Raw genomic sequence first — 54,823 nt, forward strand, 5'->3', positions numbered from 1 at the left:
CCCGACGGCAAGTTCGAGAACCTGAAGGTCGTCGTCGCGGGCGATCTCGGCACCTTCGAATGGGATTTCGTGGCGACCGATGCGAGCGGCCAGAAAGTCAGCACCGCCGGCTGCGACCTGCTCCAGTTCCGCGGCGACAAGGTCGTGCTGAAGAACGCCTTCCGGAAGGCGCGCGGCTAGACACCCGTCGTCCTGAGCGGAGCGCAGCGTAGTCGAAGGACCTCTTTTCGCTTCGACACACCGTGCGCCGGAAAAGAGGTCCTTCGACTGCGCCGCCCTGCGGGCGGCTTCGCTCAGGACGACGGGATGTCTATACGGCTTGCCCATCGCGGCCGGCGACCACATGTTGGCGGCATGACGGGTCCGACGTTCGATCGCTACCTGCGCGCCGATGCGGCCGTCCATGCGCTCGGCCTGGTCCTGGGCATCGTCGGCGCCGTCGCGATTCTGATCGTGGCGACGTCTTCATCGATGCCATGGCAGGTCGCGCCGATCCTCGTCTATGTCGTGGGGCTGCTCGCGATGCTGGGCTGCTCGGCGGCCTACAATCTCCGTCTCGCCAGCCCGCGGCGCGAATGGCTGCGGCGCTTCGATCATGCGGCGATCTTCGTCATGATCGCCGGCACCTACACGCCGCTCACGATCCTGAAGCTGCGCGAGCCGTGGTCGAGCGGTCTCACGGCTGTGATGTGGACGTGCGCGACCATCGGCGTCGCGGCGAAACTCCTGCAGCCGCGGCGCATCGAATCGCTGTCGGTCGTGCTCTATCTGCTGATGGGCTGGATCGGCCTGTTCGCGATCGACGAACTGCTGGCCTCGGTGGGGCGGGGGACGCTGCTGCTGCTTCTCGCAGGCGGCGTGGTCTATTCGCTCGGAACGATCTTCCATCTTTCGAGCCGGCTGCCGTATCAGCAGGCGCTGTGGCACGCTTCGGTACTGCTTGCCGCTGCGATTCACTATGTCGCGATCCTTTCCTTATTGACGCCTTGAAGCGCCGCCAATCATGGCGCGCATGTCGTCGCGTCTTCTTTTTCGTCTCACCGCGATCGCGGTCTTTGCCGCGGGCATCGTGATGGCCGTGGCTGGCGGCGCGGCCAGCGTGTGGACCTGGACGACGCCGGACACGCATATCGCCTTTCGGCTCGGCCTCCCGCTCGCGACCGCGTGGCTCGTCTTCACGATGGTGCGCCTTGCCGTCGTGCTGTCGACGACGGAGGACGCGCCCGATCCGCTCGCGGCCCTCGAAGCCGCACCGACGGATGTCGCCGATGACTGGGTGCGACGCTCGACGCCGGAGGCGTTGTTCGTGAAGCAGGTGTCGCTGCCGCGCGAGCCGGAGCGTCGGCGCCGCCGTCGCGTTGCCCAAAGGGTCGAACTGCGCAGCGGACGGATCCTCTATCGCGTCATGCCAGCGAAGGCGGATCCGACCCCACAACGCATCGCGGTCGCCGCGACTTTCCTGATTGCGTGCGTCAGTCTGTTCTTCGCAGTGGGGCCGATCGATCTCGAGGACGTGGCCTGGATCGCGTCACTTTTCCGAGCGCTTGAGGAGCTCCCGAGCCTTTTTGAGCCCGTCGAGGCAGCCTGCCTCCTGGCCGCGCTCGGCCTCGGCGCGGGCCGCCACCAGCACCGCCTGTAGAGCCGTCCGGTCGACCGCGGCGTCCTTCTTGGCTTCCTCCCGGGCGGCCTCGGTGGTCGGCGGGGTGCCAGGCTTCGAGACGTCCGGCATCGTCGGCATGCGATTGTCGGTGGTGGCCGGCGGGGTGATGACCGAGCGGTCGGAGGTCGGGGGCGGCTCGATCACACCGCCCGAGCGGCCGAGTTCACGGGAGGTCACGCCGGGGCCGGTGCCCTGGCCCGGAGCCCCCGGCGCCTTGTCGGGGGAGGCGGTCGGCGGCTCGGTGGAGATGTTCTGGCTCTTGGCCAGCTCGCGCACCTGATCGAGGCAGCCCTCGGCGGAGGCGATGCCGGGCGCAAGAATCAAAGCCAATAGGGCGATCCGGGCGGGAATTCGCATGTGCATGAAACATGAAACGGCGCGTCCCGCAGGGCGGTTGCGCCCTTGAAATACGGGCTCATCGCCCTAACATACGGTGTGCAAAATGGCCGGGACGAACCCGGTCGCAACAGGGATGTCCAAATGACCAAGTTTCGCTGGCTCGCGATCCTCGCGGCTTTGATCATTGCGGTGCCGTCGCTGGCCCCGTCGCCCGCCGATGCGCGGGCGGGCGGCGGCAGCGGCTCGGGCAGCCGCGGCAGCAAGTCCGGCCAGGCGCCGGCGCCGACCCAGACCGCGCCGACCTCCAAGCCGGTCGAGCGCAGCACCACGCCGCAGCAGCAGAGCCCGTCCGCCAATCCGGCCAGCACGGCCGCGACCGGCGCGAAGCCCGGCTTCATGCAGCGCAATCCGTTCCTGTCGGGCCTGATGGGCGGCATGCTGGGCGCCGGCCTGATCGGCATGCTGTTCGGCGGCGGCTTCGGCGCCGGCCTGGCCGGCATGGCGGGCATGCTGGGCTTCCTGCTGCAGATCCTGCTGATCGGCGGCCTGGCCTATCTCGCCGTCCGCCTGTGGAAGTCGCGCAGCGGTGCGCCCGCGGCGGCCGGCGCCACGGCCTATGCCGGTAACGCGCCCGGCGCCAATCCGTTGTCGCCGCGTCAGGCGCTGCCTGACTCGATGGCCCGTTCCAGCGCGCAGCCGCAGTCGATGATCGGCGGCATGTTCGGCGGTGCAGGCGCTGCGTCGGCGGTCGCCACGCAGCCGCTCGCCATCGTCGAGCAGGACTACAACGCCTTCGAAGCGCTGCTGACGAACGTGCAGGCGGCCTACAGCGCCGGCGACCTCGGCAAGCTGCGTGGCCTCGTGACGCCCGAGATGCTGGGCTACTTCTCCGAGGAGCTGGCGGCCAATGCGAGCCGCGGCGTCGAGAACAAGGTCGACGCGGTCAAGCTGGAGCAGGGCGACCTGTCCGAGGCGTGGAGCGAAGGCGCGATGGACTACGCGACCGTCGCGATGCGTTTCAGCATGATCGACGTCACCCGCAACGTCGCCGATGGCCGCATCGTCGAGGGCAACGACCAGGTGCGCACCGAGGCCACCGAAGTGTGGACCTTCCTGCGCAGCCGGGGCGGCGGCTGGATCCTCTCGGCCATCCAGCAGACCTGATTTCTCTTTCCGGAACAGATGGATCGGCCGGCTTCATGCCGGCCGATTTTCTTTGTGCGGCGCGGTCCTTGCTCGGCCCACTCTCGTAACGATAGCCTGTTGCTGGGGAAGGGAAACACATCGCCATGACTCGTCTGACACGAAGGGCCGCCCTCGCGGGCGCCGCGCTCCTGCCGCTGGCCGCCGCTGCACCGTCGCGCGCGCAGGGGAAGTTCCCCGACAAGCCGATCCGCCTCATCATTCCGTGGGCCGCCGGCGGCCCGGCCGATGCCGGCTTCCGGATCCTGGCCGAATCGGCGGCCAAGAAGCTCGGCCAGCCGGTCATCGTCGACAACAAGGGCGGTGCGGCCGGCGTGCTGGGCGCGCTCGCGCTGCAGGACGCCAAGCCCGATGGCTACACGATCAGCCAGATGCACATGAGCGTGCTGCGCCAGCCGATGGTGAACGCGTCGCTCAAGTACGATCCGATCAAGGACCTGACCTACATCCTGCAGATCACCGGCTTCGTCATGGGCGTGGTCGTGCGCCCCGATGCGCCGTGGAAGACGCTGCCCGAGCTTCTGGCCTATGCGAAGGCCAATCCGGGCAAGCTGAACTGGGGCACCTTGGGTGCCGGCTCGACGCAGCATCTCGCGATGGAAGCGCTCGGCCTGAAGCAGGGCCTCACCTGGACGCACGCGCCCTATCGCGGCACGGCCGACACGTTGCGCGCGCTGATGGGCGGCGAGATCGACTTCGCGTCGGAGTCCTCGGGCTGGGCGCCGTTCGTGATGTCCGGCAAGCTGCGCCTGCTCGCGGTCTTCACCGCCGTCCGCGCCAAGCGCTTCCCCGAGGTGCCGACCGTGCGCGAGCTCGGCCTCGAGATCGCCGTCGACAGCCCGGGCGGCCTGATCGGGCCGAAGGGCATGGACCCCGCCGTGGTGAAGATCCTCGCCGACGCCTTCCGCGAAGCGGCGGGCGAGCCCAAGCATCTCGAGTTCCTCGAAAACGTCGACCAGCCGCTGCTCCTCCTCGACGGCCCCGCCTATCGCGACGAGATGGCGAAGACGATGGAGCAGGAGCGGGAGCTGCTGAAGAAGCTCAATCTGCTGGCGACCTGATCGTCGTCCCGAGCGTAGCCGAGGGACCTCTTTTCCGACGCACGGTGTGTCGAGGCGAAAAGAGGTCCCTCGACTACGCTGCGCTCCGCTCGGGACGACGGGTTTCTTAAGAGCGAAGTAAAGCCCCATACCCTTCGATGGGCGTGCGGATGCCCGTCATCCTGAGGCAATGCCACAGGCTCGCCTGGTTGGCGCTGATCACCGGTCTTCCGAGGTCGCGTTCCAGCGTTTCCAGAATGCCGACGCAGCGGAAGCCGGTGCCGCCGATCAGGACACCGTCGGCCTCGGCGGGGCAGGCCTTGCGGATCTGCGCGTAGAGCGGCTCGATCTCCTGCTCGAAGCCCATGCCCTGCGGATAGAGATCCTGCGGCGGCACGTCCCGCCATTTGCGGCCGGGATCGAGGCGCAGGTGACCGACCGGCGTGATGCCGTGGTCGGCGTAGTAGCGCAACGCGGCGGCGGCGGTGTCGTCGGGGAACCAGGGTGGCACGACGAGGAACGGCCGCTTCACGCCCGAATGACGAAGTGCTGCCAAAGTGTCGAGCCCGTTGGTCGTGACCTTGGCCTCGTCGCCCGCGATGCCCGAGCGCACGATCGCCGACAGCGCGTCGACGGTCGCCTCGTCCCAGCCCTTGCCGCCCACGACGCTGCTCGACGTGTGGGCGAAGACGACGGCCTGCAGCTTCATGGTCGAGAACTGTTTGGCGCCGCGCGCGAGATCGTCGGCGAGATCGACGCCGCTCTTGCCCTCGCGCCACTTCGCCCACGGCGTCGACGCCGTCACCCGCGCGGCATGCACCGACACGCCGGGCGGCGCCATCGCCCACCATTCCGCCTCCGGCACCGCCTCGTTGCCGACGATGAACAGCCCGATGCGGGCACGCCAGCCCCAGTTGTCGTGGTGAGTCACGTGTGATGCCTCTCCGATAAAGGTCCTTCGCTGCGCGCAGGATGACAGAATTTTGCGCAGTGCGCCGATGCCGAAAACGGTGTCATCCTGAGCGCAAGCGAAGGACCTTTACCTCATGTGCGAACTCTTCTGCCTGTCCAGCCGCAAGCCGACGCGCGCCAGCTTCTCGTTGCGCAAGTTCGCGGCCCATGGCGCGGTGACGACCGGCAACGTCGATGGCTGGGGCGTCGCGTTCCATGACGGCCACGAGGTCCGGCTCTACAAGGAGCCCGAGCCCGCGAGCCACAGCCCGTGGCTCGACTTCATCGAGCGCCACACCCTGCCGACGCGGCAGCTCATCTCGCACATCCGTCACGCGACGCAGGGCGGCAACAGCCTGCCCAACACCCAGCCCTTCGTGCGCGAGCTGGGCGGCCGCACGCATCTCTTCGCGCACAATGGCGACCTCAAGGAGGTCGCGGTGCGCGCCGCCGATCCGGCGCATCGCTTCCATCCCGTCGGCCAGACCGATTCCGAAAGCGCCTTCTGCCTGCTGCTCGAACGCCTGGCGCCGCTATGGTATCGCCGCGCGCCGCCGCTTGGGCTGAGACTCGAAACGATCGCCGCCTTCGCCGCCGAGACGCGGCCGCTCGGCACCTTCAACTTCCTCTACAGCGATGGCGAGTTCGTGTTCGGCCACGGCCATCGTCGCCGCCAGGCCGACGGCTCGGTAGGGCCGGGCCTGTGGTTCCGCCATCGGCACCGCGCGGAACATGGCACGCACGCCGCCCCCGAAGCCGAAGCGGGCGTGGCGCTCCATCCCACAGACGACGCGCAGGAACTGTCGCTGCTGGCCAGCGTCCCCGTCACCGCGGGCCACTGGCGGCCGTTGGCCGAGGGCGAGATCGTCGTCCTGGCCGCCGGTGAACTCGCCACAACGACGGAACAATAATTTCCGTCGTCCCGAGCGGAGCGCAGCGAAGTCGAGGGACCTCTTTTCGTCTCGACACGCCGTGCGTCGGAAAAGAGGTCCCTCGACTTCGCTCGGGACGACGGGGAGATCAGAACCCGTAGAGCGTCTTCGGATTGTCGACGAGGATCTTCTTCCGCACCGCCTCGTCGGGGACGCAGCGAAAGAAGGTGCGCAGCAGGTCGGCCTCCTGCGGGATCGCCTTGGCGTCGTGGCCGACATGCGGCCAGTCGCTGCCCCAGACCAGCCGGTCGGGATTGGCCGCGACCAGCGCCTCCATGAACGGCGCGGTATCGTCATAGGCCGCGCCCGGCCCGGCGCCCTGGCGCGTGTTGCGGTCGGCGCCCGAGAGCTTGCACCAGTAGCGCCCGGTCTTGAGCTTCTCGCAGAAATCCCGGAAGCCCGGATAATCCACGCCCTTGTCGGCCATGGTGCGGCCCATATGGTCGATCACGAAGTCGAACGGCATCTTCTCCAGGGTCGGCGCCAGCTCCTTGAGATCGCCGGTCTCGACCCAGAGCTGGACGTGCCAGCCGCGCGCATGCAGGCGTGGCGCCAGCGCCGTCAGGTCCTCGAGGCTCATGCCGCCCGAGGAGACCGGCTTGCCGTCCTGGCGCAGCAGGTTGATGCGCACGCCCTTGAAGCCTGCCTCGCTCAGCTGGTCGAGCCGGCGCTCGCTCACCTCGGGCTTCAGCAGCGCCACGCCGCGCAGCCGGTCGGGATGGCGGCGCAGCGCGTCGAGCGTCACCTCGTTGTCGCCGCCGGCCGCCAGCGCATGGACGATCACGCCGCGCGCGATGCCCATCCGGTCCCACAGCGCCAGCAGCGCCTCGACCGGCGTCTCCTGCAGCGGCGCGAACTTGCCGCCGTGCACGGCGGGGAAGCGGTCGTAGGGACCGTAGACATGGACGTGGCAGTCGGCGCTGCCGGCGGGGAGGGGGAAGGCTTTGAAGGAGGCGTCTTGGGTCATGGGCGCCACCCTAGCCGAACCACAAAAGGAACACAGGCCCGTAACCTGCGTTGACGTCTACCCTTTTCGCCCCACGATCTGGAGACAGCCCCTCCCATGAAGAAGAGCATCATCCTGGTTCTCAGCCTTGCCTTCGCCGCCGCCGGCTGCACCCAGTTCGACCAGGCCTTCGCGCCGCAGCCCAACGCGCTCCAGGCGCCGATCCAGGCCTCGGAGATCGAATGGTCGAAGAAGAGCGGCGCCAACACGGTGAGCGGCACGGCCAGCATGAAGGCGGGCGGCACGACCCACACCTGCGCCGGCCAGGCCGCCAACCTCGTGCCCGACAGCGCCTATGCCAGCGCCCGCATGAAGGCGATCTTCGGCAACGACACCAAGGGCACGCGCGCCTCCGCCCAGGGCCCGGTGAAGTTCGACCGCGACGACCCGCTCTACCTCTCGACCATGCGCCGCTCGACCTGCGACGCCTCCGGCAGCTTCTCCTTCCCGCGCGTCCCCGACGGCGTCTGGTACGTCACGACCGCCGTGAAGTGGGACGGGCCGAACAACAGCGTCGAGGGCGGGTCGATGATGAAGCGGGTGGACGTGCGGGGCGGGAAGCTGGTGAAGGTGGTGTTGCCGTAAAAGGCGCGTCGTCGACATCGAGCCGCGTCGAACGACGAAAGTCAGTTGACTTTGCCGCTGTGCCTGACCTTGGCTTCTGCCGCCGAACGATGGTTCTGACCATACGTCGCGAATCAAAATTGCCCACAATTACTGCGGTTTAGGCCGCGTCTCTGAACTTTTCTGTCCGTTGTGAAAGCTGTGCTGTCTGGCTCCTGAAAGAAAACTCGTGATTCGCCTTTTTGTCAGCGTCCACGAGGAAAACTCTGACGATTCAACCAAAAGCAGGTAGAATCGCTACGAGCGCTATCATTGGAAAAATGCCTTGGTCCTCCCACTTGTGAAAATGCGCCCAACTTTGAAGGATGGGCTACCACCATTTTTGCGATGGGCAGGAAGCAAAAGGAAGAGCATCGAGCATCTTAAGGCATATTGGCTTGCGGCGAGCGCCAGTAGATACATCGAGCCATTCGTAGGCTCAGCCAGCCTCTTTTTTGCCGTTGCGCCCCAGCTAGCGATTCTGTCTGACCAAAACGAAGACCTCATCTCCACGTACAATACAATCAAGACCGGTTCGGTCTATGTTGCGCGTAATCTTCAAGCGCTATCTCGGGATAAGTCCACGTATCTAAAAGTTCGAAAGCAAGAGCCAGCAAAGCTCACGAAGTATCAAGCTGCTGCGCGTTTTATTTATCTAAATAGGCTGTGCTTCAATGGCCTGTACCGTACGAACTTGGCGGGACAATTTAATGTCCCATACGGCGGGTGGAAAAGCGGGCCGATGCCCGATTCTGAGCAACTCAAACTGTATAGTGATGCGCTGCAGCCGGCAAAGCTTGTCGCTGCGGACTTTGAGTCGATTGTTCGAACTCATGTTCGACAGAATGATTTTGTTTATCTCGATCCACCGTACTTTGTTTCAACAAAGCGGATTTTCCGAGAATATGGACCAACGATGTTTTCTGAGGATGATCTCACGCGCCTCAAAAATATTTTAGCTCACATTGATCGGGTGGGGGCGTACTTTTTGCTGAGCTACCATGACTGCGCAGAGATACGAAATGGACTCGACCATTGGTTGCGAGATAAGATTTCGGTTGTCCGTAATATCGCGGGTTTTGTTGAGAATCGACGGACGGGCGAAGAATTGATTTTCTCAAATATTTCTAACGTTCGTTGTTCGGCATGAGCGCAGCTCGTATCGCTGTAGTCAGCGACCTCCATATCGGTCCCAAAGCACGCCACTTTGATCTGAAGCCAGGAGGCGTTCCGTCCTTCTCAGGTGAGAAAGGCTATCTTGACTATCTGAAAGAGATGGTCGAGGGCCACATCAAAAGCGCAGATTTTCTTGTTGTTCCTGGTGATATCACTGACCACGGTACTCCGGAACAATTTCGGCATGCTGAATTGGTGCTGACAAAAGTTGCCAAAATTCTTGGAGTGAAAAACGACTGCATCATCTTTGTTCCGGGAAATCACGACTTGAACTGGGCAGTTTGCAAACTGGATGATGCTGTTGGTTCTCCGTCCTTTTGGAAGGGCTATCGGTTTACAGCTTTGATGGAAGCAGCGGACCTTTTCCGCAAGAAGTCTCGAGATGCTATTCGTCAGCTAGATCGCCCACCATATTTCTTAATTCATGACGAACCTGATGCTGTCTTTGTAACGTTCAATTCGGCCGCATTCGACTTCCCTGATCAAGCGCCGCATCATGGAAGAGCGCGTCAGGAAGATTTGGATATTCTCAAAGCAGAGCTCAAGAATATGAAAATTGATGCGGCGAAGCTCAAAATCTTCGTAATGCATCATCATCCACATCAATATAGTGAAGTTACGCCAGATCATCCGGATTTCAGTATTCTAGTGAATGCAGAAAATCTTCTATCGGTCCTCTACGAAGAGCGCTTCGATATCATGATCCATGGCCATAAGCATAAGCCGCGAGTGAAGATACTGGCCGATAACAAACATCATCCAATCGTGACGCTGGCTTGTGGCAGTTTCTCGGTGTCTTTGCCGGTGGACTATGCAGGTGTTGTTGGGAATCAGTTCCATCTCATTGAAGTTCATGGGCGTGATGTCGAGTCTGAGCAAGTCTTCGGTCGCATTAAGTCCTGGACCTTCGCTGGTATTCGAGGTTGGGTGGAAAGCGTTCAAGACTATCACGGCATTCCGCATGTTGTTCCTTACGGCACATACGACGATGCCAGTAAGATAGAGAAAAAGATCCGCGATGCCGTTGCGGCTGCGATTGCATCGCACGGACATGCAACGCATGAGATGATCGCGAACAATTGGCCTCTGGTTTCTTATCTTCATAGCGATGTCCTCTGGAATCTTCTGCCTAAAGCTGTTCCCGAAAAATTTCGTCTGATGGGAACTAAAGGCGGATTCGACTACGCCATCGTTGCCACTCCTTGATGGACTCTCATGGCCGGAATTAGAAATCTCTTCGAAGTAGACAATGCGCGTTACCTGTCGCCACAGGAAATCGCCGCTACATTCGTGCCGACTGTTTCCTTTCGGCGTTTATTTAGCGAGAAGAACCACATTCTGTTGGGTGCGCGAGGCTCAGGTAAGACTGCGCTCGCGAAAATGCTAAGTCACGATCACCTGCGTCTGTTTGACGATCCAGAAGCTAAGCAAATTGTGGCTGAGAGAGCTTTCATCGGCATTTACGTGCCTATGCGTCTAGAATGGGTAAGCGCTCTTAAGAATAAGCCTTGGCAAACCGAAGCCGAAACTGAAGAGTTCTTCCAATGGCGCCTGAATGTCGCTGCCGTGATGGCATTCCTGCGAACTGCAAAAAGTTGCCTTGACCACTACTCTGATAATGTTCCCGATCGATCTAATAATGAGGAGAAGTTCGTTAAGCAGATCGCTTCGATTTGGTTCTCGAATGTCGATTTTCTCGCCAACGGCATCTCGATCTCGACGCTCGAAAGTCAGATACGAAGAATCGAATATGTTCGTCAGAGAAATCTGGTAGAGGCGCGAGCACGAGGATGCACGCTGAAGGATCTCCCTGCTGGATCAACCGGTGACGAGTTTTCAGTTGAACTACTGGCGCCCATTCATGTCGCCGCGCCAATACTCAGCGATATTATCGGGATGCCGCCTCACGGTAAATGGATCGTAGCACTGGACGAGGCGGAATTTCTGGATCCGATGCACCAGCGTGTTCTCAACTCACTTCTTCGGTCAGCGTCAGGCGACTTGATATTTAAGATTACAACGATGCCCTACTGTCATTACACCTTGGAGACCAATACCAAGGCGGAGCTTATTCACGGGCAAGACTTCGAATATATTTATATCGATTCGGATTTGACGGTTGACGTTGATGATGACGCGCCGGGCCTAAGAGGTCATTCGCATGGGCTGGCGTTTGCCCGAAAAATCGTGGAGCGAAGAGCGGACTATTCTAAACTCAGTCTTCAGCCAGGATTCTTTGAAGCAATGCTCGGGCCTTCAGAGATATTGGATGCCGGGTCGCGTAGCATTTACCTAAATCAAGCAATGGCTACGCTTGGGCCTCATGCCGATGTTAAGACTAGTGAGCGTGTAAGTAGATTTTATAGATTGTTTCAGGAAGCGGATGATGCGGGAGAGAAGACTAGGCTTAGTGGTCATTTTGCGAGTTCGATCGGTCGGAAAATAAAGCCTGCTGTATTGATTCGAGAGAAGGTACAGCAGCTCCGAGGTGCAGCTAAAAGCGATATCTATTCTGGCCTGACAATGGTTGTCCGATGTGGCGATGGTAATCCACGTCGGTTGGTGCAGATATTTAACCGACTGTTTGCTGCGACCCGATGGGTTGGGCATAGGCCTCGTGGAAGACTCATTCCCCGCCAAGATCAGAACGAGATTCTGGTTCAAATCTCCGCTTCTCAGTTAACTAGTATTCGAGCGAAGGGAGAGTTCGGTCCAATCACTCATGCCTTCTTGATAGACTTGGGAGAAGAGTTCGCGCGTTTGTTGCATCAGCGACGGATATCTACTGATCAGTACGGCTCTGTTGAATTTTCGGATGCGCAATTTGAGCAATACGAAGGGATCATCAAGACGGCCGTAGGTCGCGGTTTGCTGTATCCTAGCTATCGTGATGAGCCTCGCGATCAGCTTCCTCATGGCAAGAGCGTCTTTAGGCTTGCCTACATTCTTGCGCCGCATTTTCGTTTGCTGCCTCGTAAGGGGCGATCCATCAATGTTGCTCAAGTGGGGCGTCGCCAACTGACGCTAGAGCTGTCGGGTAGAGGCCAATGAAGATACACGTCGTGAGCCGAACCCATGAGGAATTGGAAGCGTCATCTTATGATGTTTCGATCTTTGCTTCTGGCTACGAAATGCGTGCGCGGAATCTCGCAAGTCGGATTGATCGTAGTCGACTAGGTCAAATACTGGTGTTCGGCTTTTCCGAACGGAGAGATCATTTCGAGCGTAAGCAAAACGATACGTTTTTTTCTAAAGAGCTTGAATGCTCGCCAATACTATGTGCGAGCAATGACGATACAGTTATCCTCGAAAGTCTGCGGAAAATCGCTGGTTTATCTCGAGGCCGCGCGCTTCGGATTCTTGTCGACTATTCCTCGATGTCGCGAGTTTGGTATGCGTCATTGATTAATTGGTTTCGTTTTTCGACCGAGAGCCAAGTCATCCATATTGATTTCTGCTATTCAGCTGGAAAATATGAAGGAAACTATCCATTTCGTGTGGTTCGCAACGTAATAGCAATGCCGGGACTCGAAGGTGTTCTGGATGCTCAGCGTAAGTCGCTCGCAATTTTCGGTTTGGGATTTGACGGCCTGTCGCCCCTGGCGGTTGTTGACGATCTTGAGCCAGATGAAATGCTCGGATTTTTTGCCTCAAACGAGGCTAATCAATTGTCACTCGAGTATGCGCGAAAAATGAATGCCGAGTTCTTGCGATTGGCCGAGGATCGCTTTGCGGTGTTTCCGCTTATGGACGTGGAATCCACGGCACGGCAACTCGAAGAATTAGTAGCTAGCGCGGTTAAGTCACATAACGTTCTTCTCGTGCCGCTTGGTCCGAAGCCGCATGTTTTAGCGTCGATTTTGTGCGCTCTTCGTTATCCAAGCGTTGCTTGTCTCTATGCGGTTGGTTCTGCTGAGTCAGATTTGGCAATCTCGGCGCTGGGGCCGATTTCGGTCACCGGTGTCGTACTCGAAGGCGGTGAGGATTGAGCTGAGTTACTCGGAATTGCTTTTGATCACGGAGAACCTCACCTACCCGTGATCTCCCACGCCTAATCCACCTGCCCGGATGCTACACTCCCAACCCCATGCCGCCTCTCTCGCGCCGCACCTGGAGCTGGACCTTCGATCTGCCGCCCGCCGTGCTGTGGCCGGTGCTGGCCGACACCAACCGGTTCAACGAGGCGATGGGCCTGCCGCCCTATGCGCTGGAGGAGATGCCGCAGCCCAACGGCACGGTGCTGCGCCGCGGCCGGGGCAAGGCGGCGGGGTTCGCGCTGGAATGGGAGGAGAAGCCCTACGAGTGGGTCGCAGGCCGGCATTTCCGGGTGACGCGGGTCTTCTCCCGGGGACCGTTCCGCCGCTTCGGGCCGGTGTTCGATTTGGCGCCCGACGGCAAGGGCGGCTCGGTGGTGAGCTACGCGCTCGAATGGGAGCCGCTGACCCTGACCGGCCGGCTGTTCGGCAAGCGGTTGGCCGAGCAGGCGGGCACCGCCATCGGCAAGCGCATCCTGGAGGCCGTGTCCTTCCTCAAGGGCGAGCGCGAGACGCCGTTCGAGCTGCCGGCGCCGGCGCTGCCGCCGGGCGCGTTCGAGCGCGCCATGACCATGGCGGCGGAGATCGACCGCAGCCCCTACGGCAACGGGCTCGGCCGGGTGCTGACCGGTACGGTGCTGGGCGGCATGGCGAGCGACCTTCTGCACCTCAAGCCCAAGAAGCTGGCGCGCCAGATCGGTGTGGCGCCGCGCGCCGCCATCGAAGCCTGCCTCGCCTCGGTGCGGGCGGGGCTTTTAACCATGAAGTGGGACCTGCTCTGCACCAACTGCCGTGGGCCCAAGCTCAGCGCCTCGGCGCTCTCCGAGCTGCCGCGCGGCGCGCACTGTCCCTCCTGCAACATCGACTACGACCGCGACTTCGAGAAGAACGTCGAACTCTCCTTTGCGCCCGCGCCGGCGGTGCGGCCGCTGATGGAGGGCGGGTTCTGCCTCTCTGGCCCGATGGCGACGCCGCATGTCGTGGTCCAGCTCCTTCTGGCGCCGGGCGAGCGGCGGAGCGTGGCGGTCGACCTGCCGCCGGGCCGCTACCGGCTGCGCACGCTCCATCCCGGCGCGACGGTCGATGTCGAGCATGAAGGCGGGCCGTTCCCCGGCCTGCGCATCACGGCGAGCGGTGTCGAGGCGCTGCCTGCTTCCGGCGAGGCGGGAACCATCGAGTTCGTGAACGAGGCGGTCTTCGAGCTGGCGGCGCTGATCGAGGACCGGACCTGGACGCGCGAGGCGCTGACCGTGCCGGAGGTGATCTCGCTCCAGGCCTTCCGCGATCTGTTCGCCGCCGCGACCCTGCGGCCGGGCGACGAGGCGGGGGTGAGCCAGGTGGCGCTGCTCTTCTCCGACCTGCGCGGCTCGACCGCGCTCTACGAACGGATGGGCGATGGTGCCGCCTACAATGTCGTGCGCGAGCATTTCGCGCTGCTGGCCGCGATCGTGCGCGACCATGACGGCGCGGTGGTGAAGACCATCGGCGACGCGGTGATGGCCTCGTTCGGCGACCCCGCCGACGCGGTGCGGGCGGCGCTTTCCATGCAGGCGCGGATTGCCGACCAGGAGCTGACGCTCAAGCTCGGCGTGCACATGGGGCCGAGCGTGGTGGTGACCTTGAACGACCGGCTCGATTACTTCGGCTCGACCGTGAACATGGCCGCGCGCCTGCAGGGGCAGAGCGCGGGCGGCGACATCGTGCTCAGTCGCGCCGTGGCCGACGATCCCGCGGTGCAGGGCGTCATCGCCGAGGTCTCGAAGCGCGAGGAAGAGGTCGTGCTGAAAGGCTTCGACCGGCCGGTCGGGTTCGTTCGGCTCCTTAACTAACCGCCGTCGTCCCGAGCGAAGCGCAGCGAAGTCGAGGGACCTCTTTTCCGGCGCACAGTGTGTCGAAACGAAAAGAGGTCCCTCGACTGCGCGCCTGCGGCTCGCCGCTCGGGACGACGGGGTGTTTGTTGTGACGACGGGAGTTAAGTCCCGAAGAACGCCCCCATCACCGCCGCGGCCTCATCGTTCGCCTTCAGCCCCTGCTTCAAAAACCGCGTCAGCGAGAAGAAGCCGTGGATGGTGCCGGGGTAGTTGACGTAGGTCGTCTTCACGCCGGCATCGATCAGGCGGTCGGCATAGGCGCGGCCCTCGTCGCGCAGCGGGTCGAAGCCGGCGGTGAGGACGAAGGCCGGAGGCAGCCCGGCGAAGTCCTTCGCGAGCAGCGGCGACAGGCGCAGGTCGGCGAGGTCGGTGCCGGCCGGCACATAGGCCTTCCAGAACCAGTCCATCAGGCTCTTGCTCAGGAAATATCCCTCGGCGAAGGATTTGCGCGAGCCGCTCTCCTTACTGGAATCCGTCGCGGGATAGATCAGCATCTGGAAGGCGGGGCCCGCTTCCCTGGCGTCGCGCATCGCCTGGCACACGACGGCGGCCACCGCGCCACCCGCCGAATCGCCGCCGACCGCGAGGCGTGCCGGATCGGCGCCCATCGTGGCGGCATTGTCGCGCACGTGCCGGAACGCGGCGATGCCGTCGTCGATCGGCGCGGGGAAGGGATGCTCGGGCGACAGGCGGTAGTCGATCGAGATCACCTGGCAGCGGCTTTTGTTCGCAAGCCGCCGGCAGGTCGAATCGTGTGTCTCGATGTTGCCGATCACGAAGCCGCCACCGTGATAGTAGACCAGCGTCGGCAGGGTGCCGGCGGTCAGTCCTGTAGGCAGATAGCGCCGGTAGCGGATCTCTCCGCCCGGTCCGGCGAACGCACCGTCGATCGTCTCCGCGACCTCGGGCGGATCGGCCTCGCTGTCCTCCGACATCTTGTCGACCGCCTTGCGGCCGACCGCGTGCGGCAGGGACTCGAGCTTGGGGCGGCCGGCCTTGTTGGCCTCCTCCATCAGGTCGAGCAGCATGCGGGCTTCGGCGTCGAGCATCTTTTTGGTCTCCGGAGATCAATCGAACAGGTGACGATAGGCGAACAGAGCGGGCGCACCGCCGGTATGGACGAAGACGACGTCCTCGTCCCTGGTCCAGCGCCCGGCGGCGATCAAGGCTAAAAGCCCGGCCAGTCCCTTGCCGGAATAGACCGGGTCGAGCACCAGGGCTTCCAGTCGCGCAGCCAGTTTGATGGCATCGACCGTCGCTTCGTGCGGCACGCCATAGGCGGGACCGGCATGGCCGGCGACCACCTCGACATCGTCGGGCACGAAGGGCTGCTCCAGCAGGTCAGCCGCGCCTTCGGTGCAGGCCAGCACGTCGCGGCGCACCCGCTCAGGCTCGGCGTCGATGTCGATGCCGACGATCTTCGTCTCGGGCAGGCAGGCGCGCGCGCCGACGACCAGCCCGGCCTGCGTGGCGCCGCTGCCGGTGCAATGGACGATCGAGTGTGGCGCGAATCCCAGCGCCTGCGATTGCGCGGCGATCTCCGCCACCGTCGAGGCATAGGCCACGGCGCCCAGCCCGTTGGAGACGCCGTAGGGCACGAGGTAGGGCTTGCGGCCGTCGGCGCGCAGCCGCTCGGCAAGGTCGCGGATCGCGCCGTTGCGGTCGCCGTTCCACGGCACGTCGTGCAGGGTCGCGCCAAACAGGCGGTTGAGCAGCGCGTTGCCTGTCTTCCCGTAGTCGGGCGAGGGCGGCGCGAGGCGACCGTGATAGACCGCGAGATGGCAGTCGAGCCCGAGCTTTGCCGCGGCGGCCGCGACCTGGCGCTGGCTGTTGGATTGCACCACGCCGCCCGAAACCAGCGTGTCGGCGCCGGCGGCCAGAGCTTCGCTTAAAACATAGTCGAGCTTGCGCAGCTTGTTGCCGCCGAAGCCGACACCCGTGCAATCCTCGCGCTTCACCCAGAGTCTCGGTCCGCCGAGGTGCTCCGTCAGCCGCTTCATCGGCTCCAGCGGTGTCGGCAGGTGCGCGAGGCCGAGGCGCGGGAAACGCGCCAGCTTCGCGGTGAAGCGATCAAGAGAGGAAAGCATGCGCCCTTCCGGCAACGTCGGTCGCGCGTTCCCATGTCATGCAGAAGCGGCCGTTCGCAATGGTCTCGATCCTGGCGTGCGGGCAGCGCGCCTGCAGCAGCGCGCGGTGACGGCCATAGATGAAGTGCTCGCCGTAGAGCATCAGGGTCGGGCAGGCGAGGGCTTGCATGCCGGCGAGCGTATCGAACTTGGCCAGCGCCTGCATGGCCTGCCAGCGATCGCGGCCGATCTCGAACTGCGCGACGTTGATGCGGTCCATCCAGCCTTGCGTCGGCTGCATCGGCGCATGCTCGGGGTCGTTCGTTAACAGGAAGTCGATGCTGCGCGGCGTGGGAAAGCCCGTGGCATCCTGCGGCCGGACCTTGGCGATGTCGGCAATGTCCTTGGTCGCGGTGGCGTCGTCGGTGAAGTACGGCGTGTTCACCAGCACGACCTTGTCGATGCGGTCACGCCAGCCGCTGCCGAGCGCAATGGACACTGCCGCGCCCACCGCTTCACCAAGCGCAAAGGCACGCTCAATCTTCAGCGCATCCATCGTCTCGATCACGGCGCGCGCGTAATCCTCGATGCGCGGCTGCCAGTCGATGTGGTCGGAGTGGCCGTGGCTCGGATAGTCGATGGCGACCGCACGGAAATGTTGGCCCAGCGCCTGCAGCAGTTCGACCATCAGCGCCGAGCTTTGCTGGTTGATGTGGCTCACCATCACGACGGGACCTTGCCCGCACGCCCTGTAGTGGATGTGCCCGGCAAAGGTCTTCGCCAGGCCGCGCTCGATCGGAAGAGGCATCGCTACTCGAGCTTCACGTTGGCGGCCTTGATGACCTCGGCCCATTTGTGCACTTCGGCGCGCATGTAGGCCGCCAGCTCGGCGGAGGAATCGCCGACCGCGACGCCGCCGACGGCGGCATAGGCATCGCTCACTTCCTTCGAGCGGATGGTCGCGACCGCCGCGTCGTGGATCTTCTGTCGTGCCGCGAGCGGCGCCTCGCCCGGCGCAACGAGTGCGTACCAGTTGTCGGAATTCACCTTGGGCAGGCCGAGTTCGGCCATGGTCGGCACCTCAGGCAACAGCTTGGCGCGCGTGTCCGAGGAGACCGCCAGCGCCTTCACCGCGCCCGACCTGATGTGCGGCAGCAGCACAGGCACGTCGAGCAGTGCACAGTTCACCGTGCCGGCGATCAGGTCGTTGGTCGCGGGCGCCGCCCCTCGATAGGGCACGTGCAGAAGGTCGATGCCGGCCTCGCGCTTCAGAAGCTCGGTGGCGAGATGGGTGATGCCGCCGGTGCCGGCGGAGCCGTAGGTCAGTTTGCCGGGATTGGCCTTGGCATAAGCGATGAAGCCCTTGAAGTCGTCGATGCCGAGCTTGGTGCTGACCACCAGCACCTCCTGCACGCGCACGACCAGGGTGATCGGCGCGATATCCCTCGCGGGATCGTAGGGCATCTTGGGCATCAGGCTCTGCATGATGGCGCCCGCGCTGGCGCTCAGGAGGCCGAGGATATGCGGGTCGGTCGCGGCCTTGGCCACGAAGTCGATGCCGGTGACCCCGGCCGCACCGCTCTTGTTGTCGACCACCACCGCCTGGCCCAGCCGCTCGCTCATGCCCTTGGCGAGAGGCCGCCCGAACGTGTCGGCCGGTCCGCCGGCCGGGAAGGGGATGATCATCGTGAGCGGCTTCGAGGGGAACGTCTGCTGGGCGCTGGCGCCGAAGGCCGGCAGGGCCGCGAGGCCTGCGACCGCGCTGCGGCGGGTGATGTTCATTGTTTCCTCCGATCGTTGCCGGAAGTCTGCGCGGCGGCAGGGGAAGCGACAAGGGGCGACCCCGCGGCAGAAGATGTGCGAAGAGGGGCTTCAAGAAGTGCGTGATCCGGCGACCTCACGGCGTTCGTAGAACGGCCATGTCGCCCACCTTTCCGCCACATCGTTTCTCACCGCTCGGTCTCCTGGCACTGCTGGGCGCCTGCGCCTCGCCGCCGGAAGCGCCCATCGCCATCTCGGCGCCGCCGCTGGTGCTGGAGCAGTTCTTCCCCGGCCGTACCGTCGGGCAGGGCGTCTTCACCAACAGCTGGACCGGCTCGCAGCGCCGCTTCGATGTCGTCATCGAAGGCGCGTGGGACGGCAAGACGCTGACCCTGGTCGAGGACTTCGCCTATGCCGACGGCGAGAAGGATCGCAAGACCTGGCGGCTGGAGCGTACCGCGCCCGGCACCTATGTCGGCACGCGCGAGGACGTGGTCGGCCAGGCGCGTGCCTGGACCGAAGGCAAGGCGGTGCGACTGGAATATGCCGTGAGCCTGGGCGGCTGGACCGTCGACTTCTCCGACGTCCTCGCCCTCAACACCGACGGTTCGCTGATCAACAAGGCGACCGTCGGCAAATGGGGCATCCGGATCGGCCGCGTCGAACTGGAGTTACGGCGCGCGGCGGGGAGCTAGAACTCGCGACTAGAACTCGACGTCCAGTTCCTCGACTTCCTCCGGCTCCGCCTTAGCGGCCGCCGTCCATTCCATCATGGCGGGGAAACGCAGCATCAGGTCGCGATAGGCGGCCGAGGCGGGATCGAGCTTCACGTTATAGGTGGCGAAGCGGGTGCAGACCGGGGCGTACATGGCGTCGGCCATGGTTGGCGTCGCGCCGAACAGGTAGGGCCCGCCATATTTCTGCAGGCACTCGCGCCAGATCGTGACGACCCGCTCGATGTCGGCCTGCGCGCCGCCCCAGACCTTGAAGCTGTCGTGGCGCACCTTGAGGTTCATCGGCAGCGCCGAGCGCAGGTTGGCGAAGCCCGAATGCATCTCGCCGCACACCGCCCGGCAATGGGCGCGCGCCACCGGATCGGTCGGCAGCAGGCCGGCGGCCGGCTTGGTTTCGTGCAGATACTCGGCGATGGCCAGCGTGTCCCAGACCTTGACCTGCCCATGTTCCAGGCAGGGCACCAGGAAGGACGGCGAAAGCAGCAGCAGCTCCGCGCGTGTGGCCGGATCGTCCCAGGGCGCGACCCGCTCCTCGAAATCGAGACCGGCAATCCGGCAGAGAAGGAAGCCGCGGAGCGACCAAGAGGAATAGTTCTTGCTACTGACGGTGAGCGAGGCCTCGGCCATGGACTCCACCCCTCCCGATTGGTGGGACTGTCTGTGTCTTAGGTGCCCGCAAAGATGCAAATTCCGGACCGGTCGCCCCCTTATGCTTTACGCGATGTACCAGACCGCCGCCGATATGATGCTTCCGGTCCGTTTATGGGCGACGGCGGCGGGTCAGACCCTCAATGGCGGCGGGAGTGCGAACCTCGACAGTTGGCGGGCAGCCAGTGCCCTGTGCGAGATGACGACCCGGGCGACCCTGACCCATCGCCGCCCGTCCTTCGGCATTTCCGAGGTGAAGTACGGCAACCAGATGGTCCAGGTGCGCGAGGAGGAGGTCTTTGCGTCGCCTTTCGGCACCCTGTTGCGCTTTGCCAAGGTCGGCGTGCCGCCGCAGCCCAAGGTCCTGCTGGTCGCGCCTCTTTCGGGGCACTTCGCGACCCTTCTGCGCGATACCGTGCGCGTGCTGCTGCCCGACCATGACGTGCACATCACCGACTGGGCCAATGCCCGCGACGTCGGCGTCTGGAACGGCCGCTTCGGCTTCGACGAATATGTCGAGCACCTGATCGAGTTCCTCGAAGTGATGGGCCCCGGCGTCCACGTCGTCGCCGTCTGCCAGCCCTGCGTGCAGACGCTGGCGGCAGTGGCGATCATGGCCGAGGACGACAACCCCGCCCAGCCGCGCAGCATGACGCTGATGGCCGGACCGATCGACACCCGCATCAGCCCGACCAAGGTCAACGAGCTGGCGATGGGCAAGCCGATCAGCTGGTTCGAGCAGAACCTGATCCACCGCGTGCCGATGCGCTATCCCGGCGCCACGCGGCGCGTCTATCCCGGCTTCATCCAGCTCACCGCCTTCATGAGCATGAATGCCGAGCGCCACATCAAGGCGCAGGTCGAACTCTACAATCACCTGTCCAAGGGCGAGACCGAGCAGGCCGCGACCATTAAGGCCTTCTACGACGAATACTTCGCCGTCCTCGACATGGCCGCCGAGTTCTATCTCGAGACCGTGCAGTGGGTGTTCCAGGAGCACCGCCTGCCCAAGGGCGAACTCGAGTACAAGGGCAGGAAGGTCAATCCCAAGGCCATCCGCCGGACCGCGCTATTCACCATCGAGGGCGAGCGCGACGATATCTGCGCGCTGGGCCAGACCGTGGCGGCGCACGATCTCTGTTCCAGCCTCCGACCCTATCGCAAGAAGCATTACATGCAGGCGGGCGTCGGCCATTACGGCGTGTTCAGCGGCCGCCGTTGGGCCACCCAGATCTATCCGCTGGTGCGCAACACGATTCTCGCGAACGAATAGCGGGCTTTTCCGGCCGGAAATCCGCGCTACCCTCGGGGCATGGCCGATCTTCCGAAGAAGACGTTCGCCGGGAGCACCTCATGCTACGCTGGCTGAAAGTTCTGCTCGGCATCGTCGTGGCGATGGCGGTCGGGTTCTTTGGTTTCGTCTGGTATCTCGAGAACGTCTTCCAAAGCGGTGGCTGCAAGAGCGCGGCGGTCGCGCAAGGTGTCGTCTCGGGCGATGTGAGCTATCAGGTCCTGAGGCTGCGCTGCAGCCGGGTGGACGACGAGTTCACCGTCGCCATCGGGCCTCCGGACGCGCGGATGGCCGCCATCCAGACGATGAAGCTGGTGCCGCGTTTCGTGCGAACCGATAACGCCCGACGCGTGATCTTCTCGGTCGATGGAAAAGAACTCGCCGTCACGCTGGACGGTCTTGGCCAGCCGGTCGAACGCATCGACGTCGAGAGCGACGGGCGCCGGTCTACGACGCCGCATCCTCGGTAGCTACTTCCGCATCGCCTGGCTTTCTTCCGGCGTCAGCGGACGCTCCTGGAAGGAGAGGATGCGGCCACGGATGGTGCCGAAGCCGGTCTGCGCTTCGAGCTTGGCGGGATAGCGCATCTGGCTCTGGTCTAGGCGCGCGAGCCAGATGCGCATCGGCCGCTCGCGCTCGGTCTCGGCTTCCTTGGGCGCCTCGTCGAACTCGCCGGCCACACGCTTCGTGAAGATCTCGCAGACCAGCACGTCGCCCTGTGCGCCCGGAATGCCCGATGCCGCCGCCGACTCAGTGCCGACCTTCCTGACGATGATGTCGATGCGCCGCTTGCCGTCGTTGCTTTGCACCGTGCGGTCGCAGGCGGCATTGCCCGCGAAGCCGACGCTGAGCGCCGCCGACATGGGATCGAGCGAGCCGCGCCGCTGCTCGTCGGTGATCGTGTTCTGCGGTGAGGGCTTGTAGGCCGGGTTGTGCTGCTCCTGCATCGTGCCGCCGCCATACTGCGCAATCCACGTGCGCGGCTTGTCGCCCACGATGATGGACAGTGAGCCCGCCGACGGCTGGGCGCCCTGCGTGGAGAAGCCGCCCCAGGCGCGATTGCGGCCTTCGTAATTCATGGTGACGGCCTTCAGGATGCCTTCCTTGAAGGTCCGGCTTTGGACGTCGTAGCTCGAGCCGTTGAAGCGGGCGGTGACGTCGATGCGGAAGCCGGAAAGTCCCGCAAAGGTGATTTCGTAGGCGATGTTGACCTGACGCGGCGGTTCGCCGGATCCCTGGGCTCCGGATCCCTGGGCCAACGCCACCGCAGGCGCGGCCACGCTCAAGGCAATCGCTGCCAAGGCCCTACGAAATCTCATGAGACTCCCTTTCCCAGAGGGGCTTACTTCGGCCTGCTGGGCACGATAGAAGGCCGACGCTCCCTTCGCCACCCAACATGGTGGCCCAATAAGGCATTTTTCGTTCATGTCGACGACCGGCAATGACGGCGCTCCCAAGTCGGACGCCCCGCGCACTTGGGACGTCATCGGGATTCTCGGACAGCATTTATGGCCAAAAGGTGAAACCAACCTGCGTGTGCGGGTCGTGGTGGCCCTGGTCCTCCTGGTGGTGGCCAAGCTCGTAAACGTCTACGTCCCGATCCTCTACAAACAGTCCATCGACGCGCTGGGTTCCGCGGCCGCTCAGGCGGTCGCCGTGCCGATTGCCCTGATCCTGGCCTATGGCGTGGCCCGGGTGCTGGCGCAGGCCTTCGGCGAAATCCGCGACGCCGTCTTTGCCCCCGTCGCGCAGCGGGCGATCCGCAATCTTGCACTCGAAGTGTTCGGTCACCTGCATGCACTGTCTCTGCGGTTCCACCTGGAGCGCCAGACCGGCGGCCTGAGCCGGGTCATCGAGCGCGGCACGCAGGGCATGGAATTCCTGATCCGCTTCACGACCTTCAACATCCTGCCGACCCTGTTCGAGATCGTCCTGGTCGGCGGCATCCTGTGGAGCCTCTACGACTGGCGTTTCTCGGTCGTGACCCTGGTCGTCATTGCCGCCTACATCGCCTTCTCGATCATCCTCTCGGAATGGCGCATCAAGTTCGTGCGGTACATGAACGATGCCGACACCGACGCGAACGCCAAGGCGATCGACAGCCTGCTGAACTTCGAGACCGTGAAGTATTTCGGTAACGAGCCGCACGAGGCGCGACGCTACGATGTCGGCCGCCGGCGCTACGAGACGGCAGCCATTCGCTCCAGCCGCACGCTCTCGCTGCTCAACATCGGCCAGGGCACCATCATCTCGGTGGGCCTCGTCAGCGTCATGGCGATGGCGGGACAGGGCGTGGTCGCCGGCACGATGACGATCGGCGACTTCGTCGCGGTCAATGCCTTCCTGATCCAGCTCTACATGCCGCTCAACCTGCTGGGCTTCGCCTATCGCGAAATCCGCAGCGCGCTGGTGAACATGGAGAAGATGTTCGGCCTGCTCGACGTGCAGGCGGAGATCGCCGACAAGCCGGGCGCACCGGCGCTCGCCGTCACCGGCGGCGAGATCGTCTTCGACCATGTCGACTTCTGCTACGAGAAGACGCGGCCGATCCTGCACGATGTCAGTTTTCGCGTGGCGCCGGGCGAAACCGTGGCCATCGTCGGCTCCAGCGGCGCCGGCAAGTCGACGATCTCGCGCATCCTGTTCCGCTTTTACGACGTGGCCGCGGGCCATGTCCGTATCGACGGCCAGGACATCCGCGACGTCCAGCAGGCGAGCCTGCGCGCCGCCATCGGCGTGGTGCCGCAGGACACGGTGCTGTTCAACGATACGATCTATTACAACATCGCCTATGGCCGGCCCGGCGCCACCCGTGAAGAGGTCGAGGAGGCCGCACGCCTGGCCCGCATCCACGATTTCATCAAGGCTTTGCCGCTGGGCTACGACACCACGGTCGGCGAGCGTGGGCTGAAGCTGTCGGGCGGCGAGAAGCAGCGCGTGGCGATCGCGCGCACCATCCTCAAGAACCCGCGCATCCTGCTGTTCGACGAGGCGACGAGCGCCCTCGACACCCGCACCGAACAGGAGATCCAGCGGTCGCTGGAAGAGGTGAGCCGTGGCCGCACCACGGTGATGATCGCGCACCGCCTCTCGACCATCGTCAGTGCCGACGAGATCGTCGTCCTCGACCGTGGCCGGGTCGCCGAGCGCGGCCGCCACGGCGAACTGCTGGCCCGCAACGGTCTCTACGCCGACATGTGGCGGCGTCAGCAGGAAGCCGCCGCCGAGGCCGAGCGCCATGTCGAGGAGCCGCCGTCGTTCCGCGGCGAGGGGCATCTGCGTGTCGGCGACTGACACGGCCGCGACCGGCCCCTGGCGTTCGCTCGTTCCGGTCTTCGCCGCCTGCGCCGCCATCGGCCTGCAGTCCGGCGTCGCGCTGCCGCTGGTGCCGCTCGCGCTGGAACGGCAGGGCGCGGACAAGTTCACCATCGGCGTCGTGGCGGCAGCCTGGGCGATCGGCATGCTGGTCACCGGGCCGTACATCCCGCGACTGGCGGCGAAGTTCGGCGCGGTGCCGTTCATCCTGGCCTCGGTGCTCACCGGCTGCGTGCTGACGGTCGCCTATACGGTGACCTCGGGGCCCATCGTCTGGTTCGCGCTCACCTTCCTGCACGGTGCGGTCGGCGGCGTGCCCTGGGTGGTGAGCGAGATCTGGATGAACGTTGTCGTCGAGGAGAAGCGGCGCGGGCGCGTGATGGGCATCTACGCCACCATGATGGCGCTGGGCCTCGCGCTGGGCCCGTTCGTGCTGCAGATCGTCGGCGTCTACGGACCGGCGCCGTTCCTCACCTGTGCGGGCCTCGCCCTGCTGGTTGCCCTGCCGCTGCTGCCCTACTGGAACAAGGCGCCGGCGATCGAACATCACGAGGATAGCGGCTATGCCGCGATCGTCGTGGCGGCGCCGCTTGCCATGCTGGCGGCCTTCGCCGGCGGCCTCGGCGAGCAGGTCGCCTTCAGTTTCCTGCCGGTCTACGCGGTCAGCGCCGGTGTGGCATCGGAGACAGGCGCGTTGTGGCTCTCGGCCTTCGTGGTCGGCAACGTCGTGCTGCAATGGCCGATCGGCTGGCTGGCCGACCATCTCGACCGGCGCGGCGTGCTGGCGGGCTGTGCCCTGGTCAGCGGGGCGCTGGTGATCGGCCTCACCTTCGTGCCGGCCCAGTCGCTCGCCATCGTCGGCGTGATCATGCTGTGGGGCGGCATCTCCTTCGCGATCTACCCCGTGGGGCTGGCGCTGCTCGGCCAGCGCTTCAACGGCGGCGACATCGCCCGCGCCAACACCGCCTTCAGCCTGATCTACATCGTGGGCGGGCTGGTCGGCCGGCCGCTCACCGGGGCCGCCATGGACGTGGTGGGCGATCCGGGCCTCGGCTGGACCCTGGGTTTCTTCTATTTCGTCGCCACGATCGGCGCCCTGCTGGCAATGCGTGGCCGTAGCCGGGCATCGTGCTAAAAGCCCTCCATGGCCGCCAAGTCGTTCCTGAGGCGCGCGCGTCTCGCCGCCGACGCCCAGAAGGAGCCCTTCTGGAAGCGTAAGACCCTCTCCCAGATGACCAAGCAGGAGTGGGAATCGCTCTGCGACGGCTGCGGCATGTGCTGTGTCAACAAGTTGGAGTACGAGGGCACGGGCGAGCTCGTACAGACCGACACCTGCTGCAAGCTGCTGGACCCCAAGACCGCGCTCTGCCGGGACTACAAGAACCGCAAGAAGATCGTGCCGGACTGCATCCAGCTCACCCCACAGGTGGTGGCCAAGATGGACTGGCTCCCCAAGACCTGTGGGTACCGGCTGGTCCACTTCAAGCAGGACCTCTACTGGTGGCACCCCCTGATCTCGGGTGACCCAAACACTGTGCACGAGGCGGGAATCTCGGCCCGGGGGCGGGTAATCCCCGAGGACCAGGTCGAGGATATCAGTGAAAGAGTCGTGGACTGGTTCGCTTGACGGGCACCCGTTCGGCCCGTAAAAAGCCGGCCTTCCCGCCCTCCGGCGGGATCGTTTTTTTAGCGGATATTGTCATGCCCCGTCGTTGCGCCCTCTCGGGCAAGTCCGTCCAGTACGGCAACAATGTGAGCCACGCTAACAACAAGTCGAAGCGCCGGTTCATGTCGAACCTGCAGGTCGCTTCGGTCCTGTCGGATGCGCTGGGCCACGCGGTCCGCCTGCGCCTGACGCCGCGCGGCATCAAGACCATCGAGCACAATGGCGGCATCGACGCCTACCTGATCGACACGAACGACAGCAAGCTGTCGCCCGAGATGAAGGTGCTGAAGCGCCGCGTCGTGTCGGCCAAGGGCAAGAAGGACGCTAAGGCAGCCGCCTAAGCCTTTCCCTCCCCATTCTGATGGGGAGGTATCGTCTACCTCCGGCGCTCTCTGACATTGCAAAGCAATGTCCTGCCGCTCAACGGGCTGAGCTTCGCTCAGCCTGGAGCGAGTTCGAACAGCATCAGAATATTGCGCTGAAGCGGATTGAAGTTGTCATCCGACATCAGCCACAGCAGCGTCTCACCTTTGGCGCCGCGCGTTGCCGCCAGCCCCTCGAGATTGTCGACCGCATAGGGTGACGAGAGGAACGCCAGTTCCTCCGCCTTCACCGTCGCGCCGGGCGCGAGCTGGGCGGCCCCGAACTTCATCACCCGGATGCGCACGCCGCGCACCATGTCGAAGGCCCGCTCCAGGGTGGCGTAGGAGCCGTCCGGCAGCACTGTCAGCGCCGTCGGCTTGAAGTCGGGGACCGTGGCGTAGCTGAAGGAACTCCACGTATAGCGGCCGCCCTCGGCGCCGGGCTTGCCGATCCATCCCACCACCGACCCCGCCTTGAGGCTGTATTCCTCGCTGATGGCGATCACGGTGCCGTCGGGCAGGGCGGTCAGCGCCTCGATGCCGCCGTTGCCGGGCTGGCGGCCGATATCGGCCGGTCCCTCGACGGGCGTCGGCGTCGCGGTGAGCGACGAATAGCGCCAGATCCGGTGCCGGCGCTCGAACGCCACCAGCCACGAACCGTCGGGCAGGCGGGCCATCGCCTCGGCGTCGGCCTCCGGCTTGCTCTCGATCAGCTTGCCGTCGAGGCCGTGCAACTGGCCCATGCGGGCGTCGGTCAGGCCCACCAGCATGCCCTTGTCGTCGAAGCGGGGCGTGGCGACCAGCCAGGCGCCCTCGTCGGAGATCGAGGTCAGCGTGCGGTTGTCGGGCGTGACGTGGAGGTCGGACAGGCCACCGAAATTGCGCGAGTTCGCGCGCATCTCGATGCCACCGCGCCAGATCAGCTTGCCGACGCGCGTGGCCTTCGGCTCGTCGATCTTGAGCGTGAGCGCCGAGCTTTCGATGGTGACGGGTTGTTCCTGCGCCACGGCCGGCGGCGGCGAAGCGCCGGCGCAGGCCGCGACGAGCAGGCAGAGCGAGAGAAGGAAGCGGTTGGCCACCGGAGGCAGGCGGGCGACTAGGCGGCGCGCTTGCCGGACTTGCCCTTGCCGGGCTGCTTGCCCGAGCCACGGGCGGCGCGGGTTTCCTTCTTGTCGTCGTCGTCGAACAGCGAGGCGAGCTGTTCCATCATCGTGCCGCCCAGCTGGTCGGCGTCGACGATGGTGACGGCGCGGCGATAGTAACGCGTGACATCGTGGCCGATGCCGATGGCGACCAGCTCGACCGGCGAGCGCGTCTCGATCCAGTCGATCACGTCGCGCAGGTGCCGCTCGAGATAGTTGCCGGGATTGACCGACAGCGTGCTGTCGTCGACCGGCGCACCGTCCGAGATGACCATGAGGATCTTGCGCTCCTCGGGCCGCGGCAGCAGGCGGTTGTGCGCCCACAGCAGCGCTTCGCCGTCGATGTTCTCCTTGAGGATGCCCTCGCGCAGCATCAGGCCCAGGTTCTTGCGGGCGCGACGCCACGGCGCATCGGCCGGCTTGTAGATGATGTGACGCAGGTCGTTGAGGCGGCCCGGGTTGGCCGGCTTGCCGGCGGCGAGCCACTGCTCGCGGCTCTGGCCACCCTTCCAGGCGCGCGTGGTGAAGCCCAGGATCTCGACCTTCACGCCGCAGCGCTCGAGCGTGCGGGCGAGGATGTCGGCGCTCATCGCCGCCACCGTGATCGGCCGGCCGCGCATCGAGCCGGAATTGTCGATCAGCAGCGAGACGACGGTGTCGCGGAAGTTGGTGTCGCGCTCGGTCTTGAACGACAGAGCGTGCATCGGGTTGGTGACGACGCGGGTGAGGCGCGCGGCGTCGAGGATGCCCTCGTCGAGATCGAACTCCCAGGCGCGGTTCTGCTGCGCCATCAGACGGCGCTGCAGGCGGTTGGCGAGCTTGCCGATGACGCCCTGCAGGTGCGCCAGCTGCTGGTCGAGATGGTTGCGCAGGCGGCCGAGTTCCTCGGCGTCGCACAGCGCGTCGGCCTCGACGATCTCGTCGAACTTGTTGGAATAGGCGTGATACTGCTGGCCGGCGGGCTCGTTGCTGAGCGCGCCCGGCGGCAGCCACGGACGCTCGGCGCGGCCCGGCTCCTCCTCGTCGCCCGAGCCCATCTGCATCTCGGTCTGGGCCTGGTCGGCAACGGTCTCGGAAGCATCTTCCTGCTCGGAAGCGTCCTCGGTTTCCTCGCCTTGGGCGCCGTAGCCCTGGGTCTCGCTCGAATCGCTCTGGTCGTCGCCGGTCTCGTTCGACTGACCGTCGGCGTTCTCCTGATCCTGCGAATCCTCGTTGTCGTCGTCCTGCAGGTCGGCCGTCTCGTCGCCCAGCTTCAGGTCGCGGATGAGCTGTCGGGCGGCGCGGGCGAAGGCTTCCTGGTTGGTCAGCGAATCGCGCAGCTTCTGGAAGTCGCGGCCGGCGGCGCTCTCGATGTCGGCGCGCCACATGTCGACCATCGCCTTGGCCGATTCCGGCGGCGCGGCGCCCAGCAGCTGCTCGCGGGCGATCAGGCCGACCACGTCGGCGATCGGCGCGTCGTCCTTGTTCTTGATGCGGGCATGGCCGCGCTGGTCGGAGCGCTGCCGCCACAAAGCGGAGAGGTTGTCGGCGACGCCGATCATCTTCTTGGCGCCCAGCGCCTCGACGCGGACCTGTTCCACCGCCTCGAAGATCGCGCGCGCCGCCTCGCCGCGCGGCACGCGGCGCAGGTGGGTCTTGCGGTCATGGTGGCGCAGCTTCAGCGCCATCGAGTCGGCCTCGCCGCGGACGCGGCTCACATCCTCGACCGGCAGATCGCGCGCCGGCACGGTGATGCGGGCTTCCTGGCCCAGCAGTGAACCGCCATCGGGGACGAAGGCGACGTTCACGTCCTTGCGCGACACCGCCCGCATTGTGGTGGCGGTGACGCGACGAAACTCCTCGAGGGGAGTGGAGTCCTTGGCCATGCGGCCCTCTTTACTAACTAGTGCAGCTTGCCGCCCTTGCCGCTGGTCGCCGGCAGATCCTTGCCGAAGCAGCGCTGATAGTACTCGGCGAGCGTGCTGCGCTCGACCTCGTCGCACTTGTTCAGGAAGGTGAGACGGAAGGCAAAGCCCACGTCGCCCCCGAAGATGCGCGCATTCTCGGCCCAGGTGATCACCGTACGCGGCGACATCACGGTCGAGATGTCACCGGCGATGAAGCCCGCGCGGGTCAGCTCGGCCAGCGCCACCATGGCGGCGATGGTCTTGCGGCCCTCGTCGCTGTTGTAGTGCGGCGTCTTGGCGGCAACGATGTTCACTTCCTGCTCGTGCGGCAGGTAGTTCAGCGTCGTCACGATCGACCAGCGGTCCATCTGACCCTGATTGATCTGCTGCGTGCCGTGATAGAGGCCCGTCGTGTCGCCGAGGCCGACCGTGTTGGCGGTCGAGAACAGGCGGAAGGCCGGATGCGGATGGATGACCTTGTTCTGGTCGAGCAGGGTCAGCTTTCCGTCGACCTCGAGGACGCGCTGGATCACGAACATCACGTCGGCGCGGCCGGCGTCGTATTCGTCGAACACCAGGGCCGTCGGGTTCTGCAGCGCCCAGGGCAGGATGCCTTCACGGAACTCGGTGACCTGCTTGCCGTCGCGAAGAACGATGGCGTCCTTGCCGATCAGGTCGATACGCGAGATGTGGCTGTCGAGGTTGACGCGCAGGCAGGGCCAGTTGAGGCGCGACGCGACCTGCTCGATGTGGGTCGACTTGCCGGTGCCGTGATAGCCCTGGACCATCACACGTCGGTTGTGCGCGAAGCCGGCGAGGATCGCCATCGTCGTGTCGTGATCGAACAGGTAGGCGTCGTCGACCTGCGGGACATGTTCGGTCGGTGCGCTGAAAGCCGGCACCTCCATGTCGGTGTCGATGCCGAAAACCTGACGCGCAGAAACCTTGATATCCGGCATGCCCGACACATTCTGGCGGGCCGCGGTCGTCGTAGAGGCCATCACACGAATTCCTACAAAACAATGCCCGCCAATTGCGGGCAAATTGATAGTCGCAGGCAGCTTTGTGCACTGCAAGCGGCCAAATGCAGGAGCAGCCCCAAGCAGGGCTAATCATTCGGCCGGAAGGTGCTCCGAGGCCCGCAGAGTGGAATATGCGGCGTTGATTTCCTTAATCTTTTCCTCGGCTTCGCGCGCCCCGCCGTTGGCATCGGGGTGATGCAGCTTCACCAGCTCCTTGTAACGGGATTTCACGACAGCCCGGGTAAGCGGCCATGAAAGTTCAAGGACATCGAGCGCATTTCGCTCGGCCGGGGTCAGTTGCTCGCTGCCATCGTACTTGGGCGGCGGCTTTTCGCCGAGGCCGGCGTCATCGGCCAGGCCCAGCGGGTCCTTGATATGGGCGTAGGGGTTGCCATTGCGCCGGGCGCCCAGCGGCCAGACCGGCCGGCGCCAGGTCGTGTCGGCGCGGATATGGGCCTCGATCTGGTCGGAATCGAGCCCGGCGAAGTAGTCCCACTTCTTGTTGTACTCGCGGACATGCTCGAGACAGAACCAGCGATATTCGTCGAGCTTGTCGCGCGCCCGGGGCGCACGATATTCCCCCTGCAGCTTGCAGCCCGGCGCTTCGCAGACGCGCTGGTTCGGCTTCGGACCATCCGTTTCAGTCAGTGGGTTCGCTCGCCGTCGGGCCATCGGGCTAATATGTGTTTAAGGATGTGACGCGGCAAGAGAGGGTAAAATAGTCATGGGCAAGGTGGCGACGGCGATTGACAGCAAGCTCCGGGCGACGTTCGCGCCGGTGCGCCTGGCCATCGAAGATGAATCCTCGAAGCATCACGGCCATGCCGGCTGGCGCGAGGGCGGCGAGACTCATTTCCGGGTCGAAATCGTGTCGTCCGCCTTCGAGGGCAAGAATCGCGTCGCCCGCCAGCGCCTGGTCTACGCCGCGCTCAAGGCCGAACTCGACGCGGGCCTGCACGCACTGGCGATGGAGACGCTCACGCCGGCGGAAGACGGGAAGCGCTCGTAGCGCTGCGTCAGCCTTCCATCTCCACATCCTTGCCTTCGACGGCGGCGCGGACGGCTTCGGCGTCGGGGCCGGTGTAGAAGTGCGGCACCCAGCGCTTGGTGACTTCGCTGTCGGAGGCCCAGGTGTGGCAGGTGTCGAGCATGTAGGGCTTGCGGCGCGGCTTGGGCGGCGCGTTGGGGTCCTTCGCCGGCAGCGTGCCGTTCTTCTCGCGATGTGCCCGGTTCAGGTCGCGCGCTTTCTTCGACGACACGGTCTGGAACACGGTGGTCGCGAGCGGCCGCAGCAGCTCGACAATGTGCGTGCAGCCATGCACGCCGCCCAGCCGCTCGCGCACCGCGCGATGGAAGCCGCCGCCGATGCGCAGGCCCACCAGTTTCTTGAAGTCCGGCGCGATGTCGCCGCACATGCTGTACGGCGAGCTGTCGGTCACCGCCTCGGCGTCGACGATCAGCAGCGTGTGGTCGATCGTGAGGCGGATCGACATGTCGTGCACGAAGTCGCCCGGCTTCAGCGGGCCGCGCCATTCGTTGGCGTGCTCGTAGGTCTTCTCGTCGGTGATGCGGCCTTCGATGTCCCACAGCCCGTCGTCGCGGAAGAAGCCTTCGCAGACGACGCGGCGCGTATGAAGGTGCTGTCGCCCGATAGGTGGCGAAAGCGGCATGGTGGTTCCCCGTTATGTCAGGTGGAGGTCAGTTGCCCGCCTGTATGGCGGCGGGCGGCACGATCCGCAACTCGGCGATACGCGTGCCCTCGCGCTTCAGAATCTCGAATCTGAAACCGTAAAATGCATAAACCTGGCCCACTTCCGGGATGCGGCGTGCCTCGTGCAGCACCAGGCCGGCGATGGTCGTGGCGACGCTCTCGGGCAGGCCCCAGCCGAATTCGCGGTTGAGGTCGCGGATCGGCACGTCGCCCTGGCAGACCATGCTGCCATCCTCGCGCCGGACCACGCCGCGACGGATCGCGTCGTGCTCGTCCTCGATGTCGCCGACGATCTCCTCGATGATGTCCTCGAGCGTCACGATGCCGCGCAGCGCGCCGTATTCGTCGACCACGATGGCGAAATGTTCATGGCGGGCGCGGAAGGCCTCGAGCTGGTCGAACAGCACCGTCGATTCCGGAATGAACCAGGGCGCGGTCATGGTCGAATCGATCTTCACCGCCTCGGGATCGCCCGCCGCCTTCACCGCACGGAACAGATCCTTGGCGTGCACGATGCCGACCACGTTGTCGGCCTCGCCGCGATAGAGCGGGATGCGCGTATAAGGCGCCTCGAGCATCTGCGAGACGATGGCGTCGGTCGGCTGGTCGGCGTCGATCAGCACGACATTACCGCGATGGGTCATGACGTCGCCCACCGTGCGGTCGCCAAGGTCGAGCACCGAGCGCAGCATCGCCTTCTCGGCCGGCGCGCTGTCGCCGGTCTGGCCCTCGCCATGCAGTTCGATGGCGCCGCGCAGCGTGTCGCTCTGCTCCTCGGCGTCGGGCGTGCGATCAGTGCGCACGTTCAGGAGGCGCAGGAAGAAGCGCGAGATCGCTGCCACCCCGCGCGCCATCGGACCCAGGATGGTGAGCGTCACCATGATCGACGGCGCCAGCGCCAGCGCCACGCGGTCGGCGCGCAGCAGCGCCCAGGTCTTGGGCATCACTTCGGCGAAGATCACGATCATCACGCCGATGACCAGCGTGGCGTAGACGACACCCGCCGCGCCGAACAGGGCCGTCAGCACCGCCGTCGACAGCGAGGCCGAGAAGATGTTGACCACGTTGTTGCCGAGCAGCACCGCGCTCACCGTCTCGTCCTTGCGGTCGAGCAGGGCGTTCACGATCACGGCCTTGGGATTGCCCTGCTGCGCGAGGCGATGCATGCGCGGCCGCGACGCACCCGTGATCGCCGTCTCCGCCGCCGACAGGTACGCCGCCAGGAACAGGCAGACGACGACCAGCGGGACCGCGAAGGAAAGCGGGATGTCGAAATGCAGCTCGGCGTCCATGCCGCTCCTTAGGCAGCGATGGCGTCGTCGAGCAGGCCGCGCAGGCCCGTCTCGTCGACGTCGCGGGTGACGAAGGATTTTCCGATGCCGCGCGCCAGCACGAAGGTGAGCTTGCCGCCCTCGGCCTTCTTGTCGCCGCGCATGTGCTCGATCAGCTTGGCCGCATCCCAGGTGCGGCTGTTGTCGCCGCCGATCGTGCGCAGGCGCACCGGCAGGCCGACCGCGCCGAGATGGCGCCGCACGCGCACCGCATCGGCCTCGGGGCAGAGCCCGAGCCGCGCCGACAGATCGAACGCCATCGCCATGCCCGCGCCGACGGCTTCGCCGTGCAGCAGGGTCGAGCCGAAGCCGGTCTCGGCCTCGAGGGCGTGGCCAAACGTGTGGCCGAGATTGAGCAGCGCGCGCAGGTCCGTGGTCTCGCGCTCGTCGGCCGCCACGATGCGCGCCTTTGAAAGACAGCTCTGCTCGATCGCGTAGGTGCGCGCTGCGGCATCGCCCGCCAGCACCTTCTCGCCGTTCTGCTCGCACCAGGTGAAGAAGTCCGGATCGTCGATCAGCCCGTACTTCGCGACCTCGGCATAGCCCGCCAGCAGCTCGCGGCGCGGCAGCGTATCGAGCACCGTCGTGTCGGCGAGCACGAGGCGCGGCTGATAGAAAGAGCCGACCAGGTTCTTGCCGTGACGCGTGTTGATGCCGGTCTTGCCGCCGACCGAGGAGTCGACCTGCGCCAGCAGCGTCGTCGGCACCTGGATGAAATCGACGCCGCGCAACAGCACCGCTGCGGCAAAGCCCGTGAGGTCGCCGACCACGCCGCCACCCAGCGCGACCAGCGTCGTCTTGCGGTCGGGGCGGCGATCGAGCAACTCGTTCATCAACCGGCCGAAGCTCGCGAAGTCCTTGCTGCTCTCGCCGGCGGGCACGGTGACCAACTCGGTCTTCACGCCGGCCTTGGCGAAGGAAGCGATCAGGCGCTCGCCATAGATCGGCGCCACCGTGTCGTCGCTCACGATGGTCACGCGCGGTGCGGCCAGCAGCGGGCGCGACAGCTCGCCCGCGCGGTCGATCAGGCCGGGGCCGATGGCGATGTCGTAGGCGCGACCGGCCAGGTCGACGCGGATGGTGCGGGGCGAGCTCATGCCGATTGTCCTGTTGTCTGGGCCTGCAGATGCGCGCGGATCGCGTCGATCACCTGCTCCGTGGTGCGCTCGGCCGGCTGGGCGGTCGAATCGACCACGATGTCGGCCTCGGCGTAGATCGGGTAACGCGCCTGCATCAGCCGCGCGAGAATTTCCTTGGGATCGCCCTGGCGCAGCAGGGGACGGTGCGTCCGCTTCTTCACCCGGTCGAACAGTACGTCGAGCTCGGCCCGCAGCCACACGGTCAGCGCCCGCGTCTTCATCAGGCCCCTTGTCTCAGGGTCCATGTAGGCGCCGCCGCCGGTCGACAGGACCCTCGGCGTCTCGTCGAGCAGGCGGGAAATCACCCGCCGCTCGCCGGCACGGAATTCCTGCTCGCCGTAGCGCTCGAAAAATTCAGCGATCGTGCAGCCCGCCGCGCGCTCGATCTCGTCGTCTGCGTCGACGAACGGGAGGCCGAGTCTAGCCGCCAGCCGTTTGCCGATGGCGCTCTTGCCCGCGCCCATCAGACCCACGAGGGCTACGGTGCGCGGCAAGGACAGGGGAGAGGAGGCGTCCATGTCGAGCTGGCCCATTCTGTCGCGCATAATGCCCGTAGTTTCAAGCGATTGGCCGGGAGGGCTGATAGGCAATTGCCGCCTAGACGGCGGGCGGGTAGGTTGCCGGCGCCGTGCCTTTGTTCCGATCCAGAACCCGATTCAGCGTGCCGACCCTGCGTCTGGGGCCCGTGGTGATCGTCGCCGCCGTGACCCTCGTGATTGCCGGACTGGTGGCCCTTGCGGTCATCGAACCGCGCCCGCCGCTGAAGCATTTCGAGGTTCCGGTCCCCAATGAACGCTTTGCGCGCTAGTTGCGGCCTGCTGGCCGCGGCTGTCGCCGCACTGAGCTTCGTTTGGTCGCCCGCCCGGGCGCAGGGCCCCGATTTCGACAGCCGCCCCAGCGGCTTCCTCACCGCGACGACCGGCGGCATGCCGGCCGACGCCTGGAACGGCACCTCGCTCGGCAACGCCAAGCGGCTGGTTTCTTCCCTGCAGGCCGCGCCCCGCAGCCGGGCGATGCGCGATCTCCAGTTCAAGGTGCTGGTGAGCCAGATCAACCCGCCGGCCGCCGACGCCAGCCCGCCGCCCAGCCTGTTTGCCCGCAAGGTCGATCGCCTGGCCGCCATGGGCGAGGCCGAGAACCTGAACGAGATGGTGCGCAGCATCGGCGCCTATGCCGATCCCGCGCTCGCCGCCACGGCCGTCAACGCCCTGATGATGGCGGGCGAGAAGGACTCGGCCTGCCAGATCGTGCGCACGAACAAGCTGCCCGATCCGTTCGCGCGCCGGGCCGGCATCGTCTGCAAGCTGGTGGCCGGCGACAATGCCGGCGCGCTGGAGATGGCCCAGCCGCTGAAGGCCACCGATCCCGCCTTCTACAAGCTGGTCGAGATCGCGGCCGAGGGCCTGTCGCCGACCGCGCCGCCGCCGGCGCAGCTTGACGGGCCGGCCATGGTGATGCTCGACCTCGCCTTCATCCAGCCGTCGGCCGCGACGCTGCGCACCACGCAGCCGCCGCTGATGCGCTCGCTGGTGGCGCACCGGACCCTTCCGGTGCCGACGCGCCTCGACATTGCCGAGCGCGGCGAGGCGCTAGCGATCGTCGAGGCCTCGAAGCTCGGCGACCTCTATCTCGAAGCGGTGCGCGACAAGGTCGTGCTGCCCGCACCAATGGCCAAGCGCGCGCGACTGGTCGCGTCGGCCCGCGGCGCGCAGAACGCGCAGCAGCTCGTGAGCGCGATCGCCACCGTCTATGGCGAGGAACGCGGCGGTGCGCTGTTCCCCACGGTCGCGCGGGCCAGCGCCGGCGCCTTGATGAACGTCCAGCCCAAGGCCGAATACGCCAACGTGGCGCAGGAGGTCATGCGCGGCTTCCTGCTGCTGGGCGACAAGCAGCAGACGCGGGCGTGGACGCATCTCGCAATCCCAGCTGCTTCCAACAACGCCCGCGCGATGAATTCGCTCGACCGGCTGATGCCGCTGATGGCTGTCGCCGGCGTCGACGATGCCAAGCGCCTGTCGGCCGAGGACGTGAACCGCTGGTACGACGCGATCCGTCAGGACAATTCCGCACAGGCGCAACTGCGCGGCTACCTGCTGCTCGAACTGTTCCGCTCCATCGGCTTCGACCTGCCCGCCGGCTCGACCGCATTGCCCGAGACGCCGGGCAATGCGCGACTGGTCTCGCCCGCGCCCGCGACGATGCAGGCGCTGCAGTCCGCGGCGAACGGCCGTCGCCGCGCCGAGACCGCGTTGCTGGCTTGCGCGGCGATCGGCGAAGTGGCGCTGGTCGATCTCCATCCGGCCGCGGTCGGCGCCATCGTGCGCGCCCTGCGCCAGGTCGGCGAGGAATATGCCGGCCGGCTGTTCGCGGTCGAAGTCGCGATTGCGCACAACCTGTGAAACGCAAGCCCGCCTATAAGCACGCGCGCGAGGTCGAGGCCTTCCTCGAGATGCTGCAGGCCGAGCGCGGCGCGTCGAAGAACACGTTGATCGCCTATGGCGCGGACCTCGCCGATCTCCAGACCTTCCTGACACGCCGCAAGCAGGGGCCGGTGACGGCCGATGCGAACGCGCTGCGCGCCTATTTGAAGTCGCTCGACTATCTCGGCATGACGCCGCGCACGGTGGCGCGACGGCTTTCGGTGATGCGCCAGTTGTTCCGCTTCATCCTGGCCGAGCGCCTGCGCGAGGACGATCCGGCCAGCACGCTCGATTCGCCGAGACTTGGCCGGCCGCTGCCCAAAGTCCTGTCGCGCGAGGAGGTCGATCGGCTGATCGACGCCGCGCGCACCAAGGATGCCGTGGACGGCGGGCGCATGGCGACCTTGCTGGAAATCCTCTACGCGGCGGGCCTGCGTGTGTCGGAGCTGGTGAGCCTGCCTCTGTCCGCCGTCGAACGCGATCCCTCGATGCTGCTGGTGCGCGGCAAGGGCGACAAGGAGCGGCTGGTGCCGCTGTCGGACCCGGCGCGCATGGCGATCGTCGCGTGGCTGCACATGCGGCGCGGGCAGCTCGCCGAGGGCGAGACCTCGCGGTTCCTGTTCCCCTCGCGCGGCCGCACGGGACACCTGACGCGCCAGCGGTTCGCGCAGCTCCTGAAGGAATCAGCGCTGGGCGCCGGCATCGATCCGGCGCGGGTGTCGCCGCACGTGCTGCGGCACGCCTTCGCCAGCCATCTGCTGGCGGGCGGCGCGGATCTGCGTTCGGTGCAATTGATGCTGGGCCATGCAGATATCGCGACGACCCAGATCTACACCCATGTGCTCGACGAGAAGCTGCGGTCGCTGGTGCAGGAGCACCATCCGCTGGCCCGGCGAAAGCGCCGGCCGGCCGGTTGACAGGATTCCGCGACCGGGCGACACCTGATCTTCAATGATTTACCTCGACTTCGAGAAGCCGATTGCTGAGCTGGAAGGCAAGATTGCCGAGCTTCGGCATCTGCCCAATTCCGGCGACGTGGACATCGCCGAGGAAGTCATGCGCCTGCAGGACAAGGCGCATAAGCAGATCCGCGCGACCTACGCCAAGCTCACGCCCTGGCAGCGGGTCCAGGTCGCGCGCCACGCCGAGCGGCCGCACGCGCAGGCCTATATCGACCGGCTGATCACCGACTACACGCCGCTGGCCGGCGACCGCGCCTTCGGCGAGGACGCCGCCATCGTGGGCGGCATGGGCCGTCTGCAGGGCCGCAGCGTCGTCGTGCTGGGCCAGCAGAAGGGCGACGACACCGAATCGCGCATCAAGCACAATTTCGGCATGGCGCGACCCGAGGGCTATCGCAAGGCGCAGCGCCTGATGCGGCTGGCCGACCGGTTCAAGCTGCCGGTCGTCACCCTGGTCGACACGCCGGGCGCCTATCCCGGCATCGAGGCCGAGGCGCGCGGCCAGGCGGAAGCTATCGCCAGCTCGATCGAGACCTGCCTTGGCCTCGGCGTGCCGCTGGTCAGCGTCGTGATCGGCGAGGGCGGCTCGGGCGGTGCGCTGGCTATCGCCTCGTCGGACCGCGTCTACATGCTGGAGAACTCGGTCTATTCGGTGATCACGCCGGAAGGCTGCGCCTCGATCCTGTGGCGCAACAACGCCAATGCTCAGGATGCCGCCGAGGCGATGAAGGTCACCGCCGCCGATCTCAAGAAGCTCGAAGTGATCGACGAGGTGATCCCCGAGCCGACGGGCGGCGCCCATCGCGCGCCCGACGAGACGATCGACGTCGTGGGCCGCATCGTCGGCGACGCGATCGCCGAACTCTCGAAGCTCGACGGCGACACGCTGCGCGAGCGGCGCCAGGCCAAGTTCCTGGCGATGGGCAAGAAGGGCCTCTGACTTCCTTGGCGCTGCGTCTCAGCGTTCTCGACCAGTCGCCGATCCGCAAAGGTGGCACGCCCGCCGACGCGGTGCGCGAGACGCTCGAACTGGCGCAGCTCTGCGACCGGCTGGGCTATCACCGTTATTGGCTCGCCGAACATCACAGCAGCGAGGCGCTGGCCGGCTCGACGCCCGAGGTCCTGATCACGCGCGTGGCCGGCCTCACGCAGCACATGCGGGTCGGTTCGGGCGGCGTGATGCTGCCGCACTACAGCGCCTACAAGGTGGCCGAGAATTTCCGCATGCTGGAGACGCTGTTTCCGGGCCGCATCGATGTCGGCGTCGGCCGCGCGCCGGGCAGCGACCAGCACACGATGCGCATCCTGGCCGACGGCAAGCCGAACTGGAGCAACGCCGACAAGTATCCCTACCAGGTGCGCGATCTCGTGGCCTGGCTGCACGATGCGTTGCCGCTCAATCACGAAGGCACCGGCGTCGTGGCGCAGCCGAGCGGCGAGACGGCGCCCGACGTGTGGCTGCTGGGCTCGAGCGACGACAGCGCAGCCCTGGCGGCGCATTTCGGCCTGCCGTTCTGTTTTGCGCACTTCATCAATCCCGACGGCGGCGATGGCGTGACGCGCGCCTATCGCGCCCACTTCAAGCCCTCGTCGCTGCACGCCAAGCCGATGCCGATGATGGCGATCACGGTTTTATGCGCGGAGACCGACGAGGAGGCCGACCGGCTATCGCGCAGCCGCGAGGTCTGGGCGATGCGCCTGCGCACGCTCGGCAATCCCGGTCCGGTGCCGTCGGTCGAGGAAGCACTGGACGCCGCGAAGGCGCCGGGTTCGGAGCGCTGGCTGCCCGCATTGCGCCGCCGCTCGGTGGTGGGATCGCCCAAGACCGTGCGCGAAGGACTGGAACGCCATGCGGCGGCCTACGAGGTCGACGAGATCATGGCGGTTACGATCTGCTACGACTTCGAGAAGCGGAAGCGGTCGTACGAGCTGTTGGCGGAGGAATTCGGGCTGAGCTAACCCGTCGTCTCGACCGAAGCCTCGCGAAGCGAGGCGTAGTGGAGAGACCTTCTCTCCATCATTAGCCGCCTGATTGCAGAGAGAAGGTCTCTCCACTGCGCGCCTGCGGCGCTCCGGTCGAGACGACGGCGTTTTTCTTTAAAGCCCCGCCAGCGGGAAGCCCTTGCCTTTGCCGTTCTGCGGGCGGCGCTTCTCGATCGTCGCACGCGCCTCGTTCGCGCGGCCGGCTTTCACCATGGCCGACGTCACGACGTATTCCAGCAGGTCGCGTTGCGCGCGGCTGCCACCCAGGCGTTCGTGCGTAGAGAGCAGGGGCTCGATCTCCGCGATGGTGCGCGCCCAGTCGCCCTGCGCATAGGCTTCGAAGCCGCGGGCCATCGGCTGCAGCATGTCGGCGGTCGCGCCCTTCGGGGTTTCGATGAACTTCGCCAGGGCCGCGTAGTCGCCGGCCATCGCGTAGGCCAGCACCGTGTGCATGTCGACGAAACCGAGGCCGGGGCGGCCGAACCATTTGGCACTGTAATCTGCAAGCTCGCGCCAGCGTGCGGCCTGCCGCGGCTCGCCCGCCATCTCGGCACGCGCGAGGAAGGCCGCGCAATCGGTCGCGACGTTGATCTGCGGGCCCCAGGCGACGGCCGGGCTCAGCGCCTCGTCGTAGATGCGCCAGGCGTCGTCCATGCGGCCGGTCTCCATCGACCAGAGCGCGAGATGCCAGCTGTTGTGGACGTGCATCAGCCCGTCGCGCGAATAGTCCTTCATCCAGTCCGTCAGGAAGGCGAGGCCGGCCTCGCGCTCGCCCAGCTCGTAGAAGAGGTGGCCGCGGATGTGCGCGGCATGCGCGCTCTTCGGAAAGGCGTCCAGCGCGGCATCGATGTTGCGCTGGCCCTCGTCGAGCTTCTGCAACTCGATCTGCGCAAAGGCGAGCTGGGTGCGATACCACCAGTCGTCGCCGTAGTGCTTCTCGAACGGTTCGAGCAGCGCGAGCTGGTCGACCTCGCGGCCGGCCTTGCCGGAGAAGCCGATCAGGCCGAACACGCTGGTCGCCGGCGCGAGCGCCATGGCGTCGCGCGGCCACTCCTTCATGTGCACGTGGATTGCGTCGAGCGCGGCGGCGCCCTGGCCGGTCAGGATCTTCTCGAAGATCGCGATCTGGCTCTGCTCGCGCGGGCTGGCACTCGCCGCCAGTTCCTTGGCGCGGGCGAGCGGCGCCTTGGCTTCGTGGCCGCGGCCCAGCAACTGCTTGGCGCGCGCCAGCGAGATGTGGCCCAGCGCGAAATTCTCGTCGGCCTCGGTCGCCTTCTGGAAGGCCGCGTCCATGCCGGGCGTGGCGGCCATCAGGCTCTCGACGCCCGCCAGATAGGCGTCGCGCGCCGCGACCGACTGCGTTCCGAGCTCGTTGCCGTAGCGATCGTGCAGGCTGCTCATGGTTTCTCCTTGCCGGCCGTCGGGTCCCACATCGGCGAGGCCATCGTCTCGCTGAAATTCTTGAACATCAGGTTGAACGAGATGCTGATGCGCTCGCTCTGCCCGTCATTGGCTGGCACAGTGTGCTTCAGCCAGGCCGGGAAGATCACCATGCGGCCTTCCTTGCTCGGCGCATTGGCGCCGTTGGCGGTGAGGCGCGTGTACTGGCGCGGCTTGGGCATGATCATCGAGGCCTGGCCGCGCGGGTCCTGGAACAGGATCTGCGAGCCGCCCGCCGGGATCGCCACGTAATAGACGCCGCTCAGGTAGTTGTTCGGATGGTGATGCATCGGGTGATAGGCGCCCGGTGGATTGACGTTGGCCCAGCAGCCGGTGATCGCCATCGGATACTGGTCGATCTGCAGGAAGCGGGCGACGCCGCGCGAGGCGGTCTCGACCAGCTTCACGAACTCGGCGAAGGCCGGCCGCGTGTGCAGGTCCTGCGGGGTCTGCCAGTTGCTGCCGACGGGAACCGGCGGGCGCGGTGCGATCAGCCGCTCGATCTCGGCCTTCAGTTTCGCATTGAGGCTGGCCGCGGCGGCCGGCTGGAGGTCCACGATCCACAACGGGGTCGGGAAGATCTCCTGCACTTCCTGCTTCTCGATCATCCCGCCAATATATCCGGCGATTGCCCGATTGTCCGTTAGGTGATCCAATCGGTCTCATAATCAAGGCTAGGGAGAAAACAACCGATGCCCGTGTCGATCCATGCCGTGACGCCCGACTTCGTGGCCGAAGTGGGCGATGTCGCCCTGAACAAGGTCTCGGCCGAGGACCTCGCCGCGATCCGCGAGGCCTTCACCAAGTATGCGGTCCTCGTGTTTCCCGACCAGGAATTCGACGACGACAGCCAGCTCGCCTTCGCGCGCCATTTCGGCCCGCTCGAGACGACGGTCTTCAAGGCGCGCAAGGACCACAAGCTGCGCCTGCAGGAGAACATGGCCGACGTCGGCAATCTCGACGCCGAGAACCGCATCCTCGAGACCAACAACCGCCAGCGGCTCTACAATCTCGGCAACCGGCTTTGGCACACGGACTCCTCGTTCAAGCGCCTGCCGGCCTATTGCTCGATGCTGCATGCCCGCTCGATCCCGCCGATCGGCGGCCAGACCGAGTTCGCCGACATGCGCGCCGCCTACGATGCTTTGCCCGAGACGACGAAGGAGCGCATCGCGGGCCTCGTCGCCGAGCATTCGATCATGAACTCGCGCGCCAAGCTCGGCTTCAAGGATTTCGACGAGAACGAGCGCGTGGCCTTCGCGCCGGTGCCGCAGGTACTGGTACGCCGGCTGCAGGATTCCGGCCGCATGAGCCTTTATATCGCCAGCCACGCCGGCGCGATCCGCGGCATGGCCGACGCCGAGGCGCATCAGCTCATCGACGAGCTGACCGCGCATGCGACGCAGCGCCAGTTCGTGCACTCGCATCGCTGGCGCGAGAAGGACCTGGTGATCTGGGACGATCGCTGCACCATGCATCGCGGCATGGAGTTCGACGACCAGCGCTACAAGCGCGACATGCGCCGCGCCACGGTCTCCGACATCGCCCCGACCTGCGAGCAGATGGGCCTCGCCGTCGCCGCCGAGTAGGGCGGCGCGCTTTCGGTCTGCGGCAGCGGAAAGATTTATCGGCGAATCGGGGCGGCGGATTGGCTAGGGTGCCGCAAAGCCCGGAGGAGCCACCCATGACCATCGACATCGAACCGCTGAAGAAGGAACTCGGCCGCAAGATCGAGGATGAGGACGTCGTCACGCAGGCGCCGCTGAAGGCGATGATCGCGACCTTCGATCGCAACGACAAGGTGCCGGCGGAAGGCGAGGCGATCGCGCCGGGCTGGCATCTCTGCTTCCTGCATTCCTATGCGCGTCGCAACGTGCTGGCCGAGGACGGGCTGCCGACCGAAGGTGGCGTGCTGCCCAAGATCCCGCTGCCGCGCCGCATGTATGCCGGCTCGACTTTCACCTTCGACGGCGACATCCGCGTGGGTGACAAGCTTCGTCGTGAGACCGAGTTCTCCGATGTGCAGCTTCGTGGCGGTGGCACCGGCAGTCTCATCGTTACCAGCCAGACACGTCGCGTCTACACGCCACGCGGCCTGGCGGTGACCGAAGTGGCCAACACCGTGTTCCGCGAAGAGGTGAAGGCGGGCGAGAAGAGCGGCGTGCCAGTGCGCGAGGCCGCGCCGACCGACGTGCCGTGGCGGCGCACCATCAAGGCCGATCCGGTGATGCTGTTCCGCTACTCCGCCATCACCTTCAACCCGCACCGCATCCATTACGACCGGACCTACTGCATCGAGACCGAGGGCTATCCCGGCCTGGTGGTGCATGGACCCTTCGCCCAGCAGTGCCTGTTCGACCTGCTGCGCGATTCCAATCCGGGCCGGACGATCAAGACCTTCGGCATCCGCGCCCGGGCGCCGTTGTTCGACACCTCGCCGTTCGACGCGATCGGCCGTCCGACCGCCGATGGCAAGGGCGCCGAGCTCTGGACGGTGACACCGAAAGGCACGATCGCGGCGCAGGCCACGGCGACCTTCGCCTGAACGGGAGCATGCAAGCACCACCCCTGCCGCGGTTCCTGATCCCGCGGCTGCCGTTCTTCTACGGGTGGGTGGTGCTGGGCTGCATCTGCCTCGCGGGCTTCGCGCGGCAGGGGCCGGCGGTCGCCGTGCTGTCGATCTTCGTCGTGCCGATGACCGACGCGTTCGGCTGGTCGCGCACCGAGATGTCGGGCGCGGTGTCGCTGGGCGGTGTGCTGGCGGCGGTCATCTCGCCGTTCATCGGCCCGTTCGTCGACCGCCGCGGCGCGCGCCTCGTGCTCTGCCTCGCGGTGGCGGGCACGGGCATTGCCTGCATGGCGCTGTCGCTCATCCAGTCGCTGCTGCTCTTCTATGTGCTGTTCTGCTTCGCCCGCATGATCTGGGCGGGCCCGTTCGACCTCGGCCTCTACAGCGCGCTCAACAACTGGTTCGTGTCGCGCCGCGCCATCGCTGCCTCAATCGCCACGCTAGCGCAGATGTCGGGCCTGGTCGGATTGCCGCTGATCGCGCAGTTCGCCATCAGCGGCGCGGACTGGCGGGCCGGCTGGATCGCGGTCGGCGCCACGGTGCTTGTCGTGGGCTTCGTGCCGTGCTGGCTCCTGCTGGTGCGGCGGCCGGAGGATGTCGGCTTGCAGCCCGACCGGCTGGCCGACGGCAAGGCGGCGCCCCTGGTCGAGCCGCGCTGGAGCCGGGCGCAGGCGATGCGGACGCCGGCCTTCTGGCTGCTCTCGCTCTACACGGTGTTGCTGTTCCCGGTGCAGGCCGGCGTCAGCCTGCACAATGCCCCGCACCTGATCGAGCGCGGTCTCACGCCCGTCGCGGCGGCTTCGGTGATCGCTTTCGTGGCGATGCTCTCGGGCGCGGCGAGCTTCGGCATCGGCTTCCTGCCGCGCGGCTGGCCGGTGCGTTACCTGATGGCAATCTGCGCGATGTGCATGGCGCTCGGCAGCTACGGGCTGATCTTCATCACCGGCGTGGAAACCGCGATGGCGGCGGCGGGCCTGTTCGGCATCGGCATGGGCGGCGTGATGCTGCTGCTGCCGGTCGCGTGGGCCGACTATTTCGGGCGCGAAAGCTACGGCGCGATCCGCGGCGTGGCGCTGTCGCTGCAGGTGACGGCACAGGCGGCGGGACCGCTCGCGTCGGGCATCCTGCGCGATGCGACCGGTACCTACACGACCTCGCTGCTGCTGTTCGGCACCTTGGCTTCGCTGGCGGTGATCGCCGCGCTCGCCGCGCAGCGGCCGAGGTCGCTCGCGCTCTAGTCGTTCGCCGCGCCGTAGCGCAGAGGCCGGAAGAAGGCCCTGATATCCTCGACCAGCAGTTCCGGTTCCTCGAGCGCCGCGAAGTGGCCGCCGCTCGGCATCACCGTGTGGCGGCGCAGGTTGAAGGCGCGCTCGATCCATTCCTTGGGCGGCGCCGGCGCGATGTCGGCGGGGAAGGCTGCGAAGCCGGTCGGAGTCTCGACCTTCGCGCCTTCCGGCAGCGCGCGCGGCTTCTGTTCGGTCACGCCGCGATAGAGCCAGGTCGAGGTGCCGGCCGTGCCGGTCAGCCAATAGACCATGATGTTGTCGAGCAGCGTGTCCATCGAGAAGCTTTTCAGCGGATCGCCGCCGCAGTCGCTCCACGCCTGGAACTTCTCGACGATCCAGGCGGCCAGCCCCACCGGCGAATCGGTGAGCGCCACGCCCAGGGTCTGCGGCCGCGTCGCGTGGATGCGCTGGTAGGCGGTCTTGTCGTCGAGCGCGGGCCCCATCTTCGCGAGCCAGGCCTGTTCGTCGGCGCTGAGCTTCGCCGTCTTGAGATCGAGGCCGGGCCGCAGCCCCATCATGTTGAGATGGACGCCCAGCACGCCCGACTCATCCTTCTGCGGATGGTCGAAGGCGAGCCACGAGGAAACGACGGCACCCCAGTCGCCGCCCTGCACGCCATAGGGCCGGCCATAATTGAGCTTCTCGGTGACGAGCTTGTGCCAGAGCCCAGCAATGGCGCGCGGCCCGATCGGGCCTTGTGTGCCGTCGGCGCGGATCGGCGGGCCGGAGAAGCCGTAGCCCGGCAGCGAGGGCACGATCACGTCGAAGGCGTCGAGCGGATCGCCGCCATGCTCCTCGGGATGGGCGAGGACGTCGATCAGGTGCAGGAACTCCACGATCGATCCCGGCCAGCCATGGGTCACGACCAGCGGCAGCGGGCGCGGTGCGTCCTCGACCTCGGTGCCGGGCTCGCGGATGAAATGAATGCGCTGCGGGCCGATATCGACCAGGTAGTTGGGCCACTGGTTGATCGCCTCCTGGCAGCGCAGCCAGTCGTAGCCGTGGCGCCAATAGGCGACCAGCTCGGCCAGGAATTCGGGATCGGTACCCGAGGCCCAGGATCCGTCGTCGGCAATCTCCGCCGGCGGCCGCCAGCGGCGCAGGCGCTCGTCGAGATCGATCAGCGCCCGTTCGGGGATATCAACCTTGAAAGGCTCGGGAGTGTCATAGGCCATTCACGGATCATAGCTGACCACGAGCCTCCTCAGTGCGGAGAATTACTCCGCCATGCCCGCAGTCCGCGAGCTGCTGGAGGCGATCAGCCGGTGCGAAGCAGGATCCGCTTCTTGAGCTCGCCCGACTTGCGGCGAATGGTAAGCGTCACCTCCTGGCCTCTCTTGTCTACGAGCAGGTGCGCAAATGTGTCTCCACTATCGACAACCTTGCCGTCGACCATCAACACCAGATCGCCCGGCAGGATTTCGGCGTCGTAGCCAGCGGATCCCCGTCGGACGGCACGCACGATGACGCCTTTGTTTGTCCCGAACGCTTGTTGCTCTTCTCGTGACAGCGGGAAGGTATACAGCCCCGATCCGACATCCTTTGTCTTGGCAAAGTAGCGAGCCAGGAAATCGTAGCGCGCGATCGAGTAGGTGCTTTCTCGCGGCACGTAGGAGGTTGTTGTGTACGTCTGGCCGCTCGGTGCGACGGTTGTAGAGGTTACGGGTGTCGTGGTCGTTGTCGAACCGACACGCGTGCTCTCGTATTTCGAATAGAAAAGCACGATGCCGGCGCCGATCTTGTTGCCCTGGCTCAAGGCCAGGCTGCTATCGGTCCCCATCGAGGAGCCGTTGAAGCTTGAGGAGCCGATCAGGACATACCCCTGCTCCCACATGCGTAGCAGATCTTCAGTTGGTCCCTGCGGGTCCGAACTCCCTGCCAAAAGCCGTGCTGGCTCGGAGTGATACAGGACCCGATCGTCCTTCAGTCCAACGCCGCCTTCTTTGAAAAATTGTTCATACCCGCTGGTGCAGCCAGCCAGCAGGATCAGCGCGCTCGCCAATATCCAACGCAGTTTACTCTCCCCCGATTTGATCGAAGTTTGCCGGAACAAACGATCGGGGAGCAAGCAGGATCGATTTGATTGACCTTAGTCGAGCAAATCGCCCTTCAACCGCTCGCGCGCCTTGGCGTCGAGGCCGAGCGCCTTCTCGGCGAAGTCTTCCGGCGAGCCGAAGTCGCCGCGTACCACGTCGAAGGCGGCTTCGAGATAGGGCGTGCGCGCCTCGATGATGGCGGCGCGGGTGTCGATGTCGAGCTCGGGGTAGCGGCCGATATGGCCGATCCACAGCTCGTTGGTGCGGAGATAGTCCTCCATCACCGTTTCCCACGGCACGCCGAGCAGCGTGAGGAGCAGGGCGGAGGCGAAGCCGGTGCGGTCCTTGCCGGCGGTGCAGTGGAACACCAGCGGGCGATGTTCGCCGTCGCTCAGGGTCGCGAACAGGGTGCGGAAGCCCGGCGCGCAACGGCGTGGATAGTCACGGTAATGATCCGTGAGGAATCCCATCATGATGTGCGGATTGGCCGTGCCGTCGGCCACCGCGCCGCGGATCTTCTCGCCGACGCCGGGCTCGATGTGCGCGCCGACGATGCGGCACTGTACGCCGTCCACCAGATGCGGCGTCTCGGCTGCTTCGTGGACGCCGCGCAGGTCGACGATGGTGCGCACGCCGAGCTTGGAGAGCGCAGCGCGATCCTCGTCGGTGAGGCCGCCGAGATGGGCGGAGCGGAAGACCGCGTTGCGGCGGACGGTGCGGCCGTCGGCGGTCTTGTAGCCGCCGAGGTCACGGAAGTTGGAGCCGCCTTGCAGCTTCAGGACGTAGGGGAGAGCGGAGTCGGGCATGGGCGTATTTCTAGCACGCCCGGCCGGTCCCGATCATGTCGGTTGCGCGTCAGAATTTTTGCGACAGGGTCACGAAGAAGGCCCGCCGCATTCCGTATTGCGGTGCGCCGACGCCCACGCCCTGGCCGGTGCGCAGCTCGTAGACCGAATCGGCGAGGTTGACCGCGTCGAGGCGGATCTGCGTACCCTTGTTGCCGCTGATCGGCACCTTCTGCGTTACCGAGAGATTGACGGTGGCATAGGCCGGCAGCGACGTGTCGTTGGGCGTCACGACGCTGGTGCGCAGGCCGCTGCCGAACAGCATGTCGGCGGAAACGCGCGTGGCCCAGTCGGTGCCTGAATTGAAGATGTAAGCGGCGCCGGCCGAGCCCGTCCAACCCTGGTCATGGTCGGCGGCAATCCAGTTGTTGGCGATATAGGTGAGGTCGCCGGGCGAGAAATTGTACTGCGCCGAATTGATGTTGGTGGCGCTGACCTTCGACCAGGCGAGGTTGCCGTAGACCGACCACGGGCCCTGGTCGTAGTTGGCGTAGAGCTCGAAGCCCTTCACCTGCGCGTTCGCGTAGTTGAAGGAAGCAAGCTGGATCGGGGCGCCGAACTGGCCCTTGTCGAGATAGTTCTCGGCGAACTTGTAGTAGCCGCTGAAGCCGACCGTCAGGCCCTCGAGCGGCTTCACGGTGAGGCCGACGTCGAAATAGTCGGAGCGCTCGGCCTTTACCGGACTGTTCAGGAAATTCTCCGGCTCGGCGGTGGTGCCGACCCTGACGGCGAGCGAGCCGGAGCCCACCTGGTTCAGCGGCGCCGGCACGAAATAGCGCGAGTAGCCGGCGCGCAGGCTGATCTCCGGGGTCGGCTCCCACACGACGTTGATGCGCGGGCTGAGCTGGTTTTCCGAGAGCTGTCCGGAGATCGCATCGAAGCGCGCGCCGAAATTTACGGTGACGTTCGGGATCACCTTCCACTCGTCCTGCAGGTAGACGCTGTAGGTCCAGCCGACCAGCTCGGAACCGTCGGTGAAGCCCACCGGATCGGTGCCGGGGATCGTCGCGGTCGGATCGCTGGGATCGGGGACCATGCCCAGCGCGTTGTTCTGGCTGAAGCTGGTGACCCGCTCGCGCTGGACGAGGAAGCCGCCGCGCAGCGTGTGGTTGCTCGCCACCTTCCAGCTCGCATCGGCCTGGGTGCCGACCGCTAGGCTGGAGCGCTGCGACCACGGCGCGATGCCGTTGTAGAGCAGGTCGCCCAGTGCGTCGGGCTGGTAGGAGAGCTTGGAGTAACGGATGAAGCCCGAGAGCTGCAGGTTGAAGTCCTGGTAGCTCTTCTGCAGCGAGGCGATGCCGAAATAGGTGTCTTCCCACTGGCGCTGGTCGAGGACGGCGCTGTTCCAGTCGGTAATGCCGCTCAGGGGAAAGCTCGGCGCCTGTCCCGGCACGTTGGGGATCTGGTAGCGCGCGCTGGCGCCGCCGCCGATGAAGCTCAGGCGCGTGTTCTCGTCGACCAGGGCGGTGAGCTTGGTCAGCGCGTACCATTGCGCGGTGTCGTCGTGCAGCGGCGCGGTGGACGAGGTCGGGTTCTCGATGCCGATGCCGTTGCTGATGTACTGGCCGACGGCGAAGTAATCGAAGTTGCCCGAGCGGCCGCCATACTCGAGCGATGGCTGCAGCCAGTTGTAGGACCCCGTCATCATCGAGGCCTCGCCACCGGGATTGGTGGTGCCCGACTTCACGGTGATATCGACGACGCCGGCGGTGCGCAGGCCGTACTGCGCGGGCAGCGCGCCGGTGATCAGCGAGAGCTGGTCGGCGAAGCGCGGCGACATGATGTTGCTGAACAGCGCCAGGCCCTCGGGCAACTGCACGCCGTCCAGCCGGTACTGCAGGCTGCCATGGTCGCCGCGCACATGGATCTGGCCGAACCCGTCCTGCACGACGCCGGGCGCGCGCAGCAGTACCTGGTTGAGCGGTGCGTTCTCGCCCTGCGGCGTGTTGCTGATGGCGGTCTTGCTGAAGTCGTAGCGCGTGGCGCCGAGGCTCGGCTGGATCTCGCTGCGCTCGCGGTCGAGCCGCTTGCCGACCACCTCGATGGCGACCGACTTCGAGTCGAGTAGCGGCGTCGCCGGATCGGGCAACGGGACCTCTGGCGCTGCCTGGACTTCGGTCTGGGGCGGGGTCTGGGTTGGAGCCTGGGTCGAAATCTGCGCTCGCGCCGGGACCGTCGCGGAGAGGCCAGCCACCAGGGCCAGGGCAGAAACGCCGATCCGCTGCATCCTCAGTCTCCTCACGCCCGTGCTCGATAACGTTATACTGTATTGTGTTACAATATAACATTCAGCAACGTCAATCGATATGGCTCGCGCGGCGGGGCGGTGTATTCAGGTCCCATGAGTCTCGAAAAGCTCGGCGGCGGGCGAAGCCTGTCGTCGTCCCGGTCCGTCGTCGTCGCCTGCTGCGTGCTGATCGTCGCGATCGTGCTGGGCTACACGGCCGTCAACGCCGTGGTGCGGCCGGTCATCTGGTCCGACAGCGGCTGGGGCCTGCTGGGCTGGGACCTGCGCCACGGCCTGCCGTGGAACCACTGGGCCTCGCCCGATCCGCAGGACATCACCAAGGACATCTCGACCTTCCTGTCGATCTGGTCGCCGGGGCAGCATGTCGTGCCCGGCGTCCTCGAAGAACTGGGACTGAGCCTCGGCCATGCGGTGATCGTCACCGTCGCCACCTTCTCGGTGCTCGGGCTTCTCGGCTGGTTCGCGCTCTATCGCGCCTTCGGCTTCCCGCCGCACGTCATCGCCATCGCGCTGGCGCTGGTCGTCTGCAGTCGCGGTTTCGCCTTTCCGTTCGTGATCTATATCGGCGGCGAGATCCTGCTGTTCGGCATCGCGCCGTGGTTCCTGCTGCTGGTCTGGCGCCTGCGCGAGCTGCGCTGGTTCGCCGTGCCGCCGCTGGTGGCCGGCATGGCGGTCATGTTCTTCGCCAAGATCTCGGCCGTCATCCTGGCCTGCGCCGCCATCTCGGCCGCCGTGCTCTCGGGCCCGCACCCGTGGCGGGACAAAGCCGACACCGTGCGCCGTGGCGTGGTCGCGGGCGTCGCCATCGCGATCGTCGGCGTCGTTCTCTATTACGCCTGGTACTCGCGCGGCTGGACGGCGGCCTCGACCGTCGCGGCGGTGCAATGGTCGGTGTTCGTCACCCACGGCATCTTCATCCTGAGCTGCGTGTGGGGCGCCGCGCTGTCGTTCGGCGAGATGTGGAACTTCATCCTGCTCCACCCCGGCCGCGCGATCTTCGGCTCGCAATTGGCGGTGGGCTACATTCTGGCGCTGCCGGCCGCGGTCACGCTGTACGTGATGTGGCGGCAACTGCGCCGGACCTACCCGGACTATCTGGTGTTCGTGGGCCTGACGACGCTGGCCTACAGTGTCGTCTTCCTCTGGCTGTGGGCGCACGGCGCCACGATCGGCCAGGAGGAACGCTACTTCCGTCCGGTGTCGCTGCTCCTGCTGGTCGGCGCGGTGCAGGCCTTCCTGACGGTGCCCAGCAAGCTGCTGCGCCTGGCCGGTGCGATGCTGGCGCTGGTCGGCGCGCTCTACGGGCTCGCGGCCCACGCCAAGCATGTGGTCGTCAATCTCGGCCATCCGCTGGGCGTGCGCGACTTCAGGCACTCCACCGCCAACGACGCGGTGGTGAAGTTCATCCGTACCATCGACGTGCCCGCGCCCGATCGCGCCTCGACGCTGATCTTCGTGCCGTCGCCCGAGATCGGCCTGGAAGTCCGCAACGTCCGCGTCATGGCCAACCATGCCGACTTCTGGTCGATCGAGGACATGCGGAACCTGAAGTTCCGGGGCCGCGTGCCGCGCCTCTACATCATCGTCCAGCAGAAGCTGGTCGGCGAGGGCAAGGCAAAGGCGATGATGGAGCAGTTCGTCGACTACAAGCCGTCCGAATGGAAGGAGAAGCCGCTCGACGGCTTCGTCTGCTTCTACGTCGACTGAGAAACCCGCGCGGTCGAGTGCACGTAGAGCGAGTCGGCGACCGGCGCGAGCCAGGGCGCGCGGCGCAGCACTTCCGAAAGCCGCACGATCGCGCGGTGATGCGGCAGGAAGTTCTCCGAGTCCTGCGCCTGGATGCCGAGGCCGAAGAAGCCGTCGATCGTGAGGCGTGAAGGGCCGATGGCGGCTTCGAAGTCGCGCAGCAGCTCGCGCGGCGTCCAGTAGCGCACGTCGAAGGGCTGCGGCTGCACCCACGTCTTGCGGAGCTGGTGGTAGAGCGAGCGGATGCCGAAGCGGTTGGGCATCTGGATCATGCCGCTGCCGCCCGCCGCCAGGATGCGCCCGATCTCGGCCAGGATCGTGCGGGCGTCGGGCTTGCTGAAATGCTGGACGACGGAATAGCTGAAGGCGACGTCGAAGCTGGCGCCGGCGAAGGGCAGTCGTCGCGCGTCGGCGCACACGAAGTCGGCCTCGACGCCGAACTGGCGGCAGACGCGGCGGGCGATCACGAGGCGGCCGAAATTATGGTCGACCCCGGTGACGCGATAGCCCTTGCGGGCCGCGGCCACGGACCAGCGTCCCCAGGCGCAGCCGATGTCGAGCAATCGTCGGCCCTCGCCGTCGGGCAGTCGCAATTCCGGGATGGGATAGGTGGTGAAGCGATCGCGAGCGGCGTGGAACATCGCACCGCTCGTCGCGCCCTGCATCTCGCGCACGGAAGGATGGAGCGCGGTCGGTGGCGGGGTCTCGCCATCGTCGAGCGCGAGATGCTCCAGGCGGATGTCGGTGTCGAGCGCGCGCCTGACCGAGATGTGTGGTTCGACGTCGTCGTCGAGAAGCAGGATCGGGATGCCGCCGCAGACCGGGAAATGATGGCCTTGTTCGCAGGTCAGCCGGTCATCCGCACGGGCGAGCCGCGTGCGGTCGCGCGGACAGACGAGGGTAGTCTCTATTTGGGCGCGCAGGGCCATGTCTGTTCGAGGGCTTCGCCCGCGAGCGTGATGAAATTCTCGTGGAACCGGGCGGGAATGTTGTTGATGTAGCTGACGACGCCGCGCACCAGCAGGCGTCGTGTGGCCATGGGGGGCAGGCAGATGTTCTGCTTGGTCACCTGCAGTGCGTCGATGATGCCGGCGCAGACTCCCGCGACCAGCAGCTTGGAGGTCGGGATCGGGTCGACGAGAAACGCCTCGCAACCCAGCATGACGTAGTTGGCCGAGCTCGTGTCCTGCTGCGCCCGCGCACCGGGAGCGGCCAGCGTCACGGCCAACAGGATTGCCCAGGAACGTGCCATTTTCATTCGCGCATGATACCGCGTGCCGCAGCCGTCTCGGAACTGGCTTTGGCGAATTTCATCACGGCCGTGATAGTCTCGACCGGCCGAAACACAGCTCACGGGAGACGCAAGAGATGCCTCTGCGCTGGGAAATCCTTCACCCCCAGAAGTTCATCCATATCATTGCCGAGGGCGAGGTGACGCTGAAGGAGATGGAGGCGCATTTCGACGCCATCGTCGTGGCCAATGCACTGTCCTACGCGAAGCTGTTCGACGCGACCCTTCTCAAGCCGATCTACGACGACAACGACGTGATGGCGATGGGCGCGCGGTTGAGCGCCTACACATCCCACTTCGACAGCGGTCCGCTGGCGGTCGTGGGCACCAGCGATTCCGTGAAATTCGCCTTCAAGCGCTTCGTCAACATCTCGCCGTCCAAGCGGCCGGCCGAGCTGTTCAAGACGGAGGCGCAGGCGCGGGCCTGGCTCACCGAGCAGACCGGCGGCTGACGCGGCCGCCGGCGGTCTTCGCGACGGGTCCGGTCAGACCCGCCCGTGGCAGTGCTTGAACTTCTTGCCCGAGCCGCAGGGGCAGGTCGCGTTGCGCGAGACCTTGCCCCAGGTCGACGGGTCGTTGGCGTCGATCGGGCCGTTGGTGACGGGCCGCGGGCGATGCAGGGTCGCCACGCCGCCGCCATCCGGATCGGCCGGATCGTAGGCGGGGTCGTCGCTCATCGCGGAAGCCAGCGCCGGGTCCTCGTGCACTTCGTGCATGTTGGTCGGCATGTCCGGCATCGGCGGCGCCTCCATGCGGATCTGCAGGGTCGCCAGCAAGGTCACGACCTGTTCGCGCAGGTTGGTCAGCAGGTCGCTGAACAGGTTGAAGGCCTCGCGCTTGTATTCGTTCAGCGGATCCTTCTGGCCATAGGCACGCAGGCCGATGCCCTGACGCAGATGATCGAGATGGAGGAGGTGATCCTTCCAGTTCTGATCGAAGATCTGCATCAGCACGCTCTTCTCGACCTGACGCCACACGTCTGGACCGTACTGCGCGGCCTTCTGCGCAAACACGCGTTCGACCGCGTCGCCGAGGCGCGCCTTGATCTCCTCGTCGGCGATGCCTTCTTCCTTGGCCCATTCCTCGACCGGCAGGTCGAGGCCGAAGA

The 54,823-nt window shown here is 65.7% G+C and carries 56 protein-coding genes (2 of these 56 only partly in view); 30 read left to right on the forward strand and 26 right to left on the reverse strand.

The genetic code is table 11. The features are described from left to right. From AC1RP5_RS07410 to AC1RP5_RS07420, 3 genes are all read left to right on the forward strand, one after another. Window positions 1–180 carry the 3' end of a nuclear transport factor 2 family protein gene (locus AC1RP5_RS07410; protein WP_493113307.1) on the forward strand. It extends 183 nt beyond the left edge of the window, so 180 of the gene's 363 nt are visible here — the last part of the coding sequence; its start codon lies off the left edge, out of view; the stop codon is at window positions 178–180. A 174-nt stretch (window positions 181–354) separates the two neighbouring features. Then, window positions 355–990, forward strand: coding sequence for a PAQR family membrane homeostasis protein TrhA (gene trhA / locus AC1RP5_RS07415; protein WP_493109983.1), 636 nt, complete (start codon window positions 355–357; stop codon window positions 988–990). 13 nt (window positions 991–1,003) lie between these two features. Continuing rightward, a complete protein-coding gene (locus tag AC1RP5_RS07420) occupies window positions 1,004–1,639 on the forward strand; it encodes a hypothetical protein (RefSeq protein ID WP_493109984.1) in 636 nt (211 codons plus the stop codon). Here AC1RP5_RS07420 and AC1RP5_RS07425 read toward each other — a convergent pair. Beyond that, window positions 1,529–1,990 carry a hypothetical protein gene (locus AC1RP5_RS07425; RefSeq protein ID WP_493109985.1) on the reverse strand — a complete coding sequence of 154 codons (462 nt, stop codon included), beginning with the start codon at window positions 1,988–1,990 and terminating at the stop codon, window positions 1,529–1,531. The two genes, AC1RP5_RS07420 and AC1RP5_RS07425, sit on opposite strands and share 111 nt — an antisense overlap. Window positions 1,991–2,140: 150 nt before the next feature. Between AC1RP5_RS07425 and AC1RP5_RS07430 the strand changes: the two genes are divergently transcribed. After that, entirely contained in the window at window positions 2,141–3,163 is a 1,023-nt protein-coding gene (locus tag AC1RP5_RS07430) for a Tim44 domain-containing protein (protein ID WP_493109986.1), read from the forward strand. Between the two features lie 125 nt (window positions 3,164–3,288). After that, window positions 3,289–4,263 (forward strand): tripartite tricarboxylate transporter substrate binding protein, encoded by a 975-nt coding sequence (locus AC1RP5_RS07435; RefSeq protein WP_493109987.1) that lies wholly within the window; start codon window positions 3,289–3,291, stop codon window positions 4,261–4,263. A 106-nt stretch (window positions 4,264–4,369) separates the two neighbouring features. Here AC1RP5_RS07435 and AC1RP5_RS07440 read toward each other — a convergent pair whose 3' ends face one another. Next, entirely contained in the window at window positions 4,370–5,173 is an 804-nt protein-coding gene (locus tag AC1RP5_RS07440; RefSeq protein ID WP_493109988.1) for a maleate cis-trans isomerase family protein, read from the reverse strand. Between the two features lie 115 nt (window positions 5,174–5,288). Between AC1RP5_RS07440 and AC1RP5_RS07445 the strand changes: the two genes are divergently transcribed. After that, the gene (locus AC1RP5_RS07445; RefSeq protein WP_493109989.1) at window positions 5,289–6,104 is read left to right on the forward strand and encodes a class II glutamine amidotransferase; all 816 of its coding nucleotides are present in this window, start codon (window positions 5,289–5,291) and stop codon (window positions 6,102–6,104) included. A gap of 109 nt (window positions 6,105–6,213) precedes the next feature. Here the strand turns inward: AC1RP5_RS07445 and AC1RP5_RS07450 are convergent, their stop codons facing one another. Beyond that, window positions 6,214–7,092 (reverse strand): amidohydrolase family protein, encoded by an 879-nt coding sequence (locus tag AC1RP5_RS07450; protein WP_493109990.1) that lies wholly within the window; start codon window positions 7,090–7,092, stop codon window positions 6,214–6,216. A 96-nt stretch (window positions 7,093–7,188) separates the two neighbouring features. Between AC1RP5_RS07450 and AC1RP5_RS07455 the strand changes: the two genes are divergently transcribed. From AC1RP5_RS07455 to AC1RP5_RS07480, 6 genes are all read left to right on the forward strand, one after another. Next, window positions 7,189–7,716 carry a hypothetical protein gene (locus AC1RP5_RS07455; RefSeq protein ID WP_493109991.1) on the forward strand — a complete coding sequence of 176 codons (528 nt, stop codon included), beginning with the start codon at window positions 7,189–7,191 and terminating at the stop codon, window positions 7,714–7,716. A 304-nt stretch (window positions 7,717–8,020) separates the two neighbouring features. Further along, window positions 8,021–8,884, forward strand: a complete 864-nt coding sequence (locus tag AC1RP5_RS07460) for a DNA adenine methylase (RefSeq protein WP_493109992.1) — start codon at window positions 8,021–8,023, stop codon at window positions 8,882–8,884. Then, a complete protein-coding gene (locus AC1RP5_RS07465; RefSeq protein ID WP_493109993.1) occupies window positions 8,881–10,116 on the forward strand; it encodes a metallophosphoesterase family protein in 1,236 nt (411 codons plus the stop codon). Before AC1RP5_RS07460 ends, AC1RP5_RS07465 begins: the two co-directional genes overlap by 4 nt. Window positions 10,117–10,125: 9 nt before the next feature. Next, window positions 10,126–11,961: an ORC-CDC6 family AAA ATPase gene (locus AC1RP5_RS07470; protein ID WP_493109994.1), complete on the forward strand. Its 1,836-nt coding sequence runs from the start codon at window positions 10,126–10,128 to the stop codon at window positions 11,959–11,961. Next, window positions 11,958–12,899, forward strand: a complete 942-nt coding sequence (locus AC1RP5_RS07475) for a hypothetical protein (protein WP_493109995.1) — start codon at window positions 11,958–11,960, stop codon at window positions 12,897–12,899. Before AC1RP5_RS07470 ends, AC1RP5_RS07475 begins: the two co-directional genes overlap by 4 nt. A 98-nt stretch (window positions 12,900–12,997) precedes the next feature. After that, complete coding sequence (locus AC1RP5_RS07480) at window positions 12,998–14,773, forward strand: adenylate/guanylate cyclase domain-containing protein (RefSeq protein WP_493109996.1); 1,776 nt, start codon at window positions 12,998–13,000, stop codon at window positions 14,771–14,773. 143 nt (window positions 14,774–14,916) lie between these two features. Here AC1RP5_RS07480 and lipP1 read toward each other — a convergent pair whose 3' ends face one another. From lipP1 to AC1RP5_RS07500, 4 genes are read right to left on the reverse strand one after another with little or no spacing between them, the layout of a single operon-like run. Continuing rightward, window positions 14,917–15,864 carry a LipP1 family hormone-sensitive lipase gene (gene lipP1, locus AC1RP5_RS07485; protein ID WP_493109997.1) on the reverse strand — a complete coding sequence of 316 codons (948 nt, stop codon included), beginning with the start codon at window positions 15,862–15,864 and terminating at the stop codon, window positions 14,917–14,919. Window positions 15,865–15,882: 18 nt separating this feature from the next. Next, the gene (locus AC1RP5_RS07490) at window positions 15,883–16,902 is read right to left on the reverse strand and encodes a D-cysteine desulfhydrase family protein (RefSeq protein WP_493109998.1); all 1,020 of its coding nucleotides are present in this window, start codon (window positions 16,900–16,902) and stop codon (window positions 15,883–15,885) included. Continuing rightward, entirely contained in the window at window positions 16,886–17,689 is an 804-nt protein-coding gene (locus tag AC1RP5_RS07495) for an alpha/beta fold hydrolase (RefSeq protein WP_493109999.1), read from the reverse strand. The genes AC1RP5_RS07490 and AC1RP5_RS07495 overlap by 17 nt, the downstream gene beginning before the upstream one ends. Before the next feature lie 2 nt (window positions 17,690–17,691). Continuing rightward, a complete protein-coding gene (locus AC1RP5_RS07500; protein ID WP_493110000.1) occupies window positions 17,692–18,663 on the reverse strand; it encodes a Bug family tripartite tricarboxylate transporter substrate binding protein in 972 nt (323 codons plus the stop codon). 137 nt (window positions 18,664–18,800) lie between these two features. Between AC1RP5_RS07500 and AC1RP5_RS07505 the strand changes: the two genes are divergently transcribed. Continuing rightward, entirely contained in the window at window positions 18,801–19,337 is a 537-nt protein-coding gene (locus AC1RP5_RS07505) for a DUF3833 family protein (RefSeq protein WP_493110001.1), read from the forward strand. 9 nt (window positions 19,338–19,346) lie between these two features. Here AC1RP5_RS07505 and AC1RP5_RS07510 read toward each other — a convergent pair whose 3' ends face one another. Continuing rightward, on the reverse strand, window positions 19,347–20,003 hold the full coding sequence (locus AC1RP5_RS07510) for a glutathione S-transferase family protein (RefSeq protein WP_493110002.1): 657 nt from the start codon (window positions 20,001–20,003) through the stop codon (window positions 19,347–19,349). A gap of 82 nt (window positions 20,004–20,085) precedes the next feature. Here AC1RP5_RS07510 and AC1RP5_RS07515 point away from each other — a divergent pair, with 82 nt between their 5' ends. Continuing rightward, window positions 20,086–21,297 carry a polyhydroxyalkanoate depolymerase gene (locus AC1RP5_RS07515; protein ID WP_493110003.1) on the forward strand — a complete coding sequence of 404 codons (1,212 nt, stop codon included), beginning with the start codon at window positions 20,086–20,088 and terminating at the stop codon, window positions 21,295–21,297. Window positions 21,298–21,377: 80 nt separating this feature from the next. After that, window positions 21,378–21,785 carry a hypothetical protein gene (locus tag AC1RP5_RS07520; protein WP_493110004.1) on the forward strand — a complete coding sequence of 136 codons (408 nt, stop codon included), beginning with the start codon at window positions 21,378–21,380 and terminating at the stop codon, window positions 21,783–21,785. Here the strand turns inward: AC1RP5_RS07520 and AC1RP5_RS07525 are convergent, their stop codons facing one another. Then, on the reverse strand, window positions 21,786–22,634 hold the full coding sequence (locus AC1RP5_RS07525) for a DUF3108 domain-containing protein (protein WP_493110005.1): 849 nt from the start codon (window positions 22,632–22,634) through the stop codon (window positions 21,786–21,788). A gap of 106 nt (window positions 22,635–22,740) precedes the next feature. On the opposite strand from AC1RP5_RS07525, the gene AC1RP5_RS07530 reads away from it, so the two are divergent. The 4 genes from AC1RP5_RS07530 (at window position 22,741) to rpmB (ending at window position 26,637) form a co-directional block, all read left to right on the forward strand. Continuing rightward, window positions 22,741–24,609 (forward strand): ABCB family ABC transporter ATP-binding protein/permease, encoded by a 1,869-nt coding sequence (locus AC1RP5_RS07530; RefSeq protein WP_493110006.1) that lies wholly within the window; start codon window positions 22,741–22,743, stop codon window positions 24,607–24,609. Next, window positions 24,596–25,765 carry an MFS transporter gene (locus AC1RP5_RS07535; RefSeq protein ID WP_493110007.1) on the forward strand — a complete coding sequence of 390 codons (1,170 nt, stop codon included), beginning with the start codon at window positions 24,596–24,598 and terminating at the stop codon, window positions 25,763–25,765. Before AC1RP5_RS07530 ends, AC1RP5_RS07535 begins: the two co-directional genes overlap by 14 nt. A 9-nt stretch (window positions 25,766–25,774) precedes the next feature. Then, on the forward strand, window positions 25,775–26,257 hold the full coding sequence (locus AC1RP5_RS07540) for a YcgN family cysteine cluster protein (RefSeq protein WP_493110008.1): 483 nt from the start codon (window positions 25,775–25,777) through the stop codon (window positions 26,255–26,257). A 74-nt stretch (window positions 26,258–26,331) separates the two neighbouring features. Continuing rightward, window positions 26,332–26,637 (forward strand): 50S ribosomal protein L28, encoded by a 306-nt coding sequence (gene rpmB, locus AC1RP5_RS07545; protein ID WP_493110009.1) that lies wholly within the window; start codon window positions 26,332–26,334, stop codon window positions 26,635–26,637. A 98-nt stretch (window positions 26,638–26,735) separates the two neighbouring features. Here the strand turns inward: rpmB and AC1RP5_RS07550 are convergent, their stop codons facing one another. The 4 genes from AC1RP5_RS07550 to AC1RP5_RS07565 form a co-directional block, all read right to left on the reverse strand. After that, window positions 26,736–27,737: an esterase-like activity of phytase family protein gene (locus AC1RP5_RS07550; RefSeq protein ID WP_493110010.1), complete on the reverse strand. Its 1,002-nt coding sequence runs from the start codon at window positions 27,735–27,737 to the stop codon at window positions 26,736–26,738. A gap of 17 nt (window positions 27,738–27,754) precedes the next feature. Beyond that, a complete protein-coding gene (cobT, locus tag AC1RP5_RS07555) occupies window positions 27,755–29,665 on the reverse strand; it encodes a cobaltochelatase subunit CobT (RefSeq protein ID WP_493110011.1) in 1,911 nt (636 codons plus the stop codon). Between the two features lie 17 nt (window positions 29,666–29,682). Continuing rightward, window positions 29,683–30,687 carry a cobaltochelatase subunit CobS gene (gene cobS, locus AC1RP5_RS07560; RefSeq protein ID WP_493110012.1) on the reverse strand — a complete coding sequence of 335 codons (1,005 nt, stop codon included), beginning with the start codon at window positions 30,685–30,687 and terminating at the stop codon, window positions 29,683–29,685. 111 nt (window positions 30,688–30,798) lie between these two features. Further along, window positions 30,799–31,380, reverse strand: coding sequence for a J domain-containing protein (locus AC1RP5_RS07565; protein WP_493110013.1), 582 nt, complete (start codon window positions 31,378–31,380; stop codon window positions 30,799–30,801). A gap of 52 nt (window positions 31,381–31,432) precedes the next feature. Here AC1RP5_RS07565 and AC1RP5_RS07570 point away from each other — a divergent pair, with 52 nt between their 5' ends. Beyond that, the gene (locus AC1RP5_RS07570; RefSeq protein WP_493110014.1) at window positions 31,433–31,717 is read left to right on the forward strand and encodes a BolA family protein; all 285 of its coding nucleotides are present in this window, start codon (window positions 31,433–31,435) and stop codon (window positions 31,715–31,717) included. A gap of 7 nt (window positions 31,718–31,724) precedes the next feature. Here AC1RP5_RS07570 and AC1RP5_RS07575 read toward each other — a convergent pair whose 3' ends face one another. From AC1RP5_RS07575 to AC1RP5_RS07590, 4 genes are read right to left on the reverse strand one after another with little or no spacing between them, the layout of a single operon-like run. After that, entirely contained in the window at window positions 31,725–32,378 is a 654-nt protein-coding gene (locus AC1RP5_RS07575) for a DUF2889 domain-containing protein (protein WP_493110015.1), read from the reverse strand. A 28-nt stretch (window positions 32,379–32,406) separates the two neighbouring features. After that, window positions 32,407–33,711 (reverse strand): HlyC/CorC family transporter, encoded by a 1,305-nt coding sequence (locus AC1RP5_RS07580; protein ID WP_493110016.1) that lies wholly within the window; start codon window positions 33,709–33,711, stop codon window positions 32,407–32,409. Between the two features lie 8 nt (window positions 33,712–33,719). Then, window positions 33,720–34,847, reverse strand: a complete 1,128-nt coding sequence (gene aroB, locus AC1RP5_RS07585) for a 3-dehydroquinate synthase (protein WP_493110017.1) — start codon at window positions 34,845–34,847, stop codon at window positions 33,720–33,722. Then, a complete protein-coding gene (locus AC1RP5_RS07590; protein WP_493110018.1) occupies window positions 34,844–35,434 on the reverse strand; it encodes a shikimate kinase in 591 nt (196 codons plus the stop codon). Before AC1RP5_RS07590 ends, aroB begins: the two co-directional genes overlap by 4 nt. Window positions 35,435–35,550: 116 nt before the next feature. Here AC1RP5_RS07590 and AC1RP5_RS07595 point away from each other — a divergent pair, with 116 nt between their 5' ends. Genes AC1RP5_RS07595 through AC1RP5_RS07615 form a run of 5 tightly spaced genes read left to right on the forward strand, consistent with a single transcriptional unit; the run spans window position 35,551 to window position 40,230 of the window. Further along, window positions 35,551–35,697, forward strand: coding sequence for a hypothetical protein (locus AC1RP5_RS07595; RefSeq protein WP_493110019.1), 147 nt, complete (start codon window positions 35,551–35,553; stop codon window positions 35,695–35,697). Further along, complete coding sequence (locus AC1RP5_RS07600) at window positions 35,678–37,288, forward strand: hypothetical protein (protein WP_493110020.1); 1,611 nt, start codon at window positions 35,678–35,680, stop codon at window positions 37,286–37,288. Before AC1RP5_RS07595 ends, AC1RP5_RS07600 begins: the two co-directional genes overlap by 20 nt. Continuing rightward, window positions 37,285–38,226: a site-specific tyrosine recombinase XerD gene (locus AC1RP5_RS07605; RefSeq protein ID WP_493110021.1), complete on the forward strand. Its 942-nt coding sequence runs from the start codon at window positions 37,285–37,287 to the stop codon at window positions 38,224–38,226. The genes AC1RP5_RS07600 and AC1RP5_RS07605 overlap by 4 nt, the downstream gene beginning before the upstream one ends. A 34-nt stretch (window positions 38,227–38,260) precedes the next feature. Further along, entirely contained in the window at window positions 38,261–39,211 is a 951-nt protein-coding gene (locus tag AC1RP5_RS07610; protein WP_493110022.1) for an acetyl-CoA carboxylase carboxyltransferase subunit alpha, read from the forward strand. Window positions 39,212–39,216: 5 nt separating this feature from the next. Next, entirely contained in the window at window positions 39,217–40,230 is a 1,014-nt protein-coding gene (locus tag AC1RP5_RS07615; protein WP_493110023.1) for an LLM class flavin-dependent oxidoreductase, read from the forward strand. Between the two features lie 138 nt (window positions 40,231–40,368). On the opposite strand, the gene AC1RP5_RS07620 is transcribed toward AC1RP5_RS07615, so the two are convergent. Beyond that, entirely contained in the window at window positions 40,369–41,655 is a 1,287-nt protein-coding gene (locus AC1RP5_RS07620) for a tetratricopeptide repeat protein (RefSeq protein WP_493110024.1), read from the reverse strand. Then, window positions 41,652–42,302, reverse strand: coding sequence for a TIGR02466 family protein (locus tag AC1RP5_RS07625; RefSeq protein WP_493110025.1), 651 nt, complete (start codon window positions 42,300–42,302; stop codon window positions 41,652–41,654). Before AC1RP5_RS07625 ends, AC1RP5_RS07620 begins: the two co-directional genes overlap by 4 nt. An 84-nt stretch (window positions 42,303–42,386) precedes the next feature. On the opposite strand from AC1RP5_RS07625, the gene AC1RP5_RS07630 reads away from it, so the two are divergent. The 3 genes from AC1RP5_RS07630 (at window position 42,387) to AC1RP5_RS07640 (ending at window position 45,501) form a co-directional block, all read left to right on the forward strand. Further along, a complete protein-coding gene (locus AC1RP5_RS07630) occupies window positions 42,387–43,283 on the forward strand; it encodes a TauD/TfdA dioxygenase family protein (protein ID WP_493110026.1) in 897 nt (298 codons plus the stop codon). Window positions 43,284–43,378: 95 nt separating this feature from the next. Further along, on the forward strand, window positions 43,379–44,239 hold the full coding sequence (locus AC1RP5_RS07635) for an HTD2 family dehydratase (RefSeq protein WP_493110027.1): 861 nt from the start codon (window positions 43,379–43,381) through the stop codon (window positions 44,237–44,239). An 8-nt stretch (window positions 44,240–44,247) separates the two neighbouring features. Then, window positions 44,248–45,501: an MFS transporter gene (locus AC1RP5_RS07640; protein WP_493110028.1), complete on the forward strand. Its 1,254-nt coding sequence runs from the start codon at window positions 44,248–44,250 to the stop codon at window positions 45,499–45,501. Here AC1RP5_RS07640 and AC1RP5_RS07645 read toward each other — a convergent pair. From AC1RP5_RS07645 to AC1RP5_RS07660, 4 genes are all read right to left on the reverse strand, one after another. Then, on the reverse strand, window positions 45,498–46,724 hold the full coding sequence (locus tag AC1RP5_RS07645) for an epoxide hydrolase family protein (RefSeq protein ID WP_493110029.1): 1,227 nt from the start codon (window positions 46,722–46,724) through the stop codon (window positions 45,498–45,500). The genes AC1RP5_RS07640 and AC1RP5_RS07645 overlap by 4 nt on opposite strands. Window positions 46,725–46,807: 83 nt before the next feature. Next, window positions 46,808–47,617, reverse strand: coding sequence for a PDZ domain-containing protein (locus AC1RP5_RS07650; protein WP_493110030.1), 810 nt, complete (start codon window positions 47,615–47,617; stop codon window positions 46,808–46,810). Between the two features lie 21 nt (window positions 47,618–47,638). After that, a complete protein-coding gene (locus tag AC1RP5_RS07655; protein WP_493110031.1) occupies window positions 47,639–48,391 on the reverse strand; it encodes a tyrosine-protein phosphatase in 753 nt (250 codons plus the stop codon). 49 nt (window positions 48,392–48,440) lie between these two features. Further along, window positions 48,441–50,657, reverse strand: coding sequence for a TonB-dependent receptor (locus AC1RP5_RS07660; RefSeq protein ID WP_493110032.1), 2,217 nt, complete (start codon window positions 50,655–50,657; stop codon window positions 48,441–48,443). A 114-nt stretch (window positions 50,658–50,771) separates the two neighbouring features. Here AC1RP5_RS07660 and AC1RP5_RS07665 point away from each other — a divergent pair, with 114 nt between their 5' ends. Then, on the forward strand, window positions 50,772–52,385 hold the full coding sequence (locus AC1RP5_RS07665; protein ID WP_493110033.1) for a hypothetical protein: 1,614 nt from the start codon (window positions 50,772–50,774) through the stop codon (window positions 52,383–52,385). Here the strand turns inward: AC1RP5_RS07665 and AC1RP5_RS07670 are convergent. Then, window positions 52,373–53,353 (reverse strand): methyltransferase domain-containing protein, encoded by a 981-nt coding sequence (locus AC1RP5_RS07670; protein WP_493110034.1) that lies wholly within the window; start codon window positions 53,351–53,353, stop codon window positions 52,373–52,375. The two genes, AC1RP5_RS07665 and AC1RP5_RS07670, sit on opposite strands and share 13 nt — an antisense overlap. Next, entirely contained in the window at window positions 53,332–53,676 is a 345-nt protein-coding gene (locus AC1RP5_RS07675; protein WP_493110035.1) for a Rap1a/Tai family immunity protein, read from the reverse strand. Before AC1RP5_RS07675 ends, AC1RP5_RS07670 begins: the two co-directional genes overlap by 22 nt. A 116-nt stretch (window positions 53,677–53,792) precedes the next feature. On the opposite strand from AC1RP5_RS07675, the gene AC1RP5_RS07680 reads away from it, so the two are divergent. After that, window positions 53,793–54,167, forward strand: a complete 375-nt coding sequence (locus tag AC1RP5_RS07680; RefSeq protein ID WP_493110036.1) for a hypothetical protein — start codon at window positions 53,793–53,795, stop codon at window positions 54,165–54,167. A 33-nt stretch (window positions 54,168–54,200) separates the two neighbouring features. On the opposite strand, the gene secA is transcribed toward AC1RP5_RS07680, so the two are convergent. After that, a protein-coding gene (gene secA, locus AC1RP5_RS07685) for a preprotein translocase subunit SecA (RefSeq protein ID WP_493110037.1) crosses the window boundary here: on the reverse strand, window positions 54,201–54,823 show its 3' portion. It continues 2,143 nt past the right edge of the window; only the last 623 of its 2,766 coding nucleotides appear in the window; its start codon lies off the right edge, out of view; its stop codon occupies window positions 54,201–54,203.

This window comes from Reyranella sp. GW821-FHT12G01 (assembly GCF_058806575.1).

Excerpts from the sequence above, each read along its gene's own strand:
- rpmB (WP_493110009.1), top strand. The coding sequence starts at position 26,332 with ATGCCCCGTCGTTGCGCCCTCTCGGGCAAGTCCGTCCAGTACGGCAAC.
- AC1RP5_RS07470 (WP_493109994.1), top strand. The coding sequence starts at position 10,126 with ATGGCCGGAATTAGAAATCTCTTCGAAGTAGACAATGCGCGTTACCTG.
- AC1RP5_RS07450 (WP_493109990.1), bottom strand. The coding sequence starts at position 7,092 with ATGACCCAAGACGCCTCCTTCAAAGCCTTCCCCCTCCCCGCCGGCAGC.
- AC1RP5_RS07435 (WP_493109987.1), top strand. The coding sequence starts at position 3,289 with ATGACTCGTCTGACACGAAGGGCCGCCCTCGCGGGCGCCGCGCTCCTG.
- cobT (WP_493110011.1), bottom strand. The coding sequence starts at position 29,665 with ATGGCCAAGGACTCCACTCCCCTCGAGGAGTTTCGTCGCGTCACCGCC.
- AC1RP5_RS07510 (WP_493110002.1), bottom strand. The coding sequence starts at position 20,003 with ATGGCCGAGGCCTCGCTCACCGTCAGTAGCAAGAACTATTCCTCTTGG.
- AC1RP5_RS07565 (WP_493110013.1), bottom strand. The coding sequence starts at position 31,380 with ATGGCCCGACGGCGAGCGAACCCACTGACTGAAACGGATGGTCCGAAG.
- AC1RP5_RS07660 (WP_493110032.1), bottom strand. The coding sequence starts at position 50,657 with ATGCAGCGGATCGGCGTTTCTGCCCTGGCCCTGGTGGCTGGCCTCTCC.
- AC1RP5_RS07490 (WP_493109998.1), bottom strand. The coding sequence starts at position 16,902 with ATGCTTTCCTCTCTTGATCGCTTCACCGCGAAGCTGGCGCGTTTCCCG.
- AC1RP5_RS07610 (WP_493110022.1), top strand. The coding sequence starts at position 38,261 with ATGATTTACCTCGACTTCGAGAAGCCGATTGCTGAGCTGGAAGGCAAG.
- AC1RP5_RS07600 (WP_493110020.1), top strand. The coding sequence starts at position 35,678 with ATGAACGCTTTGCGCGCTAGTTGCGGCCTGCTGGCCGCGGCTGTCGCC.
- AC1RP5_RS07630 (WP_493110026.1), top strand. The coding sequence starts at position 42,387 with ATGCCCGTGTCGATCCATGCCGTGACGCCCGACTTCGTGGCCGAAGTG.
- AC1RP5_RS07645 (WP_493110029.1), bottom strand. The coding sequence starts at position 46,724 with ATGGCCTATGACACTCCCGAGCCTTTCAAGGTTGATATCCCCGAACGG.
- AC1RP5_RS07480 (WP_493109996.1), top strand. The coding sequence starts at position 12,998 with ATGCCGCCTCTCTCGCGCCGCACCTGGAGCTGGACCTTCGATCTGCCG.
- AC1RP5_RS07465 (WP_493109993.1), top strand. The coding sequence starts at position 8,881 with ATGAGCGCAGCTCGTATCGCTGTAGTCAGCGACCTCCATATCGGTCCC.
- AC1RP5_RS07540 (WP_493110008.1), top strand. The coding sequence starts at position 25,775 with ATGGCCGCCAAGTCGTTCCTGAGGCGCGCGCGTCTCGCCGCCGACGCC.
- AC1RP5_RS07520 (WP_493110004.1), top strand. The coding sequence starts at position 21,378 with ATGCTACGCTGGCTGAAAGTTCTGCTCGGCATCGTCGTGGCGATGGCG.
- AC1RP5_RS07620 (WP_493110024.1), bottom strand. The coding sequence starts at position 41,655 with ATGAGCAGCCTGCACGATCGCTACGGCAACGAGCTCGGAACGCAGTCG.
- AC1RP5_RS07445 (WP_493109989.1), top strand. The coding sequence starts at position 5,289 with ATGTGCGAACTCTTCTGCCTGTCCAGCCGCAAGCCGACGCGCGCCAGC.
- AC1RP5_RS07680 (WP_493110036.1), top strand. The coding sequence starts at position 53,793 with ATGCCTCTGCGCTGGGAAATCCTTCACCCCCAGAAGTTCATCCATATC.
- AC1RP5_RS07635 (WP_493110027.1), top strand. The coding sequence starts at position 43,379 with ATGACCATCGACATCGAACCGCTGAAGAAGGAACTCGGCCGCAAGATC.
- AC1RP5_RS07475 (WP_493109995.1), top strand. The coding sequence starts at position 11,958 with ATGAAGATACACGTCGTGAGCCGAACCCATGAGGAATTGGAAGCGTCA.
- lipP1 (WP_493109997.1), bottom strand. The coding sequence starts at position 15,864 with ATGCTCGACGCCGAAGCCCGCATGCTGCTCGACCTGATGGAGGAGGCC.
- AC1RP5_RS07580 (WP_493110016.1), bottom strand. The coding sequence starts at position 33,711 with ATGGACGCCGAGCTGCATTTCGACATCCCGCTTTCCTTCGCGGTCCCG.
- AC1RP5_RS07670 (WP_493110034.1), bottom strand. The coding sequence starts at position 53,353 with ATGGCCCTGCGCGCCCAAATAGAGACTACCCTCGTCTGTCCGCGCGAC.
- aroB (WP_493110017.1), bottom strand. The coding sequence starts at position 34,847 with ATGAGCTCGCCCCGCACCATCCGCGTCGACCTGGCCGGTCGCGCCTAC.
- cobS (WP_493110012.1), bottom strand. The coding sequence starts at position 30,687 with ATGGCCTCTACGACGACCGCGGCCCGCCAGAATGTGTCGGGCATGCCG.
- AC1RP5_RS07675 (WP_493110035.1), bottom strand. The coding sequence starts at position 53,676 with ATGGCACGTTCCTGGGCAATCCTGTTGGCCGTGACGCTGGCCGCTCCC.
- AC1RP5_RS07500 (WP_493110000.1), bottom strand. The coding sequence starts at position 18,663 with ATGAACATCACCCGCCGCAGCGCGGTCGCAGGCCTCGCGGCCCTGCCG.
- AC1RP5_RS07640 (WP_493110028.1), top strand. The coding sequence starts at position 44,248 with ATGCAAGCACCACCCCTGCCGCGGTTCCTGATCCCGCGGCTGCCGTTC.
- AC1RP5_RS07665 (WP_493110033.1), top strand. The coding sequence starts at position 50,772 with ATGAGTCTCGAAAAGCTCGGCGGCGGGCGAAGCCTGTCGTCGTCCCGG.
- AC1RP5_RS07530 (WP_493110006.1), top strand. The coding sequence starts at position 22,741 with ATGTCGACGACCGGCAATGACGGCGCTCCCAAGTCGGACGCCCCGCGC.
- trhA (WP_493109983.1), top strand. The coding sequence starts at position 355 with ATGACGGGTCCGACGTTCGATCGCTACCTGCGCGCCGATGCGGCCGTC.
- AC1RP5_RS07625 (WP_493110025.1), bottom strand. The coding sequence starts at position 42,302 with ATGATCGAGAAGCAGGAAGTGCAGGAGATCTTCCCGACCCCGTTGTGG.
- AC1RP5_RS07430 (WP_493109986.1), top strand. The coding sequence starts at position 2,141 with ATGACCAAGTTTCGCTGGCTCGCGATCCTCGCGGCTTTGATCATTGCG.
- AC1RP5_RS07455 (WP_493109991.1), top strand. The coding sequence starts at position 7,189 with ATGAAGAAGAGCATCATCCTGGTTCTCAGCCTTGCCTTCGCCGCCGCC.
- AC1RP5_RS07570 (WP_493110014.1), top strand. The coding sequence starts at position 31,433 with ATGGGCAAGGTGGCGACGGCGATTGACAGCAAGCTCCGGGCGACGTTC.
- AC1RP5_RS07495 (WP_493109999.1), bottom strand. The coding sequence starts at position 17,689 with ATGCCTCTTCCGATCGAGCGCGGCCTGGCGAAGACCTTTGCCGGGCAC.
- AC1RP5_RS07655 (WP_493110031.1), bottom strand. The coding sequence starts at position 48,391 with ATGCCCGACTCCGCTCTCCCCTACGTCCTGAAGCTGCAAGGCGGCTCC.
- AC1RP5_RS07525 (WP_493110005.1), bottom strand. The coding sequence starts at position 22,634 with ATGAGATTTCGTAGGGCCTTGGCAGCGATTGCCTTGAGCGTGGCCGCG.
- AC1RP5_RS07590 (WP_493110018.1), bottom strand. The coding sequence starts at position 35,434 with ATGCGCGACAGAATGGGCCAGCTCGACATGGACGCCTCCTCTCCCCTG.
- AC1RP5_RS07420 (WP_493109984.1), top strand. The coding sequence starts at position 1,004 with ATGGCGCGCATGTCGTCGCGTCTTCTTTTTCGTCTCACCGCGATCGCG.
- AC1RP5_RS07575 (WP_493110015.1), bottom strand. The coding sequence starts at position 32,378 with ATGCCGCTTTCGCCACCTATCGGGCGACAGCACCTTCATACGCGCCGC.
- AC1RP5_RS07515 (WP_493110003.1), top strand. The coding sequence starts at position 20,086 with ATGCTTTACGCGATGTACCAGACCGCCGCCGATATGATGCTTCCGGTC.
- AC1RP5_RS07505 (WP_493110001.1), top strand. The coding sequence starts at position 18,801 with ATGTCGCCCACCTTTCCGCCACATCGTTTCTCACCGCTCGGTCTCCTG.